The organism is Bradyrhizobium sp. CCGB12 (assembly GCF_024199845.1).
Lineage (GTDB): Bacteria > Pseudomonadota > Alphaproteobacteria > Rhizobiales > Xanthobacteraceae > Bradyrhizobium.
This window is the reverse complement of record NZ_JANADO010000001.1, coordinates 857,561-914,228: the sequence shown is the minus strand read 5'-3', so window position 1 is coordinate 914,228 and position 56,668 is coordinate 857,561. Positions and strand designations below refer to the sequence as shown.

At 60.9% G+C, this 56,668-nt stretch carries 55 protein-coding genes and 2 pseudogenes (2 of these 57 cut by a window edge); 25 read left to right on the top strand and 32 right to left on the bottom strand.

Going from position 1 to position 56,668, the window contains the following annotated elements:
• The 5 genes in view from NLM27_RS04250 to NLM27_RS04230 are tightly spaced (at most 38 nt apart) and all read right to left on the bottom strand, a layout consistent with a single transcriptional unit that may run on beyond the window.
• On the bottom strand, positions 1-115 hold the beginning of the coding sequence (locus NLM27_RS04250) for a Gfo/Idh/MocA family protein (RefSeq protein WP_254142154.1). Its footprint begins 1,115 nt before the window's first position; 115 of the gene's 1,230 nt are visible here — the first part of the coding sequence; it begins with the start codon at positions 113-115; its stop codon lies off the left edge, out of view.
• A 37-nt stretch (positions 116-152) separates the two neighbouring features.
• Positions 153-1,772, bottom strand: coding sequence for an ABC transporter ATP-binding protein (locus tag NLM27_RS04245; protein ID WP_254142153.1), 1,620 nt, complete (start codon positions 1,770-1,772; stop codon positions 153-155).
• Between the two features lie 38 nt (positions 1,773-1,810).
• Positions 1,811-3,406: a gamma-glutamyltransferase family protein gene (locus NLM27_RS04240; RefSeq protein ID WP_254142152.1), complete on the bottom strand. Its 1,596-nt coding sequence runs from the start codon at positions 3,404-3,406 to the stop codon at positions 1,811-1,813.
• Complete coding sequence (gene nagB / locus NLM27_RS04235; protein WP_254142151.1) at positions 3,403-4,179, bottom strand: glucosamine-6-phosphate deaminase; 777 nt, start codon at positions 4,177-4,179, stop codon at positions 3,403-3,405. The genes NLM27_RS04240 and nagB overlap by 4 nt, the downstream gene beginning before the upstream one ends.
• Positions 4,176-5,342, bottom strand: coding sequence for an ROK family protein (locus NLM27_RS04230; protein ID WP_254142150.1), 1,167 nt, complete (start codon positions 5,340-5,342; stop codon positions 4,176-4,178). The genes nagB and NLM27_RS04230 overlap by 4 nt, the downstream gene beginning before the upstream one ends.
• A 253-nt stretch (positions 5,343-5,595) precedes the next feature.
• Between NLM27_RS04230 and NLM27_RS04225 the strand changes: the two genes are divergently transcribed.
• Genes NLM27_RS04225 through NLM27_RS04215 form a run of 3 tightly spaced genes read left to right on the top strand, consistent with a single transcriptional unit; the run spans position 5,596 to position 8,964 of the window.
• Complete coding sequence (locus NLM27_RS04225; RefSeq protein ID WP_254142149.1) at positions 5,596-7,107, top strand: ABC transporter substrate-binding protein; 1,512 nt, start codon at positions 5,596-5,598, stop codon at positions 7,105-7,107.
• Positions 7,108-7,162: 55 nt separating this feature from the next.
• Positions 7,163-8,104 (top strand): ABC transporter permease, encoded by a 942-nt coding sequence (locus NLM27_RS04220; protein ID WP_254142148.1) that lies wholly within the window; start codon positions 7,163-7,165, stop codon positions 8,102-8,104.
• Complete coding sequence (locus NLM27_RS04215; RefSeq protein WP_254142147.1) at positions 8,101-8,964, top strand: ABC transporter permease; 864 nt, start codon at positions 8,101-8,103, stop codon at positions 8,962-8,964. Before NLM27_RS04220 ends, NLM27_RS04215 begins: the two co-directional genes overlap by 4 nt.
• Positions 8,965-9,010: 46 nt before the next feature.
• Here the strand turns inward: NLM27_RS04215 and NLM27_RS04210 are convergent, their stop codons facing one another.
• Genes NLM27_RS04210 through NLM27_RS04185 form a run of 6 tightly spaced genes read right to left on the bottom strand, consistent with a single transcriptional unit; the run spans position 9,011 to position 14,873 of the window.
• Entirely contained in the window at positions 9,011-10,060 is a 1,050-nt protein-coding gene (locus NLM27_RS04210) for a LacI family DNA-binding transcriptional regulator (protein WP_254142146.1), read from the bottom strand.
• Positions 10,057-10,701 (bottom strand): ThuA domain-containing protein, encoded by a 645-nt coding sequence (locus NLM27_RS04205; protein WP_254142145.1) that lies wholly within the window; start codon positions 10,699-10,701, stop codon positions 10,057-10,059. Before NLM27_RS04205 ends, NLM27_RS04210 begins: the two co-directional genes overlap by 4 nt.
• 10 nt (positions 10,702-10,711) lie before the next feature.
• A complete protein-coding gene (locus tag NLM27_RS04200; protein ID WP_254142144.1) occupies positions 10,712-11,809 on the bottom strand; it encodes a Gfo/Idh/MocA family protein in 1,098 nt (365 codons plus the stop codon).
• A 22-nt stretch (positions 11,810-11,831) separates the two neighbouring features.
• Complete coding sequence (locus NLM27_RS04195) at positions 11,832-12,680, bottom strand: carbohydrate ABC transporter permease (protein ID WP_254142143.1); 849 nt, start codon at positions 12,678-12,680, stop codon at positions 11,832-11,834.
• Positions 12,673-13,611 carry a carbohydrate ABC transporter permease gene (locus NLM27_RS04190; protein WP_375142314.1) on the bottom strand — a complete coding sequence of 313 codons (939 nt, stop codon included), beginning with the start codon at positions 13,609-13,611 and terminating at the stop codon, positions 12,673-12,675. Before NLM27_RS04190 ends, NLM27_RS04195 begins: the two co-directional genes overlap by 8 nt.
• 2 nt (positions 13,612-13,613) lie before the next feature.
• On the bottom strand, positions 13,614-14,873 hold the full coding sequence (locus NLM27_RS04185) for an extracellular solute-binding protein (RefSeq protein ID WP_254142142.1): 1,260 nt from the start codon (positions 14,871-14,873) through the stop codon (positions 13,614-13,616).
• A gap of 168 nt (positions 14,874-15,041) precedes the next feature.
• On the opposite strand from NLM27_RS04185, the gene NLM27_RS04180 reads away from it, so the two are divergent.
• Entirely contained in the window at positions 15,042-15,800 is a 759-nt protein-coding gene (locus NLM27_RS04180) for an SDR family NAD(P)-dependent oxidoreductase (protein WP_254142141.1), read from the top strand.
• Positions 15,801-16,249: 449 nt separating this feature from the next.
• Entirely contained in the window at positions 16,250-16,453 is a 204-nt protein-coding gene (locus NLM27_RS04175) for a hypothetical protein (protein WP_254142140.1), read from the top strand.
• A gap of 31 nt (positions 16,454-16,484) precedes the next feature.
• On the opposite strand, the gene NLM27_RS04170 is transcribed toward NLM27_RS04175, so the two are convergent.
• From NLM27_RS04170 to NLM27_RS04125, 10 genes are all read right to left on the bottom strand, one after another.
• Positions 16,485-17,486 (bottom strand): formate dehydrogenase subunit gamma, encoded by a 1,002-nt coding sequence (locus NLM27_RS04170; protein ID WP_254142139.1) that lies wholly within the window; start codon positions 17,484-17,486, stop codon positions 16,485-16,487.
• A 39-nt stretch (positions 17,487-17,525) separates the two neighbouring features.
• Positions 17,526-18,122, bottom strand: coding sequence for a formate dehydrogenase FDH3 subunit beta (gene fdh3B / locus NLM27_RS04165; protein WP_254142138.1), 597 nt, complete (start codon positions 18,120-18,122; stop codon positions 17,526-17,528).
• A 12-nt stretch (positions 18,123-18,134) separates the two neighbouring features.
• The gene (locus NLM27_RS04160) at positions 18,135-21,077 is read right to left on the bottom strand and encodes a formate dehydrogenase subunit alpha (RefSeq protein WP_254142137.1); all 2,943 of its coding nucleotides are present in this window, start codon (positions 21,075-21,077) and stop codon (positions 18,135-18,137) included.
• Positions 21,078-21,091: 14 nt separating this feature from the next.
• Positions 21,092-21,301, bottom strand: coding sequence for a twin-arginine translocation signal domain-containing protein (locus NLM27_RS04155; RefSeq protein ID WP_254142136.1), 210 nt, complete (start codon positions 21,299-21,301; stop codon positions 21,092-21,094).
• 29 nt (positions 21,302-21,330) lie between these two features.
• A complete protein-coding gene (locus tag NLM27_RS04150) occupies positions 21,331-22,110 on the bottom strand; it encodes a molecular chaperone TorD family protein (protein ID WP_254142135.1) in 780 nt (259 codons plus the stop codon).
• A gap of 137 nt (positions 22,111-22,247) precedes the next feature.
• On the bottom strand, positions 22,248-22,859 hold the full coding sequence (locus NLM27_RS04145) for a DUF3306 domain-containing protein (RefSeq protein WP_254142134.1): 612 nt from the start codon (positions 22,857-22,859) through the stop codon (positions 22,248-22,250).
• Positions 22,856-23,371: a DUF3305 domain-containing protein gene (locus NLM27_RS04140; protein ID WP_254142133.1), complete on the bottom strand. Its 516-nt coding sequence runs from the start codon at positions 23,369-23,371 to the stop codon at positions 22,856-22,858. Before NLM27_RS04140 ends, NLM27_RS04145 begins: the two co-directional genes overlap by 4 nt.
• Positions 23,368-24,375 carry a DUF6352 family protein gene (locus NLM27_RS04135; RefSeq protein ID WP_254142132.1) on the bottom strand — a complete coding sequence of 336 codons (1,008 nt, stop codon included), beginning with the start codon at positions 24,373-24,375 and terminating at the stop codon, positions 23,368-23,370. The genes NLM27_RS04140 and NLM27_RS04135 overlap by 4 nt, the downstream gene beginning before the upstream one ends.
• Positions 24,372-24,911, bottom strand: coding sequence for a DUF6505 family protein (locus tag NLM27_RS04130; RefSeq protein ID WP_254142131.1), 540 nt, complete (start codon positions 24,909-24,911; stop codon positions 24,372-24,374). The genes NLM27_RS04135 and NLM27_RS04130 overlap by 4 nt, the downstream gene beginning before the upstream one ends.
• On the bottom strand, positions 24,908-25,594 hold the full coding sequence (locus NLM27_RS04125; RefSeq protein WP_309144736.1) for a biotin/lipoate--protein ligase family protein: 687 nt from the start codon (positions 25,592-25,594) through the stop codon (positions 24,908-24,910). The genes NLM27_RS04130 and NLM27_RS04125 overlap by 4 nt, the downstream gene beginning before the upstream one ends.
• Positions 25,595-25,812: 218 nt before the next feature.
• On the opposite strand from NLM27_RS04125, the gene NLM27_RS04120 reads away from it, so the two are divergent.
• The gene (locus NLM27_RS04120) at positions 25,813-27,783 is read left to right on the top strand and encodes a 4Fe-4S binding protein (protein WP_254142130.1); all 1,971 of its coding nucleotides are present in this window, start codon (positions 25,813-25,815) and stop codon (positions 27,781-27,783) included.
• Between the two features lie 50 nt (positions 27,784-27,833).
• A complete protein-coding gene (locus NLM27_RS04115; protein ID WP_254142129.1) occupies positions 27,834-28,133 on the top strand; it encodes a hypothetical protein in 300 nt (99 codons plus the stop codon).
• Between the two features lie 5 nt (positions 28,134-28,138).
• Here the strand turns inward: NLM27_RS04115 and NLM27_RS04110 are convergent, their stop codons facing one another.
• The gene (locus NLM27_RS04110) at positions 28,139-29,353 is read right to left on the bottom strand and encodes a c-type cytochrome (protein WP_375142313.1); all 1,215 of its coding nucleotides are present in this window, start codon (positions 29,351-29,353) and stop codon (positions 28,139-28,141) included.
• A 558-nt stretch (positions 29,354-29,911) separates the two neighbouring features.
• Here NLM27_RS04110 and NLM27_RS04105 point away from each other — a divergent pair.
• Together NLM27_RS04105 and NLM27_RS43515 are read left to right on the top strand one after the other, a co-directional pair.
• Entirely contained in the window at positions 29,912-30,148 is a 237-nt protein-coding gene (locus NLM27_RS04105) for a hypothetical protein (RefSeq protein ID WP_254142127.1), read from the top strand.
• Between the two features lie 91 nt (positions 30,149-30,239).
• Positions 30,240-30,362: a hypothetical protein gene (locus NLM27_RS43515; protein ID WP_256569925.1), complete on the top strand. Its 123-nt coding sequence runs from the start codon at positions 30,240-30,242 to the stop codon at positions 30,360-30,362.
• Between the two features lie 1,020 nt (positions 30,363-31,382).
• On the opposite strand, the pseudogene NLM27_RS43945 reads toward NLM27_RS43515, so the two are convergent.
• From NLM27_RS43945 to NLM27_RS04080, 5 genes and pseudogenes are all read right to left on the bottom strand, one after another.
• Positions 31,383-31,676: pseudogene (locus NLM27_RS43945) on the bottom strand (hypothetical protein); the annotation flags it as partial.
• Between the two features lie 620 nt (positions 31,677-32,296).
• Positions 32,297-33,298, bottom strand: a complete 1,002-nt coding sequence (locus NLM27_RS04095; protein WP_254142126.1) for an adenylate/guanylate cyclase domain-containing protein — start codon at positions 33,296-33,298, stop codon at positions 32,297-32,299.
• Between the two features lie 85 nt (positions 33,299-33,383).
• Positions 33,384-33,497 carry a winged helix-turn-helix domain-containing protein gene (locus NLM27_RS04090; RefSeq protein ID WP_375142227.1) on the bottom strand — a complete coding sequence of 38 codons (114 nt, stop codon included), beginning with the start codon at positions 33,495-33,497 and terminating at the stop codon, positions 33,384-33,386.
• A 279-nt stretch (positions 33,498-33,776) separates the two neighbouring features.
• On the bottom strand, positions 33,777-34,199 hold the full coding sequence (locus tag NLM27_RS43735; RefSeq protein ID WP_305887594.1) for a hypothetical protein: 423 nt from the start codon (positions 34,197-34,199) through the stop codon (positions 33,777-33,779).
• 568 nt (positions 34,200-34,767) lie between these two features.
• A complete protein-coding gene (locus tag NLM27_RS04080; RefSeq protein WP_254142125.1) occupies positions 34,768-35,853 on the bottom strand; it encodes a helix-turn-helix domain-containing protein in 1,086 nt (361 codons plus the stop codon).
• Positions 35,854-36,375: 522 nt separating this feature from the next.
• Here NLM27_RS04080 and NLM27_RS04075 point away from each other — a divergent pair.
• The 13 genes from NLM27_RS04075 to NLM27_RS04010 all read left to right on the top strand — a co-directional run bounded on the left by NLM27_RS04075 (position 36,376) and on the right by NLM27_RS04010 (position 48,803).
• Positions 36,376-36,702, top strand: coding sequence for a hypothetical protein (locus NLM27_RS04075; RefSeq protein ID WP_254142124.1), 327 nt, complete (start codon positions 36,376-36,378; stop codon positions 36,700-36,702).
• Between the two features lie 172 nt (positions 36,703-36,874).
• Positions 36,875-38,227, top strand: coding sequence for a glycosyltransferase (locus tag NLM27_RS04070; protein ID WP_254142123.1), 1,353 nt, complete (start codon positions 36,875-36,877; stop codon positions 38,225-38,227).
• 22 nt (positions 38,228-38,249) lie between these two features.
• Positions 38,250-38,498: a hypothetical protein gene (locus NLM27_RS04065; RefSeq protein ID WP_254142122.1), complete on the top strand. Its 249-nt coding sequence runs from the start codon at positions 38,250-38,252 to the stop codon at positions 38,496-38,498.
• Entirely contained in the window at positions 38,495-39,565 is a 1,071-nt protein-coding gene (locus NLM27_RS04060) for an MFS transporter (protein ID WP_254142121.1), read from the top strand. Before NLM27_RS04065 ends, NLM27_RS04060 begins: the two co-directional genes overlap by 4 nt.
• Before the next feature lie 331 nt (positions 39,566-39,896).
• Positions 39,897-40,319, top strand: coding sequence for a tautomerase family protein (locus tag NLM27_RS04055; protein WP_254142120.1), 423 nt, complete (start codon positions 39,897-39,899; stop codon positions 40,317-40,319).
• Positions 40,320-40,592: 273 nt separating this feature from the next.
• Positions 40,593-41,378 (top strand): methanethiol S-methyltransferase, encoded by a 786-nt coding sequence (gene mddA, locus NLM27_RS04050; RefSeq protein WP_254142119.1) that lies wholly within the window; start codon positions 40,593-40,595, stop codon positions 41,376-41,378.
• Positions 41,379-41,761: 383 nt separating this feature from the next.
• The gene (locus NLM27_RS04045) at positions 41,762-42,985 is read left to right on the top strand and encodes a cytochrome P450 (RefSeq protein ID WP_254142118.1); all 1,224 of its coding nucleotides are present in this window, start codon (positions 41,762-41,764) and stop codon (positions 42,983-42,985) included.
• 248 nt (positions 42,986-43,233) lie between these two features.
• Positions 43,234-44,292, top strand: a complete 1,059-nt coding sequence (locus tag NLM27_RS04040; protein ID WP_254142117.1) for an HAD family phosphatase — start codon at positions 43,234-43,236, stop codon at positions 44,290-44,292.
• 879 nt (positions 44,293-45,171) lie between these two features.
• A complete protein-coding gene (locus NLM27_RS04035; RefSeq protein ID WP_254142116.1) occupies positions 45,172-45,705 on the top strand; it encodes a PaaI family thioesterase in 534 nt (177 codons plus the stop codon).
• A 152-nt stretch (positions 45,706-45,857) separates the two neighbouring features.
• On the top strand, positions 45,858-46,766 hold the full coding sequence (locus tag NLM27_RS04030) for an SDR family oxidoreductase (RefSeq protein WP_254142115.1): 909 nt from the start codon (positions 45,858-45,860) through the stop codon (positions 46,764-46,766).
• Positions 46,767-46,803: 37 nt separating this feature from the next.
• On the top strand, positions 46,804-46,986 hold the full coding sequence (locus NLM27_RS04025; protein ID WP_254142114.1) for a hypothetical protein: 183 nt from the start codon (positions 46,804-46,806) through the stop codon (positions 46,984-46,986).
• Positions 46,987-47,136: 150 nt separating this feature from the next.
• Entirely contained in the window at positions 47,137-48,246 is a 1,110-nt protein-coding gene (locus tag NLM27_RS04020) for an AMP-binding protein (protein WP_254142113.1), read from the top strand.
• A gap of 287 nt (positions 48,247-48,533) precedes the next feature.
• Positions 48,534-48,803: a transporter substrate-binding protein gene (locus tag NLM27_RS04010; protein WP_309144735.1), complete on the top strand. Its 270-nt coding sequence runs from the start codon at positions 48,534-48,536 to the stop codon at positions 48,801-48,803.
• A 301-nt stretch (positions 48,804-49,104) separates the two neighbouring features.
• Here NLM27_RS04010 and NLM27_RS04005 read toward each other — a convergent pair.
• The 3 genes and pseudogenes from NLM27_RS04005 to NLM27_RS03995 form a co-directional block, all read right to left on the bottom strand.
• A pseudogene (locus NLM27_RS04005) lies at positions 49,105-49,865 on the bottom strand (IS5 family transposase).
• A gap of 148 nt (positions 49,866-50,013) precedes the next feature.
• The gene (locus NLM27_RS04000; protein ID WP_254142111.1) at positions 50,014-50,370 is read right to left on the bottom strand and encodes a hypothetical protein; all 357 of its coding nucleotides are present in this window, start codon (positions 50,368-50,370) and stop codon (positions 50,014-50,016) included.
• Positions 50,371-50,697: 327 nt separating this feature from the next.
• Entirely contained in the window at positions 50,698-51,531 is an 834-nt protein-coding gene (locus NLM27_RS03995; protein WP_254142110.1) for a class I SAM-dependent methyltransferase, read from the bottom strand.
• A 472-nt stretch (positions 51,532-52,003) separates the two neighbouring features.
• On the opposite strand from NLM27_RS03995, the gene NLM27_RS03985 reads away from it, so the two are divergent.
• From NLM27_RS03985 to NLM27_RS03975, 3 genes are all read left to right on the top strand, one after another.
• Entirely contained in the window at positions 52,004-52,618 is a 615-nt protein-coding gene (locus tag NLM27_RS03985) for a hypothetical protein (protein ID WP_254142109.1), read from the top strand.
• Between the two features lie 284 nt (positions 52,619-52,902).
• The gene (locus NLM27_RS03980) at positions 52,903-53,844 is read left to right on the top strand and encodes a helix-turn-helix domain-containing protein (protein ID WP_254142108.1); all 942 of its coding nucleotides are present in this window, start codon (positions 52,903-52,905) and stop codon (positions 53,842-53,844) included.
• Positions 53,845-54,152: 308 nt separating this feature from the next.
• Positions 54,153-54,329: a hypothetical protein gene (locus NLM27_RS03975; RefSeq protein ID WP_254142107.1), complete on the top strand. Its 177-nt coding sequence runs from the start codon at positions 54,153-54,155 to the stop codon at positions 54,327-54,329.
• Positions 54,330-55,113: 784 nt separating this feature from the next.
• Here NLM27_RS03975 and NLM27_RS03970 read toward each other — a convergent pair.
• Positions 55,114-55,575, bottom strand: a complete 462-nt coding sequence (locus tag NLM27_RS03970) for a hypothetical protein (protein ID WP_254142106.1) — start codon at positions 55,573-55,575, stop codon at positions 55,114-55,116.
• A 372-nt stretch (positions 55,576-55,947) separates the two neighbouring features.
• Positions 55,948-56,668 carry the end of an alpha/beta hydrolase gene (locus tag NLM27_RS03965; protein WP_254142105.1) on the bottom strand. The gene runs 1,067 nt beyond the window's last position, so 721 of the gene's 1,788 nt are visible here — the last part of the coding sequence; its start codon lies off the right edge, out of view — the gene reads right to left on this strand; its stop codon occupies positions 55,948-55,950.

The window sequence follows — 56,668 nt, the reverse complement described above, 5'->3', positions numbered from 1 at the left end:
CGCCACCGATGCTGACGTTGCGCACGCCAAGCATCGACTGCAGGTGAAATGCGGCAATGAAGCCGCTTCCGACCAGCCCGACGCGCAACACCGGAAGTTCAGCGAGCTTCTGCATTTCAGAGACCTCCTCCAATGACGATCGCCGTCTTAGATCAATGCGCCCCTCTCCGCTGTCGACCCGGAATGGCCGCCAGCAGTGCCTGGGTATAGGGATGCTCGGGCCGGCTCAGCAATTCCGCCGTCGGCTTGATCTCGACGATCTCGCCATGCCGCATCACCGCGATCCGATCGCAGACCTGGGCCGCGACGTTGAGATCGTGCGTGATGAAAAGGACGGCCAGCCGCAGCTCTTTCTTCAATGTCTCGAGCAGCGCGAGCACCTGCGCCTGGACCGAGACATCGAGTGCGGACACCGGCTCGTCGGCCACGAGCACCTCCGGATCCAACGCTAGCGCGCGTGCAATACCGATCCGCTGGCGCTGCCCGCCAGAGAATTCATGCGGGTAGCGTTGCGCCGCGCCGGCGTCGAGCCCGACCAGTGCCAGCAATTGCCTGGCACGCGCAAACGCCTGCGATGCCGGGATGCCGTGCGCAATGGGTCCATCGGCGATGATTTGTCCGACGCGGCGACGTGGATTGAGCGAGGCGAACGGATCCTGGAACACCATTTGAATGTGCTTCCGGGCGGTGCGCAGGTCCGATCCACGGGCCTCGAAGAAGTTCAGCTCGCCGATGCGCACGACCCCAGCATCTGCGTCGGTGAGACGCATCACGAGCCGCCCGATCGTGCTCTTGCCCGAGCCCGACTCCCCGACCAGGCCGAGCGTCTCGCCGCGGCTGATCTCAAAGCTCACGCTCTTCACGGCGGCCACTTCTGTCGGCGGACTGAACCAGTCGTTGCTCTTGTAGGTCTTCACGAGCCCCAATGCCGCGCAGGCGGTCGGCGCATCCGCGTCCTGGCTTGGTGCCCGCGGAACCCCGCATGGCACCGCTGCGAGCAGCCGCTGCGTATAGGGATGCCATGGACGCTCAAGGACCTCCTCGACGGTCCCCTGCTCGACGACACGCCCCTTCTCCATGACTGCGACGCGGTCGGCGATGTCGGCAACAACGCCGAAATCGTGGGTGATGAACAACACCGCCATGCCACGCCGCTGCTGGATATCGCGGATCAGCCGAAGGATCTGCGCCTGCGTGGTGACATCGAGCGCCGTGGTCGGTTCGTCCGCCACCAAAATCGAGGGTTCGAGCGCCAGGGCCATTGCGATCATGGCGCGCTGACGCTGTCCGCCTGACAATTGATGCGGATAACTGCGAATGATGCGCTCCGGATCGCGCAAGCCGACCTCCTCGAGCAGTGCGCGTACACGCACCTCGCGTTCGGCTGTCGTCAGTTGGTTGTGCGCCTCGAAGGCTTCCGTAATCTGGTCGCCGATCCTGATCACCGGGTTGAGCGCCGTCATCGGTTCCTGGAAGATCATGGCGATCCGCTGGCCGCGCAGGTTCCGCCATTTTGCAGCGGAGAGATCACGCAAATCACGACCCTCGAACCGGATGCTCCCCGCAGTCCAGCGGATCTCCTTCGACAAGAGGCCCATCACCGCCGAGGCGCAGACCGATTTGCCGGAGCCGGATTCACCGACAACGCAAAGGATCTGCCGAGGGTGCAACGCAAGGGAGACGTCCTCGACGGCAAAGACGCGATCCGCACCTGACGGCAGCGCCAGCGTCAGGTGTTCGATGGATAGGATCGCCTCTGCCACCTCCTTCATGTCATCTGATCCGGCATTGTGTTTCCGCCCTTTCCCGTTCAGACCGCGAGCGCAATCCCGTCCTTGCGATGATCGGAGGCGCCGAACATGACGCCCCGGAATGTGTCGAGGTGCACGGCCTGACAGCCGCCGAGCGGCTCGTCCGCCCAGACGACGCGATGACCGCGTCCGATCAGATCGTCCGCGATGGAGGCGGGAATCGTCGGCTCAAGCGTCAGCACACCGTCGAAGGCAAAGCTTCGCGGCATGTCCGACGATTGCTGAACGTCGAGGCCGCGATCAAGCACACCGCTCAGGATCTGGATGTGGCCGGTGGCTTGATATTGTCCACCCATGACGCCAAAGGCCATGGTCGGCTTGCCGTCCTTGGCGAGCAGGCCCGGAATGATGGTGTGGAAAGGACGCTTGCGCGGCGCGATCGCATTGGGATGCCCCTCGACAAGCGAAAATCCCGCGCCGCGATTTTGCAGAAGCACGCCCGAACGCGGGGCGTAGATGCCGCTGCCGAAGGCGAAGAACAACGAATTGATCAAGGACAACATGTTACCGTCGCGATCCGCGACCGCCACGTAGGCCGTGTCGCGATGGACGGGCATGTCGAACACCGTCGGTTCGCTCGCGCGCTCCCGGCCGATGCGGGCTCGCAATACCGCAACTGTTCGCTCCGAGAGCAGCGCGTCGACGTCGAGCGGGCGGAACGCGGGGTCGGCGACCAGCGCGTCGCGCTGCCGGTAAGCCGCCTTGGTCGCCTCGGCGAGGAGATGGATGCGGTCGGCTTCGCTGAGTGCCGGGTCGGCTATGTCAAAGCCGGCAAGGATGCGGGCGATCAGCAGCGCCGCAACACCCTGCCCGTTGGGCGGACATTGCCAGATTTCATGACCACGGTAGTCGGCAGAAATCGGCGCAACGTAGTCGGATCGAGCGCGCGCCAGATCCTCGAGTTGCATCAAGCCACCCAGCGCCTTCAATGTCGCAACGATTTCGTCCGCAACGGCACCTTCGTAGAACGCGCTGCGCCCTTCGCGCGCAATCCGGCGCAGCGTCGCGCCGAGGGCAGGATGGCTGAGCCTGGCTCCGACGGTAGGCGCAGTTCCACCAGGCAGGTAAGCCGGAACGCCGGTCTGATGTCGCTCGAGGCGATTGGCATAGCGTGCCCAATCCAGCGCCGCGCGCGGGGTGACCACGAAGCCGGTCTCGGCTGCGCGGATCGCAGGAGCCAGAACCTCGTCCAAACCTTTCGAGCCGTAATCGGCAGAAAGCCGGCACCACGCATCGACAGCCCCCGGAACGGTGACAGCATGGGGCGAATCGTCGGGGATCGACGCCAGCCCCTGTTGCCGAAACCAGCCGAGGTCGGCCTTCAGCGGGGCCCTGCCAGAGCCGTTGACAGCCACAGGCTTTCCCGATGCCGGCGCGTAGATCGCAAAACAGTCACCGCCGATGCCGGTCATGTGCGGGTCGATAACGCCCTGGAGCGCAATGGCAGCAATCGCGGCATCAACTGCGTTGCCGCCGCCACGAAGCATCTCCACCGCGGCCAGTGCAACGGCGGGATGAGAGGCCGCGGCCATGCCGCGATCACCGACCGCCAGCGAACGTCCCGGCACCATGAAATCGCGCTGTCGCCAGCTCATGCCCGTCTCCGATCCTTCTTCTGGGGCCATGTGGCCAGTGCGGCGGCAGCCTGTTCATCGCAGATGATTTCGACGTTGCGGTGCAGCCGAAGCGCCGAGGCGGGACAAGCCGAGCCGATCGGGCCTTCAATTGCTGCTGCGACTGCGGCCGCCTTCTCCGATCCCGTTGCGATCAGAAGGATGTGCCGGGCTTCCAGGATTGTCGCGACGCCCATCGTGATCGCACGCCGCGGAACCGACGCGAGGTCCGAAAAGCCGCCCGCGTTTGCAATGCGCGTCGTCTCGTCGAGGCTGACCTCGCGGGTTCGCGAGGCGAAATTCGAGCCTGGCTCGTTGAAGCCGATGTGACCGTTTGCGCCGATGCCGAGCAGCAGTAAATCGATGCCGCCGCTGGCTGCGATCTGCTCCTCATAGGAAGCCGCCTCCGCCGCGACATCGTCAGCCATGCCATTGGGGATCCTGGCCCGTGCGGCTTCGATATCCACATGCTCCAACAGATGGTCCTGCATATAGCGATGGAAGCTTGCCGGAGACCCGGCGGCGACGCCGACATATTCATCGAGGTTGAAGCTGGTTACCTCGCGAAACGAGATGAGACCTGCGCGGTGAGCCGCAACAAGACGGGCATAGAGCGGCGTCATCGTCGCTCCCGTCGCAAGGCCAAGGGTGAGCGGCGACCGATTGCTCATCCATGCGATGATGCGCTCAGCCGCTCGTTCCGCAGCGGCAGCGGCGCTTCCGACAATCTCGACGCTTGGCGTGTACTCTTTCATGCCGCGAATTCAGCCGCCGCAAAGGGCAGCGCGAGAGGCCCCGACCCGCTGCCGATGCCGAACAGCGAACGGTGCACGAGGTCGATCGCGCTGCCGATCGCACCGATCAGCGTGGCGCGATTGCCGAGCGTGCTGAGCTCGATGCGAACCGGTTGGAGCATGCAGCGCTCCAGATAGTCGTCGATACGGTGCTTCAACTCGGGCCGCGCACCGATACTCCCGCCCAAAATGATGATTTCGGGGTCGAGCACACTGTGCACGGCAAGAATGGCGGTCGAGAGGATCCGGCCGATCTCATCGACCGTGATCCGGGCCGCTTCCTCGGTGTCCAGCCGATCGAAGACATCGCGCACGGTGTGGCCGGGCGCACCACCGAGCCCGGCATAGCGTTCGACGATGCCGGCGCTGCCGACGGCAGACTCCAGCGTGCCGTACCTCAGGCCACGCGCGTCATAGGGATCACCGCCGAGCGGCAGGTAAGCGATCTCGCCGGCAGCACCTCGCGCGCCGCGCACGAGGCTGCCATCCGAAAAGATACCCATGCCAATGCCGGTGCCGACTGCGATGAAGGCGAAGCTGCGTATCGTGCGGCTGCTGCCGCGCCAATGCTCCCCGATCGCGGCGAGATTGACGTCATTCTCGATGGCGACCTCGATTCCAAGTTGCTCGCGCAATGCCGCCTTCACGTCCAGGCTGTCGAGCCCGGGAATGTTGGGCGCGATGACGATGCTGCCCGATCCCGGATCGACCATGCCTGGACTTCCCATCACGCCACCGCGCAAGCGCAGTGCGGGGACATTGGCCTGCTGCAGCAACGCATCCTTCATGCGCCCGATCTGCGCGACAACGGCACGGCCGCCATCGCTTGACGTAGGTTCGATGCTCTCGGCAACGATCTTGCCGTGCAGATCCGCCAGCGCGACATGCAGTTTCGTGCCGCCGAGGTCGATGCCCAGCACAAAGGCAGCGTCCGGCCGAAGCGCATAGGTCACCGCGCTTCGTCCGACGTTGCCCTGGGTTTGCCCGTCCTCGTGCACCCAGCCTTCGCGCTCGAGATCGCGCATCACTTCCGAGATGGTCTGTTTGGACAGGCCCGTGCTGCGCGCGATTTCAGCGCGCGATACCGAGCGGTCGCGCAGCAAACGCTCAACTACAAGACGCACGGATTGCTGTCGCGCAACGGGAGAAGACGGGGCGTCCTGCATAAACCTATCCAATTAGTCCACCTTCAGAACTAAATCGTCCGACGCGGTGCTCGTCAAGGGTGTTCTCTGATGATTTCCTACGTTGCAACGCAATGGCTAGAGGATTTATTGCAGGAATAGGGTTCCATTTGTTCGTTATATTTACAAATGTGGCCCGCCATGCTTGTCTTCCCGCTCGGAAGCAGAGCCTAGGGACGAAAGGACCTCCGAAATGAAACGGATCGGAATCGCGCTGGCGGCATTTTTCACGATTGCGTCGAGCCTGACCTCGGCTAACGCGGCAACGCTGCGGGTCGGCCTTCAGGACGATCCCGATGCGCTCGATCCGGCGCTCAGCGGCACCTACACCGGACGCTTCGTGTTCGCGGCACTCTGCGACAAGCTCGTTGATATCTCGCCTGACCTCAAGATCGTGCCGCAACTCGCGGAATCCTGGGAGTGGGCCGCGGACGGCAAGTCGATCACGTTCACGTTGCGTAACAACGTCACCTTTCACGACGGCACCCCATTCGATGCCACCGCAGTCAAGTTCAATATCGAGCGCATGAAGACGATGCCGGATTCGAAGCGCAAGGCCGAGCTTGCGCCGATCCAAAGCGTCGAGGCGCTCGCGGCCGACAAGGTGAAATTCAATCTGTCGGAGCCGTTCGTTCCGCTGCTTGCCAATCTCAGCGATCGCGCCGGCATGATGGTTTCGCCCAAGGCCGCCGCGGAAAAGGCTGGCGAGTTTGCAGCCGCCCCGGTCTGTGCCGGGCCCTATCAATTCGTTGAGCGCAAATCGCGCGACCTCATTCGCCTCAAGAAATATCCGGGTTACTGGAACGCCGGACAGATCGGCTATGACGAGGTCGTCTACTTCTATGTCCCGGATTCAACGGTACGATTGTCGCGGGTCCGGGCCGGCGACCTCGACCTCGCGGAACGTATCGCACCGACCGACCTCAAGACGGTGCGCGACGACCCAAATCTTAAGCTGCACTCCGGCAAGGGACTTGCCGTTTCGCATCTGATGTTCAACGTCGGCGCAGGCGCGAAGGCCGATACGCCACTGGGCAAGAACCCAACGCTGCGCCAGGCCTTTGAACTCGCGATCGATCGCAACGTCATCAATAAAGTCGCCTTCAACGGCGAGTTCCTGGCGGACAACCAGATGATCCCGCCCTCCTCTCCCTTCTACGACAGCGCGCACAAGGCCCCCGCTCGCGACGTCGCCAAGGCGAAGGCGATGATTGCCGCCGCCGGCATGACCCGGGTCCCGATGGAGCTCCAGTTCGAGAACACCGCCGGCGATTCCCGGGTCGCGCAGATCATCCAGTCGATGGCGGGTGAAGCCGGCTTTGACGTCAAGCTGTTGCCGATGGAAACCGCCACGGCCATCGAGCGCTACATGAACGGCAACTTCGAAGCCTATATCGGCAACTGGAGCGGCCGCGCGGATCCGGACCCGACGCTGGTCGCCTTTTTCAGCTGCGCAGGCTCGCAGAACGTCAACAAGTACTGCAACAAGGATCTCGATGTGATGCTGAATCAAGCGCGGGCCGAAGCCGACGAGACCAAGCGCAGGGCGCTCTACGCCAAGGTCACTGACGTATATCTCGGCAATCTGTCATCGATTCCGCTTTATCACCCGAACTGGTTCTTCGCGGCTCGCAAATCAGTCGATGGCATCGTGATGGTCCCCGACGGCCTGCTTCGGCTGGTTGGCGTCAAGCCGGCGAATTGATGCGCCGGGCGCTACGCATGCAGCACCTCAGCCGCGTGAGCCATAGTTCGCGTCGATGAAGACTCTGCTTCTTCGACGCCTCGCCGTCTCGTTGCCGACCCTATTGCTGGTGTCGATGATGGTCTTCGGGTTGCAGAAGCTGCTGCCCGGAGATCCCGCGCTGGCACTGGCCGGCGAGGAGCATAATCCAGAAGTCGTGGAGTACCTTCGGCAGAAGTACCGCTTCAACGACCCAATCCCCGTGCAATACGCCTTCTGGCTCAAATCCGTGATCCAGGGTGATTTCGGCACGTCAGTGCGGACCCGCTTGCCGATCGGCAAAATGCTGGTTGAGAAGCTGCCGGTGACGATTGAGCTTGCGACCCTATCGATGCTGGTCGCGCTGGTCATCGGGTTGCCGATCGGGATTTTTGCCGCGTTGTGGCGCGGGACACCGCTCGACTACGGCGCAAGCATGTTCGGACTGGCCGGACTTTCCATTCCGCACTTCTGGCTGGGTATCATGCTCATCCTCCTGTTCTCCGTGAATCTCGGCTGGCTGCCCGCAGGAGGTTTTGTCCCGCCTTCCGAAAGCGTGGGACGAAACCTGCTGACGATGCTGATGCCTGCGCTGGTGCTCGGCACGGGAACTGCTGCCATCATGATGCGCCATGTCCGCAGCGCAATGATCCAGGCGATGAAGCAGGACTATGTGCGCACCGCGCGCGCCAAGGGCGTCCGCGAAGGCACCATCGTGCTGCGCCACGCATTACCGAACGCGCTGATCCCGGTCGTCACGCTCGGCACGCTTCAATTCGGCGAGCTGCTGGCCGGAGCGGTGCTGACCGAACAGGTCTTTTCGATCCCCGGCTTTGGCAAGATGGTCGTTGATGGCGTGTTCAGCCGCGACTACGCCGTGGTCCAGGCCGTCGTGCTCTGCACGGCAGCCATCTTTCTGCTCATGAGCCTGATTGCCGACCTGGCTTATGCCGCGCTCAATCCGAGGCTGCGGTCATGAGCACAATTGAGACCGCGCCGCGGGCACATGGGCAGGGCCGCTCAGAGCTTCGCCGCTTGCTTCATGAACCTTCTGCGATCATCGGCGGCGCGATCATTTTGTTCTTTGTCGTACTGGCGGTGTTTGCCACCTACCTCGCGCCCTATGATCCGAACGCACCGGACTGGATGGCTGTTCGTGCGGCGCCCAGTGCGGCGCATTGGTTTGGTACGGACGATCTCGGTCGAGACGTACTTTCGCGTGTTATCTTCGGCACCCAAGCCTCTCTTGCGGCGGGCATGATTTCAGTAACCGTCGCGGTCTTTGTTGGCCTCCCCCTCGGTCTCGTCGCCGGCTATTTCGGCGGTCTCGCCGACATGGTGATCTCGCGCCTCGCTGATGCCCTCCTCGCTTGCCCCTTCCTCATACTAGCGATTGCACTGGCGGCGTTTCTTGGCCCTAGCCTCGAAAATGCGATGATCGCGATAGGTATTTCTGCGGTCCCTGTCTTTGTCCGCGTCGCACGTGCCGAAACGTTAGTAGTTCGCACGGAGGATTATATCGCGGCGGCCCGCTCCCAAGGGCTCGGTCATTTCGCCATCCTAGCTGGACAAGTTCTGCCAAATGTACTGGCACCGACCATCGTGCAGGCGACGCTCACCATGGCAATTGCGGTTCTGGCTGAAGCGAGCCTCGCATTTCTTGGTCTTGGTCAGTTGCCACCTGCGCCATCCTGGGGCGCCATGCTCGATGTAGCCAGGCAGTTCCTCGGCGAGGCGCCATGGATGGCTTTCTGGCCCGGCCTCGCAATCATCGCTCTCGTGATCGGCTTCAACCTCATCGGTGATGGTCTGAATAGTGCTCTCAATCCCCGGCACTAGAAAGAGACGCCTGGATGCCGGGACCACAATTGGGTGCTCCTGGCAATTACGGCAGATTGTCCCGCAGAAAAATGTCGATGCGGATACGTTCCTGGTCGGGGCTGATCGGCTCAGCCGAACAATGTGCGAGCAGGACACGCGCCGCAGACCGCGCCTCGTGGCCGGGATCCTGGTTGATGATCGCATCAAGCGTGCCGCGGACCAGAAATCGCCGCGTGTACTGAGTCAGCTCATGGGTGATCCAGACTACCTCGCGGGCGCGGCCGGAGGCCTCGAGCGCATCGGCGATCCCGCGGTTTCCGGCGCCGCAGCAGTATATGCCGCGGAGATCGGCATGACGAGCGAGCAGCGCAGCGGTGAGCTCCCGCGTGCACTCGCTGTTGTCGCGGCCTTCGCTGACCGGTAGCGCGAGCAGGTTCGGATACTCGCTGGACAGGATCTGGTGGAAGCCGAACTGCCGCTCGGTGTGATCGCGCAGCGACAACGATCCCGCGATCACGGCGACCGTCCCCTCGCAACCGGCAAGGAAACGCCCCATCAGCGTCGCCGCGGTCCGCCCCGCGGCCGGGTTGTCGATACCGACATAGTGCAGGCGCCGTGAGCTCGGCGCGTCCGACACAAGGGTCACCACCGCGACCCCGCGCGCGGCGAGCTCGTCGATCGCGGCGCGCACCCTTGGATGATCGAGCGCAACGACGGCGACGCCCTGATAGGCCGGCGACAAACTCTCCAGCGCGCCAGCGAGCACGTCCGGATCGAACACGTCGACATGCAGGATGTCGATGAAGCCGCGCTGGCCTGCAAGCCAGTCCGCGGCGCGCTCGACCTGTTCGGTCAGATTGGTCATGAAGCTGTTGCTGCCGGTCGGCAGCACGAAGGCGAAGCGAAAACTCTGCCCGCGCGCGAGCCGTGCGGCCGCGGCGTCGGCGCGGTAGCCGAGCTTGGCGACGGCGGCCTCCACACGTGCGACGGTCTTGGCGCGCACGCCCTCGCGCCGGTTGACGACCCGATCGACCGTGGCGAGCGAAACGCCCGCCGCACGCGCCACGTCCTCGAGCGTGGCGCGGATCGCCGGCTGCGTCGCACCAGTAGTCATTCGCGCGCCGCCCACAGCATGCCGCGGGTCATCAACGTTCGGATCTCCGGTACGTCGAGCTCGTAGGCGCGGTGGCCGAGCGAGGAGTAGAAGACTTTGCCGGCGCCGTAGCGCTTCTTCCAGACCACGGGCATCACCACGCCATCGATCCATGGCGCGTGCTCACCGGTGAAGGTCGTCGTCGCCAACACCTCAATGGCGGGGTCGATATGCATGTAATATTGCTCGGAACGATGCTCGAAGCTTTTCAGGCCCTCCATGATGGGATCGTCCGGCCTGGTCACGTCGACCTTGTAATCGATGATGTTGCCGGGATGCGCAACCCACTGCCCACCACACAGGAACTGGTAGTCCACAGAATCGCGGAATGCATCGCACATGCCGCCATGGTGGCCGGCGAGCCCAACGCCGCGCCTTACCGCCGCGCAGAGATTGAGCGCGTCCGCCTTCTCAATCTTCGACATGGTGTAGATCGGGATGATCAACGAAAGATCATGGATGGCCGGATCGCCGAACGCCTCTGTCGTCGTTTCGATCCGGACCTCGAAGCCTTCCGCCTTGAGCCAGCCGCGGATCATCGACGCACAGAGATCGGGATCATGTCCCGGCCAGCCGCCCCATACAATCATTGCCTTGCGCATGGTCATTCCCTCAGTCGATCTGTCCGGTTTCACGTCCGGCCGGCAGCATCGCCGGCCGCTCGACGCGGTTCTCGATCTTGACGCGCCGCCCCTCGTCGGCGGAGATCTGGAACGCCTCCATCACCTCCAGCACATGGAAAGCGAGCGCGCCGGAGGCACGATGCGCCCGGTTGTTCAGGATCGCGGAGGCCATGTCGGCGACGCCGATGGAACGGAATTCGCCTTCGACATGACCGTGAGTGAGCGGCACCGCCTCCCATTCGCCGCCGGTCTTCGCGACCTGTACCTCGCCGCCGAAGCGGTTCGGATCAGGCACCAGCATGCTGCCCTTGTCGCCATAGATCTCGATCGGCGCGTGCCGATGCTTCGGGACATCGAAGCTCATCGCGATCGAGACAACCGCCCCGCTCTCGAATTCGAGCGTACCCGCAACATGAGTCGGAACCTCGACCGGGATCAGCGCGCCGTTCATCGGCTGGCTGGTGACCAGGCGCTCGGATCTCGGACGCGCGCTCGAGCCCATCACGCTCACGACCGGGCCAAGCAGCTGCACGAGGTCGGTGATGTAGTACGGGCCCATGTCGAGCATCGGCCCGCCGCCGCGCAGATAGTAAAATCCGGGCGCCGGATGCCAGCGCTCATGCCCGGGGCAGCCGAAGAAAGCGCTGCCCGCTACCGGCGTGCCGATCGCGCCGTCGTCGATCAGCTTGCGCGCGGTCTGGTGCCCACCGCCGAGGAAAGTGTCGGGCGCGCAGCCGACGCGAAGGCCCTTCTGCGCGGCGAGCTCCATCACCTTGCGGGCCTCCGCGACGTTGATGCCGAGCGGTTTCTCGGAGTGAACATGCTTGCCGGCGTTCAGTACCGCGAGGCTGACATCAGTGTGGGCGAGCGGGACAGTGAGATTGATGACGATCTCGACGTCGTCGCGCTTCAGCAATTGATCGACCCGCATCGCCGGCAGTCCGAAGGCAGCGCCCTGACGCTCCGCAGCATCGCTGCGCATATCGGCGAGCGCCTTGATCTCCATGACCGGGAAGCGCTGGGCCGCCTTCAGATAGGCGGTACTAATATTTCCGCAGCCGATGATTCCGATGCCGACTTTTCTCATTTTTGTCTCCGTAAGGTGCCGTTCATCCCTTGACCGCGCCTGCGGTGAGACCGGCGACGATGTGCTTCTGCGCCAGCAGGAACAGAATGATCGTCGGCAAGATGGTCAGCGTGATGAAGGCCAGGATCAGGTGCCACTCGGACGAGTATTCGCCCTGATAGACCATGATACCGAGCGGCCAGGGATAGAGCGCATCGGTGTTGAGCATCACCAGCGGTAGCAGATATGCGTTCCAGCTGTTCACGAAAGTGATGGTTCCGACCGTCGCCAGGATCGGCCGCGACAACGGCAGCGTCACGTAGCGGAAGAATTTGATATAGCTGCAACCGTCGACCAGTGCTGCCTCGAGCAGCTCATAGGGGATGTCCTTGAAGAATCGACGCAGCAGCAACACGCTCATCGCCAGGCTGAAGGCGACCTGCGGCAGCGCGACGCCGAAATAGGTATCGAGCAGCCCGAGATCGCGCACTTTGATGAACAAGGGCAGCACGGCGGTCGCCGCAGGAAACAGCAGGCCGAGTGTCAGATAGCTCAGCAGCATCGAGCTGCCGTAAAACCTGACATGAGCGAAGGTGAAAGCAGCCATCGAAGCTGTGATCAGGGTCAGGGTCACCGTGAGCGTCGAAATGATCAGCGAGTTGCGCAGGAGCTGCCAGTAACGGGCGGAGAACAGGATGTCGGCATAGTTCTGCCATTCCCAGTGACGTGGCAGGCCGAAGGGGTTGACGCGCAGTTCGCCGAGCGATTTGAAGCCGCCGAGCAAGGTCGCGAGCAGCGGTACCAGCACGAAGATGGCGACGACGGCGAGGAATGCCGTCTTGAGCAGTACAGCGGGATCGAACGGCGCGCGGGTGGTCTCGGCCCTACTCATTGCGCATGAACCATCGCTTATACGTGAAGGCAAAGGTCACGCAGATCACGAACAGGATGACGCCGATGGCGCTGCCATAGCCAACTCGCATGCGCGAAATGCCGTTGTTGTAGAGGAAGCTCACCATCGTGTTGGAGGAATCCGCTGGTCCCCCGCGCGTCAGCGGCATGACGAGGTCAAACAGCTGCAGCGAGCCGACGATGGCGAAGAACACCGAGAGCCGGATCGTCGGATAGAGCAAGGGAATGACGACATGGCACAGCGCCTGCGAGCGCGTTGCGCCGTCGATCCGCGCCGCCTCGATCAGGCTCTTGTCGAGGCTCTGGAGCGCCGCGATGAACAGCATCATGTGGAAACCAAAATACTTCCACACGATCACGATCAGCACCGCCAGCATTGCGGTGTCGGTCGAGGCCAGCAGGTGCGGTGGCTCCGCACCAAAGGTCCGCCAGATGGAGGCGACGAGGCCGTAGTCGCCATCGTAGACAAAGCTGAAGATCAACCCGGTCGCGATCTCGGCCAGGATATAGGGCATGAAGAACAGCATGCGCAGCGCCACCGCACCACGAAAGCGCTCGGCGAGCATCAGAGCCAGCGTGAGCGCAAGCGGCAGCTGGATCGCGAGCGAGACTGCAATGATCAAGCCGTTGTTGCGCAGCGCGAGCCAGAAGGCGCGCGTTTCCAGCACGAAGCGGTAGTTGTCGAAGCCGATCCAATTGGTCGGCCTGCCGAAACCGTTCCAGTTGAAGCCCGAGTACCAGGCGGCCTCGCCGATCGGCAGCACCACGAACAGCGTGAACAGCAGCAGTGCCGGCGGCAGGAACAGGATCAGGACGGTGAAACGACCGTCCCAACTCGGGCCGCGCAGCGCGTGGGGGGCCGTCTCACCAGGAACACCCATCGGCGAGGCGATCGCGATCCGCCGCGCCACCGTCAGTTGCCTTGCTTCCACGCCGCTTCGATCGCTTTCGCAGCGTCCTGCGGGCTCATGCTGCCACCGGCGATCTCAGCCGTGACATCGTTGACGACGCGACCGACCGAGGGGCCGAGGCTCTGGTCATAGAAGTTCTGGTGGTAGTTCGACTTCGCGAGATTGGCCGCTATCAGCTTCATGAAAGAGTTGTTGAGGCCGACATCCGCGCCCTGCACCACGGGGATGATGTAGTTGCCCGCGGCAAGCCGCGTCTGCACATCCTTCGAGATGAAGTACTTCAGGAAATCGACCGCCTCTTTCGGCGAGCCCTTGGTGATCAGCCAGCCGGTGATGCCGCCAAGCGTATCCGTCGGCGCGCCCTTGCCGCCGGCGACGACCGGAAAATCGAACCAGCAGATCTTGTCTTCGCTCAATCCGACCTTGTCTGCGGCGAGCGCGCGCTGCAAATGATAGACTGTGCTGATCGCGAGCGTCATCGCGGCCTTGCCGTCGCCGAAATAGCCGACGGCCTGAGGGTTCTTGAAGCCGAGGAAACCGTTCTGGAACGGCTGCAGATCAACGAGCTGCTTGAACAGCTCGCCGGATTTCTGGAAGGTCTCACCGGCGAAGCCGCCATTCTCGCCACGCAACGCCGCATCGAACGCCGCCTTGCCGCCGATGCGGACCGCGAGATGGGTCCAGTAGAAGTGCAGCGGCCATTTGTCAGCGCCGCCGACCACGATCGGCGTCACGCCTGCTGCCTTGAGTGTCCTCACGGCGGCGAGCAGATCGTCCCACGTCTTGATGGCGGCAGGATCGACCTTGGCCTTGGCCATTAGGTCCTTGTTGCAGAGGAAGCCGACCTGCGACAGCGCGGTCGGCAGGCCGTAAACTTTGCCATTGCTCGTGAACGCAGCGAGCGCTGCCGGAGTGAGGGTGTCGCTGTAGCCCTTCACAGAATCGGTGATGTCATCGAGGACGCCGGCCTCGATCTGCGTCTTCAGCACGCCGCCGGCCCAGCTGTAGATGATGTTCGGCCGATCCTTGGATTGCAGGATGGTTGGCAACTTGGCCTTGTAGGCCTCGTTCTCGAGGAACTGCATCTCGACCTTGACGCCCGGATGCGACGCCTCATAGGCGCGCGCGACCTCCTCCCAGATCTTCACCTGGGCCGGATTTGCTTCGATGTGCAGCCATTTGACGGTCGTGTCGGCCGCCGCGGAACTGGCCCAAAGCAGGCATGCGGCAGCGGCGAGTCCCAGCTTGGTGAGCAGTCTCATCACATCCTCCCACTCGGTCCTTATTCTTTGGCTGCAATCCTGCCTTCAGTTTTTGAGGTACGCAACTAAAATTCTGACCTATGCACCTCACGAACGGAATGGCTAAGCTCTGGAAAAGAGTCGGGGCGAGGCACGTCGCGTCGCCCGCAACAAACTGAGAGGGTCCCCATGACTGCCATCTATTCCGACCTCGCCGGCAAGGTCGTGCTCGTCACCGGGGGTGCAGCGGGAATTGGCGCTGCGATCGTAAGGCGCTTCGCGGAGCAAAAATCCAACGTCGTGTTCTTCGACATCAAGGTCGACGAGGGCCAGCGCCTCGCGCGCGAGCTGTCGGATCAAGGACTGGCTGCGCATTTCCAGCACGTCGACCTGACCGACATCCCCGCGCTGCGCGCTGGCGTCGTGGAGGCACGTAAGGCGCATGGCGCGATCAACATCCTGATCAACAACGCGGCGCACGACGAGCGGCACAACACTGAGGAGATGACGCCGGAATATTGGGACGACCGCGTCGCTGTAAATCTGAAGCACCAATTCTTCGCGTCGCAGGCGGTGCTGCCGGACATGAAGGCGGCGCAAGCCGGGGCCATCATCAATTTCGGCTCGGTGTCGTGGATCGCGGGGCAAGGCGGCATGGCCGCCTACACCGCCAGCAAATCGGGTGTGATCGGCCTGACGCGCTCATTGGCACGCGACTACGGCCCCTACAACATCCGCGTCAACGCGATCGCGCCGGGCTGGATCATGACCGAACGGCAGCTCGAGAAATGGATGACGCCGGCGGGCGAGATCGAACTGCAGCAGCGACAGTGCCTGAAGCGCAGGCTGGTGCCGGACGAGGTCGCGAAGTTCACCGTCTTCCTCGCCTCCGATGAGGCCTCCGCCTGCACCGCTCAACACTACATCGTCGACGGCGGCTGGGTGTGAGATGCTTCAAGAATTGATGGGCGCACCAGGGCTCGAATCTGGGACCCGCTGATTAAGAGGCGCATGACTTGTTCGAACAATCAACACTATTCCGACAAACGCGCCTTCAAACCTGCATTGAACCCACAACGGCTTTTCTTTTTGTCAGAATGGCCCGGCACCCTTCGGACGCGGTTCGTCTAACGCAGTGTTGCGGAGCTTTGATGTTGGGGCGATGCTTCCAACCCGTCCGCTTTGCGCCGAAAGCGGTGCTCCCTGCTCTCTTATCAAGCAGTAATCTTGAGAGTCTACTTTGAGGCCCGGTCTGAGCTAACGCCGGCATTCGGCGTCTATCTGCCGCCGGGTTGCTTCAACAGCTGTGGAACCGCTGGCTGTGAAGTAGCTCACATCGCGCGAGACAATCTACGTGTATCCGTCGTGTCGGGTGGAAATGGCAGACGGAGATGCGCATGAAACGCCTCATGCTCTCGCTCATTGTAGCCCTTGTTATCGCCGGTGCGGCCACGAATGTGTTCAGATCGCACGCACTGTTCCATTTCGGTCAGAGTGGCATGCCATCCATCCAGGAACTGCAGACGGCTCAGGCGGGCAAACTCCCCGAACAGGCTATGCAGGACCGCTCTGTCCTGTTTGCGAAAGAGCCGGCTCAGTAGGGCGCACCGCCCGCTCTCAGGCTGTCCCGGTTTACTCGGCCGCCGCGGTTGCGGGGCGCGGCCGTCCATCGTTCGGTCCCGTTCGCGCCATCTGCTCGTCGAGCCAGAGGCTGTGGTGTTCGCGCGCCCAGTTGACGTCGACCTCGCCTGAGCCCATCGCTTCGAACGCACCTTCCATTCCGACGGTGCCGATATAGATGTGCCCGATCATCGCCGCGACAAACAGCACGGCCACAATGGAGTGGACGATCTGGGCCATCTGCATGCCCTCGATCCCGGTCATATAGAACGGGAACATCAGCGCGTACCCCGTGGCTGCAACCAAGCCGCCACCGATCACGACGATCCAGTAGATCATCTTCTGCCCGGCATTGAAGCGATAGGCCGGCGGATGATCGTGACCGATCATGCCGCCGCCGCGCTTGGCCCAATCGACATCCACCTTGTTCGGGATATTGCCGCCGATCCACATCAGGAAGATCAGGACGACGCCGATGGTGAACGGGAAACTCAGATAGATGTGGGCGTACTTTGCCCATTGCGACCATTCGGAGAAAGCTTCGAAGCCGATCAGCGGCAGCAGCAATGGCCGGCCGAACGTGATGTTCAGCCCGGAAATGGCCAAGACAATGAAGCAGGTCGCGGTCATCCAGTGCACGAAGCGTTCAAACGTGTTGAAGCGCACGATGGTGCGGCCCGACCGTCCGGCTTCGAGGCGTACCATCCCGACGGTGAGATAGAAGATCACGATGGCCGCGATCATGCCGAGGATGGCAACGCCGCCAATCCAGCGCAGCGTCACGTTGCGGAATTCCCGCCATTCCCGCCCCTGCGGCTGCTCGAGAACGCCCGACCGCTGGTCGGGAATGCTGACGCGCCCCTGGATCCGGTTGAGCTCCTGCAGAAGCTGCTGCTCCTTGGCCGCACTTGCGGTCGGATTGACCTGCTGAGCACTTGCGGGCGCCGCCATGACCAAAAGAAGCAGCGCGCACGCGCCGAAAGCCAGGCGAATGATCCTTTCAAATGACGCCATCACGTCCTCCCGGTGTTGCGCGCCCTTCGGCTGCCCATTTCAGGACTCGATCGCCTCACGATACGCGGTCTTCCAGCCCCACGCGCCGGAGCCGTAGCCGCGCTTCATGACGCGCTCCTTGTAGATCTGGGCAATGATCTCGCCGTCGCCCGCAAGCAACGACTTGGTCGAGCACATTTCGGCGCATAGCGGCAGCTTGCCTTCGGCCAGCCGATTCGCGCCGTATTTCTCGTATTCCTCCTTGCTGCCGTCGGCCTCCGGGCCGCCAGCGCAATAGGTGCATTTGTCCATCTTGCCACGCGAGCCGAAGTTCCCAACCTTCGGATATTGCGGCGCGCCGAAGGGACAGGCGTAGAAGCAATAACCGCAGCCGATGCAGAGATCCTTGGAGTGCAGCACCACGGCATCCGCGGTGGTGTAGAAGCAGTCTACCGGGCACACCGCCGCACAAGGCGCGTCCGTGCAGTGCATGCAGGCCATCGAGATCGAGCGCTCGCCCGGCTTGCCGTCATTGATGGTGACGACGCGGCGCCGGTTGATGCCCCAGGGCACCTCGTGCTCGTTCTTGCAGGCGGTGACGCAGGCGTTGCATTCGATGCAGCGATCGGCGTCGCAGAGAAACTTCATACGTGCCATCGTCGTTGCTCCTTATGCCGCCGCGATCTGGCAGAGAGTGACCTTGGGCTCTTGCATGCCCGTCGCAGGGTCGTATCCGTACGTAGTGATCGTGTTGGCGCTTTCGCCAAGCACGATCGGGTCGGTGCCCTTCGGGTAGGCACTGCGGAGATCCTTGCCTGCCAGCCAGCCGCCGAAATGGAAGGGCATCCAGGCGACGCCCTTGCCAACACGCTCGGTGACGAGCGCCTTCATCCTCGCACTGGAACTGTTCTCCGCGCCCGTGACCCAGACCCAGCCGCCGTCCTTGACGCCGCGATCGGCGGCATCGGCCGGATTGATCTCGATGAACATGTCCTGCTGCAGTTCTGCAAGCCACGGATTGGTACGCGTCTCCTCGCCGCCGCCCTCATACTCGACCAAACGGCCGGAGGAGAGGATCAGCGGGAACTGCTTGGCAATCCCTCTCTCCACCGCGGCCTTCTGCACCGAGAAGCCGATATTGGGCATACGAAACTGTTTGGCATCGGGCAGCGTCGGATATTTCTCGACGAGGTCGACGCGTGGCGTGTAGATCGGCTCGCGATGAACCGGAATCGGATCAGGCAGGCCGAATGCGTTCATGCGTGCCTTGCCATTGCCATAAGGCACGCAGCCATGCTTGAGCGCGACCCGCTGGATGCCCCCCGAGAGATCGAGCGACCACGACACCGAATCCGGATTAGTCGGATTGACCCTCATGATCGTGGCCATCTCCGCTTCGGTGAGATCGGTGTCCCAGCCCAACTTCTTCAGGCTTGCCAGCGTGAATTCGGGATAGCCGTCCTGGATGTCGGAATCCTTGGAATACGATTTGTCGGCCAGCATGCTGACCTTGCGCGTGGTCCCGTCCGGCAGTTTCTCCTCGCGCTCGACGCCAAAGCGTGGCCGGAACGTGCCGCCGCCGTCCATCACCGCGAGATTGGTGTTATAGAGCAATGGGGTGCCGGGATGCCGGACTTCCGGCGAACCCCAGCATGGCCACGGCAGGCCGTAATAATCGCCGCCGACCTCGGGATCGTCCTTGGGCGCGCGCATCGTCAGCATGTCGAACTTCGCCTGGTTCTTCATGTGCGCCTTGAGCCGCTCCGGCGACTGGCCGCAATAGCCGGTCGACCAGCTGCCGCGGTTCATCTCGCGCAGCACATCTTCTGCTTCAGGCAGGTTGTTCTCGACCTTGATCTTCTTGAACATCTGGTCGGCGAAGCCGAGCTTCTTGGCCATGAGATAGATGACCTCGAGATCGTCCTTGGATTCGAAGATCGGCTTCACGATCTGCTCGCCCCATTGCAGCGAGCGGTTCGAGGCGACGCGAGATCCCTTGCACTCGAATTGCGTGGCCACCGGAAGAATGTAGATGCCATCCTTGCGGCCGGCCTCCACCGCCAGCGAAGCCCAGGTCGTGGGATGCGGGTCGGCAATGACAAGTAGGTCCAGCGCCTTCAGGCCCTTGAGAGACTCCGGAATGCGCGTGATGCTGTTGCTGGCGTGTCCCTGAACGAACACGGCCCGCACGTTGTCCTTCTGAGCGACTTGATCTTTCGGCAGCGTCACCGCCTCGAACCAGCGGGTCAGCGGAATGCCGGGAGTTTCCATGATCTGCTTGGAATCGAAGCGCGCCTTCAGGAACTCGTAGTCAACCTCCCAGACTCGTGACCAGTGCTTCCAGGCACCCTCGGCGAGGCCGTAGTAGAACGGCAACGTCACGATATCGAGCCCGACATCGGTCGCGCCCTGCACGTTATCGTGGCCACGGAAGATGTTGGCGCCCATGCCCGGTCCGCCGACATTGCCGGTCATCAGCAGCAGGATGCAGCTCGCCCGCACATTGGCGGTGCCAACGGTCTTCTGGGTCTGGCCCATGGCCCAGATCAGCGTCGACGGCTTCTCGGTGGCGAACATCTTGGCCACCCGCTTGAGCTGTTCGCCGGGAATGCCGGCGACCCGCTCGACCTCTTGCGGATTCCATTTCTCCACTTCCTTGCGAAGATCGTCGAAGCCGTAGACGCGCTGCTTGATGAATTCCTTGTCCTCCCAGCCGTTCTGAAGGATGTGCCACATGATGCCGTAGAGCACCGGAATGTCGGTGCCCGGACGCATCCGCACATATTCCGTCGCGTGCGCCGCGGTGCGCGTCAAACGCGGGTCGATGACGATGAAGTTGGCCTTTTGCAGTTCCTTGCCCTCGAGCAGGTGCTGCAACGAAACTGGATGCGCCTCCGCCGGATTGCCACCCATGATCATCTGGGTCTTGGCATTGCGAATGTCGTTGTAGCTGTTGGTCATCGCACCGTAGCCCCAGGTATTGGCGACGCCGGTGACGGTGGTCGAATGGCAGATGCGTGCCTGATGGTCGGTGTTATTGGTGCCCCAGAACGCCCCGAGCTTGCGGAACAGATAAGAGCCTTCATTAGTCATCTTGGCCGAGCCGAGCCAATAAACGGAGTCGGGCCCCGATTTTTCACGAACCTCGAGGATCTTGTCGCCAATCTCGTTGATCGCAGTCTCCCAGGAGACGCGCGTCCATTGGCCATTCACGAGCTTCATCGGATAGCGCAGGCGCCGCTCGCTGTGCACCAGTTCGCGCACGGAAGCACCCTTCGCGCAATGAGACCCGCGATTGATGGGGGACTCCCAGGTCGGCTCCTGGCCGATCCAGACCCCGTTCAATACCTCCGCGGTCACGGTGCATCCGACCGAGCAATGCGTACAGATGCTTTTCCTGACGGTCGCGCCAGCGGTCAGCGGACCCGCCACGGCCGCTTCCGCTTTGCGCACGCCTGAAACCGGCATGGTGCCGAGTGCCGCGAGTGCGCCACCCGCAAGACCGGACCGGCGCAGGAAGGTGCGGCGATCGAGGCCGGTGGTCTGGCTTGCGAGGGTATTCGCGACGGAGCCGCGGCGATCGGAATGCTGGCATGTTCGCTTGATGAGCACGGGCGGCCTCCCTCTCAAGCCGGATAGCGATTGACGCGGTAATAGGCCTTCACGTGGTCGGTTTCCTTGTAGCGCGCCTTGCGCTTCTCATCGTCCTTCTCGCTGTCCGCCTGCGCGGAGCCGACCAGCGGCGTCGCGAGCGTCGCGCCGGCGCCGACCGTGCCGATGCCGACCTTGCGCAAGAAGTCGCGGCGTCCGACCTTGGCTTTGGTTTCTTCACTCATCGCATCTCTCCCGGACCGACGCGCGTCGATCAGTTGGCGAATGTGAATGCTTCCGTCTCGATCCCGATGAAGGTGCGACCGAGCGCGCCGACCGCCCGATAGAAGCGGGCGTGCCCGGCGCTCTCGATGTCGGCGAATAGCCGCCCCATCCAGGGCGACACATGGTTTTCGAAGAAGACGCGCTGGGCCTCGGGCGAAACGCCGAAGTGTCCGTCGGCAAGGCCCGACATGATCTCGCAGAGGATGGCGGCGGAATCCTCGGGCTCCGGATTGTTGGCAATCCGCTCGATGCCGAGCCTCGCCAAGTCCGCACGCAGGCGCGACAATGGCCGTTCGTTGAGGAAGCCGGTGAGATAATAAGAGGCGTAAGGCAGTAATTCGCCGCGACCGAGCCCCACGAACAGATCGAAATATTCGCGCTCGATCTTTGTTGCTACGGCGCTCGAGGCGGCGTCGGCGAGCGTCACATGCGCGCGCCCGAGTGGCGTTGCGTCACCAGTCAATGCGGCAAGCCGGTCGAGCAATCGTCTCGACGGGGGAGCAGACAGCAGCGTTGCCAGCAGCGCGTATTCCTGCGCACGCGCCGCATCGACGGGATCGACGAGCTCTGGGGAGACGGCTTGTTCGCTGTAGAGATCGGGCCGCAGGTCGTTGCGAGGAACGCCGGTGGCGAGTTCGACTGCAATCACCCGTTGTGCGGGCACGCGAGTCCAGTTCGAGACGGACGGCTGGCTGATGCCGATCTTGCGCGCAAGCCGAGCGATGCCGCCTGCGGCATCGATCGCGCGATCAAGCCCGTCATCACGCACGTGGACCTCCCATCCAAGAGTCCCGTCTGCTTGATTATTGCTTTTTTAACAAAGCACTAAGGAAAAGCGTATTCCCGGTTCCGCGAACCGTCAATCGCCCGCCCATAGCCCCGGCCTATAGTCTTTGGTCGTGCTGCTCAGCGCGGCAGTGCACCACCGTGCACACGCGGCCGGACGGGCTCGGCAAAATCCGCAGATCTGTCCGCCACCGTCGGTTGCACTGCAGCAGAGATCGCGGGGTGTTCCGCCTCGACCGGCGGCTCGACGACATCGGATACAGCTGTCGCATCGACTTGATGCAATTGTGCCGAAGAATCCGCGGTTTCGATCGGCGCCTCGGGGAGAGACCGGACTGCCTCACGCACCCCGCCGACGATGCGATCGACAAGTGCGGCCAGTTCCTCCGAGGAGCAATCGAGTGGTCCAAAACCCGGCATCGCGGTCGGATCATTGAAGTCCCACGCATTCTCCGCGAGCCCGACAAAGTCGCGAATGGCGGGATCGGCCGCCCAGGCGCGGCGAAGGGCCGCACGGCTCAACTCCTGCGGAATACCCTTGCTCAGGAAGGCGGTGATGTCCGTCGCAGCGTTGATCTCGTCGATCGACGGCAGGCTCGAGAGATCGACCTCGCTCTCGTCGTCCTTGACCTGGGACGGCGGCGTGGGCTGCGCCCCGACAGGCTTCGCCGGTTCCGCCTGCGACTCGCGCTTGCGGCGTGACCAGCGTGCAAGGAACTCCTCGTCACTCATTCCTGTCCGCCTTCATGTTCGCGGCGCGCCAGCGCCTCCGGGTCGGCGCGGCGCCGCTCGCGCTTGACGAATTCCCGCTCGACATGGTGCTCGGCCACGAACCTTTCAATTACTTCGCGCAGCACCTCCGGCATTGGCACGGCCTCGACGAGATTGTCGGCCGCTTCGGTAAAACCCTCGCCCTCCGCGGGATCGGCGGTAGCCGCGGTGACGGCATAGGGCCAGGCGCCTTCCGAGGGCGACAGCACAATCCAGATACTCGGACTGCCCGAGGCGAGATTGTCGCGATAGCGCGCCGTCTCGGACGGGTAGAGATCGACGGTCGCGCTTCCGGCATAGAACAGCGTCGTGCCGTCCTGCTCGCGAAGCACGGTCCACGGACTTGTGGCCGGCTCGTCCGGCAGGACGGCGATCCCGCGCCAGACGAAATCGACCCAGGGCGAGTCAGCCTTGCGCCGCTCGACCACGACACCAATGGCAATGGACAACAATGGTAGCGCCGCAGGGCTCATGTCACCATCTCCAGGCGCTTCACCGGCAGCCCGGTCAGCAGATTCTGCGGCTTCAACCGGAGCTTCTGATCCGTCGTCATCGACAAAATCAGGTAGACCGGCTCGTCCCTGACATCGTCAAGCGCGTGGCTTGAATCCGCGAAGGTCAGCCGGAACAGTGCGAGCACCCGGTCGGCGCTGCCCTGATCGAGTTCCTCGCCGTGCCAGAGGCGGTCGCCGAGCCTGGTGGCGTCAGCATCGAGACCGACATACCAGCTGAGCTTCACGTCCTGCAACGCGCGTAGCGGCTCGATCACGACGTCGATGCCGAGCAGATGGGAGATCCAACGCATCATCGCCTGCGCCAGCGCGGTTGGTCCGCGTCCTCCGGCCGTGAGGTCAAGGGCCATGTCGAACTGGTCGCTGCGCTGCCAATAGGCCTCGACATTCTCCTCGCTCAACACGTCGACGACCGCATCGGTCGTGGCGCCCAGCATCGACATCAGAGAGAGAACCGGGGTCGGAGTCCGGCCGCCGACGATCTCCTCGTCGCCGAGCAGCAGGGCCTGTTCGTGCGGCAGGATCCGCTGCATCCGAAAGAACAGCTCGGCCGCGCGCAGCACGAACGGATCGTCGCAACCATCAAGTGCATTGCGCATGATGACATGCACGAGCTGATTGACGAACAGCGGCGGCAGGTCGTTCGCGCCTGATCGCACTGATGCAAGATAGGCGGCTTCGAGCGTCGGATGTCGCAACAGGAGGTCGCGAAAGGCCAGCACGAACTGCCAGTTCTCCCGGGCGTCGGGATCGGCAATCCCGGCGAGGTCGCCGACGCTGACCGCTTGGCGCGGGTCGGCGAGCAATTCACGGTGCAGCCTGCGTTCGACCGGGCACGCATCCTCCGGCGGCATCAGTTCGGGACGGGCGATATAGGCCTTGAGGAATTCGTCGGTGACGCACAGTCCACCGCCCTCCTCACGCTCGAGCAGATGATGGCCGCAGGCGATCCAGAAATCGTTCATCTGGCGGTTGGCCCCCGACCCAGATCCGTAAGCTTGAGATTGCCGTCAGGCTCGATGTCATCCTCCATTTCCATGAACGAGAACGCCTTGCCATGCCCCTGCCCTTCGCGAAGCTGTAGCCGGCGGAAGGCCTCGCGGACCTCGCCGTCATTTGCCGTCCGGTGCACCGCAATAAGGGAGCTGATCGGATGGCTGCAGAGCGACTGCGAAAAGGCGACCTCTTCTTCCGCGGCCGTCTTCGCAGTCGCCATGTCCGGCGCTCCGAAACGATCGACGAGTTGCCTGGCAAGGAGATCGACCAGGCTGCGGTAATCCTCCTCGGTTGCCGGAACGATCTGCGCCAGCGTCGACCATCCCCAGGACTGCACCCCGAGGAAACCGCCGCGAAACGCCGCGCGCTCCTTGCCTTCGAGCTTTCCGCCACCGCGATCCCAGAAGCGGAAAGCGCCGGAGACCGCCCATTCACCCGGCCCCGCCGCCACGTCGAACACGAAGGTGTCGGAAGGATCGAGCGCGATGGTACGTAGGAGCTTCACAGTCGCGGCCCTCCGCGTGCCGGATCGAGCCAGGATGGCGCCGCGAGCGCCTGCACGAGGTCGCAACGTTCGATCGCGGCCATCCCGATCCGGCGCGTGAGGAGATCGCTGCGATCGTCGATGCGCTGAACGGTCTGCCGCTCGCGCGGCATGCGGGACAGATATTCGCGCGCGACGCCGTCAAAACCGTCCGCCTGCCAGCCGTCGAATGCCAGCATCAGGTGCCGGGCAAAGCTCTCCGTGATCTGCGCCGCGCCGGCCGCACCAAAGCCTTCCAGGTCGAGCGCCGAGGCGAGCGGATGAACACCAGGCTCGTCGTCATTCATGGCAATCGTCCGGATCATCGCGCCGAACACCAGCCACGGCGGCGGCTCCTCCTCAACGGCCGCGAGAGGCCATCCCATGCGACCGCCGCCGATCAGACCTCCGTCGATCCTGACGGCGTCCGGCCAACCGATCGCGATCGACTTGCTCGGCGGCGCGTAGGCGCGCAGGGCATCGGTGAGCGCGACCATGCCGGCGTAGAACGCGCGTCGCGCGCCGCGCAGCGGCTCGGTCGGCTCAAGCACCACGGCGAACTCCGCCAGGTCAAAGCGCCCAACATAGACGAGCGTGCCGGCGCCACTCTCCGGTGCAATGCGGCATGCGTGGGCAAAAGCGTCGCCACTCTCGCGCAACCGCACCAATGTGAACGGCGGCGGCAGGTGGATCGGTTCCGCCAGGGAAACGTGGCTGACAGGGGTCGACGTCAGACCGTCCTCCGCTTTCCTTTTCTTCCCGATGAATAATGTCTATACGAGGCGAAGGGTCGGCGCGAGTCCGTCGTCGGCGCCCGTATGGCGGAGGGGTCAACCTGGAGCAGCCATCGAAGACCGTCCTGATCTGCTCGTGCGAAGACACGATGCGTCTCGACGCGGCCACGATCCGGCGCGGATGCCCCAACTGCGACATCAAAGGCTTTCGTCATCTCTGCGGCGCCGAGCTCGATCACTTCCGCACGGCAGCCGCCGCTGGCGGCGCGCTGACGGTCGCTTGCACGCAGCAGGCCGCGCAGTTTGCTGATGAGGCCGGCGAACGGCCTGATGCGATCAGCTTCGTCAACATTCGCGAAACGGCCGGTTGGTCGCGAGATGGCGCACGGGCCGGTGCGAAGATGGCCGCCCTGCTCGCATCCGCCGCGGTCCCGCTCCCGGACTATCCGCTGGTCACCTTGTCGAGCGAGGGCGTGGTCCTGATCTACGGGCGCGACGAGGCCGCAATCGAGGCCGGCCGCTTGCTTGCCGATCACCTCGACGTCACGGTGATGCTGAAGCAGCTCGATGACACCGTACCGCCTGCTGCAACGGTCTTCCCTATCGTGAAGGGCACGATCCGCTCCGCGAAGGGACATTTCGGCGCCTTCAAGCTTGCGATCGACGATTATGCGCGTCCCCGTCCCTCCTCGCGCGATCGCTACGTGCTGGACGCACCGCGAAGCGGGGTCACCTCGCGCTGCGACATCGTGCTCGACGTTTCCGGCGGAATGCCGCTATTTCCCGCCCACGAACTGCGCGACGGCTATCTTCGCGCAGATCCGAACGATCCCGCCGCGGTGCTCCGCACCGTGCTGACCGCGCGTGATCTCGTCGGCAGCTTCGACAAGCCGAGATATGTAGACGTTACGCCCGGTCTTTGCGCCCATTCGCGCTCGAACCGCACGGGGTGCCATCGCTGCCTCGATCTCTGCCCGACCGGGGCGATCACGCCCGACGGCGATCATGTCGCAATCGATCCGAACATCTGCGCGGGCTGCGGCCAATGCGCCGCCGCCTGCCCGACCGGGGCTGCATCCTATGCGCTGCCGCCCGCCGATACGCAGCTACAAAGAATTCGAGCCATGCTGCTCACGTACCACGAGGCCGGTGGCACGAATGCAGTTCTGCTCTTTCATGACAGCCCGCACGGCACCTCGTTGATCGATGCCCTGGCGCGACACGGCGACGGCCTGCCGGCGAACGTGCTTCCCTTTGCCGTCAACGAACTCACGCAACTCGGGTTGGAGGCGATCGTCGGCGCCTTTGCCTATGGCGTATCGGCTGTACGGTTCCTGCTGCGTGCAAGACCACGCCATGATGTTACAGGACTGTCGCAGACGATCGGCATGGCCGAAGCGATCCTTGATGGCCTCGGCTTTGAGGGCCGCCGCGCCGCCACCATCGAAACGGATGATCCCGATGCCCTCGGCGAGCATTTGGCTGATATCGGCGCGCTCGCAGCGGTCGTAACCCCCGCGACCTTCAAGACCGTCGGCAAGCGGCGCGACCTTTTGCGCTTCGGGCTGAGCGAGTTGCACCGCCTGGCGCCGAAGCCGGTCGACGTGATTGTCCTGCCGCCCGGTGCGCCGATCGGCGCAATCAGCGTTGATATCAGCGGCTGTACGCTGTGCCTCTCTTGCGTCTCGGCCTGCCCGACCGGCGCGCTGCGCGACGATCCCGAGCGGCCCATGCTGAAGTTCGTCGAGGACGCCTGCGTGCAATGTGGCCTGTGCCAGAGCATCTGTCCGGAAAGCGTCATCAGCCTCAAGCCGCAGATCGATTTCCGGGCGGCCCGCGCTCCCGCCGCGATTATCAAGGAAGAGGAGCCCGCGCTCTGTGTCCGCTGCGGCACAGCCTTCGGCGTCAAGAGCACGATCGACCGCGTCGCCGCCAAGCTCGAAGGCCGGCACTGGATGTATCCGGCCGGCGACAAGCGGCTCGAAGCACTCAGGATGTGCGCAGACTGCCGCGTCATCGTCATGAGCGAACAGCAATTCGATCCGTTCAAGGGCGTTCCCGAACGAACGCCGCCGCGGACGACGGATGACTATCTGCGCCAGCGCGATGGCAAGGACTAGACGAAACTAACGGACATCTCCGCAGGGCCTGAAACCAGGGAAGCATCACCATGTCTCGTTTGATCACAGCTCTGTCGACGTGCGTGATCTCCATCGCTCTCGCCGGCGGAGTGGCCGAAACTGCCGCTCCTCCCCTCACCAAGGCGCAGAAGACCGTCGTTAAGCAAGCGATCGTCGCCTGCAAGGCCGAAACCAAGGGTAAGAAGGTCGCGTGGCTGTCGCGCCGGAAATACGTCAATCACTGCGTTGCGGAAGCGCTGAAGGAGCACCCCAACATCGACGTCATTCAGATCCTCAAGCAACATCCGGAGATGAGGGATCTCCCGATGGACAATTGGGACTCGATCTGAGGCCGCTATCGCGACGTCGCGCGGCCAAGGAAGTCGGTCAGCGCGCGCCGGTCCTCGGCCGAACCGATGCGCTGCTCCGGCATCTTGGTGCCGGGCGTGTAGGTGCTCGGTCCGACCTCGAACAGTCTTGCGACCGTCTCCGGCGTCCATACGATGTCCATGGTCTTCAGCGCATCGGAGAAGCGATAGCCCGGGAGCGATCCGATCTTGCGGCCATATAGTCCCGCAAGCGTCGGGCCCGCGCGCTGAACCTCCTTGTCCGACAGCGTGTGACAGGCAACACACGCCCGAAATACGTCGGCGCCATGATCGCCGGCATAGGCGGCGAGCGGATCGGCCAGTGTGCCGATCAGACCTGAGCCAACGGGATCGCCGGTGCGCGCATTCCAGCGCCTGATCCTGCCATCCGCGCCACCCGTCATCAGTGTCTCGCAATCCGGAAGGAAGGCAATCGACCACACCGGCCGCCCAGGCCCGACCAGCGTGCGTAGCAGGCTGCGCGACTTGCGATCGATGATCGCCACTGTTCCTCCAACGCCGGCCGCAGCAATCAGCTTGCCGTCCGCCGACATCGTCAAGGCCACCACCGGTGTAGGACTGGCCGCGACCTCGCCGCTGACCTTGCCCTCCGTGGTCAGTATCCGCAGCATGCCATCGACGGCGCCTGTGACGATTTCACCATCCGGCGCCACGGCCACGGCGTTGAGCGGCGCCGGCAACGCCACGACGTCGGGCTGGCCATCCGGCAAACGCCAGATGCGCAACGTAAGATCATAGCCAACGCTGACAATCGACCTGCCATCCTGCGTGAAAGCGACGTCGTTGACGTTCTGCGAATGCCCTTCGAGCACGCGCGACGCGCCGTCCGACAGCGACCAGAGCCGCACCGTCCGATCCCATGAAGCCGATGCGAGAAGCGCCCCCTCGGGAGAGACCGCAAGCGCGACGATCGGGCCCACATGTCCCTCGAATATCCGGTCCGGCTGCTGCCGGCCTGCCGTCCACACCGCAATTCGTGCATCGGCTCCGGCCGTGACCATGGCCCCGTCCTTCAGAAAAGCGACAGCGTTGACGGCATCAACATGATACCGCAGCACTTGCTCCGCCGTATCAGTCTTTAGCGACCAGCGAATGGCTGCTGTGTCGAAGCTGCCCGACAAAAGACCTTCCCCATCGGGGGAGATGGCGAGCGCCCGTACGGGGCCGCCATGTCCTGCCATGTCGGCGTGCACGGATGATACGGCAAAGATGGCCCACAAGGCTGCGGCGCCCCCCGCGCAGAAAGGTAGTCTCATTGACCCTCACCGCGTCACGTTCACGCTCTCAACATTGCCAGAAGAGCCGACGGAGATGAATATCCGAACCGATCTACTTGGGTGGCGCCGTCGTGGTTTTGGACGATCCTTGAGGCGCGGCCTGCATTCCGGGCGGACTCTGACCTTGGGGACTTTCGGCGGGCGCGCCACCCGAACCTGTAGTGATTGGACCCGTCCAGCCTTGCGGCTGTGGCTGGCCCTTCTCCTCGGGAGGGGTTGGTCCCGCAGATGAGTTGGTTTGCGCGGGTTGGGCGGAGGCGCTCTGGATGAAGCAGAGAGCCGCGAAGCACAAGATCGTTGTTGGCAATTTCACGTCGGATCCTCCGGTGCGCGTACTAAACTGGGCAACGCTGACTTCCGTTCCGGCGCGTGCATTGCAACAACCTGACTTCGCGCATCCTCCGCTTGAACGCCGGTGGTCCGGAGAATAGTCTCTGGCTCGTGACGTCAGGGACGACTGACATGCAGGAGCTCACGCGGCCATTTCTGCGGATGATGGCGCGGCTGCGCGCTCTGCGCGCGCTTGATGGGTCGCAAGATCCCATTTCCCGAGAAGCATCGCCCTTCCTGATCCTCGTTGCCACCGTGCTTGCGCTTCTTTTGGCGATATTGGAAGTCGACCAGAATAACGCGGTGCTTCAATCCCTCGGCTTGATGGGCGATGAATTTTCCGTCGATCCCATTTTCAAGAGCCCATAGGACCGCTTGTGCCTTGATGCGATCAACGAGTTTGCTCGCGGCAAGCCGTGTCGTATAAACACCTTGACGTTTCGACCGAAGGAGGCTGCGGATGAAGGCTTTTCTTCTTGGCTGCGTCGCTGCCATGGCGATCGCGATTGCGGGAATGGAGCTCTTGAATCGGATTCAGGAACCCGTCGCCCAAGCGTTTGCCACGACCGGCGTGCGTCTCTGAGGCACGTTGATTCCGGCAAGATTCAATCGCCCCACCTCTTCGACGTGAGTAGCATGGGCATACTAAGTGCGCATCGCCTTTTGTTGACGTGACCAATCCAAACCGGCGCTCCTTCATTTGCGAGGGCTACCAAGGCGCGTAACTCGGCGGAGGACAATTCGGCACACCGGGTTCAACGTAGCTGGAAGCGTGGCTTCCGCACAAACAGAAGCGCTCGCTAAGCACCTGCCGCCATTGGTTAGGCGGAATGTTCCGCGATTGCCCAAGAACGGATTAAGGTGAGCATTACGTCGACCCTCGAGGTCCCAACACTGTACCCATGCGACGCCATCAGACGCGCGCGCTCTGCAAAAACCGTTTGAAAATCAGTTGCTCAAACGGTTTTGCTCGCGAAGGCATTGAAATGGTGGGCGCACCAGGGCTCGAACCTGGGACCCGCTGATCAAGAGGCATGTGATTTGCCTGAAAAATCAATGGCCGTTCCGACAAATGGGTCGATAAGCGTGCATTGATGTCGCAATGGGTTTTCCCCTTGTCAGAATAGCGCCCCTCATCGGACTTCAGCCACACTACCCGACTGACTTAGCCGCGCACGAACCTGAACTGAAGGGTCCTCCGCTCTGCCGGATCGGGACCACGCTCGGCAATTCGATAACCCTCATGCGCCCGAACGAACGCCTGCTCGGAGATCCAATGGCGTACGTATCTCACAAGCTTATCTTTTGCCGCGACCGCTAGCCCCGGCCGTTGTCGCTCAGATAAGACGCTTGAATCTCTTGCCTGGGCTCCCCATCGCTGGTCGGAACACGATACCAAAACAACATGGCCGGTCGAACCGAGCAAAGCGACTTAATAGTCTCGAACGCATCGGGAACGGGTTGAAGAAGGCAGGCACGGAGTGAGGCTGCTTTAGTCGCGCCCCTTCTTTTCCCTCTCGTCTCCGCCGCTACCAACGCCTGAGGAGGTCGTGTTACCGCTGCCAAATCCAGATCGCGAACCTTCATCTCCGGAATGCGCGACCTTCGAGCCCTTTCCGCCAACCGCTCCCCCGCCGCCTCCACCGGAGCCGCCTGACGAATGCTCGTTGATCGAGTGCTCCTTGGTCGAGCGGTCTCGATCATTGTCGAAGAACGAACCACTGCGCCCGCTACCGCCGCCGCTTCCTCCTGCGTTGCGTCCGCCAGAATGTGCGATTGCCGTTGATGTCAATGATGTCGATAAGAGCAGGGTCATCGCTGGCGGAGTTACTGCAGCAAACCTGCCGCACGATTTTAAGAATTCCCGGCGATCTCCGTCGTCTTCTATCTTGGGCATGGCGTCCTTCCCTTCCACGAGCGCACTTAAATTAAACAACTTTAAATTAATTTGAACCAATTAATTGTTTCTAATTGTTTCAATCACGAAAAGTTTTGCCCTGACATTGCTATCAGGGGTAGTAACCATGGGTTTGATGCGTACGACCGCGAGTTCTGCGATGCTTGCATCGTTTCCTTGAAGTTGACCTCGGTCGTTTCGGATATGCATATGCATTCCTCGACCCTCGATCCTGCCGGTCGATCGCCGACCCCGGCATTTGCTCGGTGCTATCTGCGGCAAGTATTGGCGCACGGGCCAGACGGGATCAGCCCGCCCGTTCCCTTCAAGCAGGTCGAGATCGGGCCTGACCTCTTTCGAGGCCGCCTGCCGCATCGGCCTTGAGGGTTTGGTCTCCAAACACCGCGGCGGTCGGCAGAAGCACTGCTGCCAGGCCCGGCTCTAGTACCAGTAAAAGTAAGCGAGACATCCTGCCAAGGCTACGCACCAGCCGTATCAGGCAAGCTACTGCTTCAAGGTAGGCTGGGCATAGTGGTCGCGAACCTGGCGATAGTAGGTGTCGCTCGTGTGCTCCAACCTCGATGCAACCCACGTCGATTCGTCTTTCAATTGGTGGCCCCTCAGCCTGCTTGCAAGCTATAGAGGTGAACAGGGTCTTTGCAACCTCGCAGCATGTGCCTTCCTTCACTTGTGAAGGCGTTGGCTACGTCGACGCGGCCCTCAGCAATGAGCGACTCAATGAATTCGGCGGTGACGAGTACAGTCGCGTTGAGAGCCCGACAGTACGCCTCCACACGGCTAGCAATGTTCACAGTGTCACCAACCACTGTGAATTCCAGCTGCTGATCGGTGCCGATATCACCTTGCACAACCTCACCCCAATGAATACCAACCGCGACGCGAATGGCCTTGTCGGGATTGTTGACGCGCTGTGCATTCCACTGACTAACACGATCCCGGATTCGCATTGCACAAAGCGCCGCGTTCGTTGCGTCTTCGTTGCTGGCATGAGGCGGACCAAATACGGCCATCAGACCGTCTCCGAGGAATTTATCGATCGAGCCTTCGTGGAAAAATACCGCTTCGCCAAGCAAATTTAATAACTCGCGTAAGAATGCGATGACCTCATCGGGCGCCTTCCCAGACGAATAAGCGGTAAACTCGACAACATCTGCAAATAACACCGCTGCATTCTCACGACACGCCGCAGAATGGGGCACATCGATCCGAACAAGCTGCTCCACAATTTTTGGAGAGAAGAAGCGTGCCAGGTTCTCACGTTCTCGATTAAGTTCGGCAAGATTCTGGCTTGCCGATCGGTTCTTGATCACCAGAGCGGTCGTTATTGCGATCGATACAAAGCTGACAAATAACCTCAACGGCGCCGCGCCGACAAACGTGAACCCATGCGTTAGCAGATAGCTGAGCGCGGTCAATGCCACGCATGAAATCCCGCTAAATAATATACCTGCGCATTCAAGATTATGTACGCCAATCAGAATCGCGGCCACGTACAAAGAGGCCACAGCAAAGTGGAGAGATGAGATAGTATCGACGAGGAAGATGCATACCGCCAGCACGACTCCGAAGATCAGCGATTGCGAGCGTGGAGAGTGGAACATGCTAGCTGCTCCTGGCGACTTTCCGGGAGTCATGCGGGGCTTCTTGCAATACTCCGGAAGATCGGGCGCCTTGCGGGATGATTGGTCAGAACTGCTCGACGTCCAGTCCGAAATCATAACCGAGCCCTCGAATGGTTCGAATGATCCTTGACATACTCGGGGCGGCCTCTAGCTTCCGCCGCAGCCGAAGCGCCTGCACATCAATACTCTAGTCGAAGTCGGTGACCTCGTTGGCGTGACCGCAGGGATTGTGGGGCGATTAGACGACCCGCGCGTCAGACTACCGACGGTGCGGATTTAGACCATGAGCAATTTTCGTTCGCGCCCTCAACTGTAACTAATGATAAATCATCCGCCTCGTCAGATCACAGGTGTCGCGAGCAGCTCGTTCAGATTGGCGTCAAGCTGCGCAAGCAGCTCGGGGGCGACGCCAAACAGGCCGAGATGTCCGCAGATGCTTTTCAGCAGACGGAACTGGCTACCCGGGATCAGCCGTTGCTCTACCTCGCAGGTCGCTTGGCGGAAAGAACATGTCGTGACTAACCGGCATCACGTAAGTCTTCGCCTTGATACGGCCGAGCGCCCGACGCGAGATCGCCACCGGCGTTGCGGCTCTCGTTGCCAAGGCCCAAGCCATCGCCAGAAGATCGTTCGGATCCATCGGCGCTAAGTATCCGATCATAACGGTATCGACGAAGGCCTGCATCGAGTCGAAGCCGCTGCGCTGGAGAAGGCCGCTGCAGCTAGTGATGTGAACGGCCTTGTCGAGCGTTTGGGAGGCCTCGCCGATTCCCGAAATCGCCTTCGCGCGAGACCTGAGAGAGAGATGACAAGCATGAAGTCCATGACGAGGAGTCTGATCACAAAAGGACGTGACGAGCCATATGGTTGACAGGGGCATGTGTCTTCCAAGCACGATTTGAATTCGCTGACGTGAATGAAGCTAAGGCTCTGGAAGCTGGATGTCGTGAGCCGCGTGCGCCATTTCACCCGTACTGGCACGCACCGCTCATCGCCACGTCACCAACCCGGCGATGGGTGAAGTTCACCTTCCCGCCTTGGTGACGATTGCGGCCATCGGCGGTGCAGAGGCGGCGTACCCAGTTGAAGGGGAGCGCCGCGCGCCGTCCAAGCTAGCTGGACACTGCCGACCGAAAGGAGATCACCAAGGCACTGGCTGCAAAGGTGACGAGGCAGACCGAGAATCTGACGAGCCGAAGGAGGAAATGGGCAAACTTACCGTCTTCGAAAAGCATATGCTTGCTTCGCTCGATCGTCGGGACCAAGCCACTGATCGCCGCGATCGCGGCTTGAGCCACACTCCCTCCCCGCCATCCGGATGTGTCCCGCTGAAAGCCGTTTTTACACGGCCAAGACCCAAAGCGGGCATTGGCTTGCTTGTGGAAGTTTTTTCGCCTGCGGGGCAGGCGGCGCCACGCTCCGCGACCAAGACGCGCGCATCCATCGGGCTATTCGGCGTGTTCCTCACCTTCGGGATCGCCGCCCATTGTTGCGTCGGCTCGCGCCGGCCAAACGACGCGCTTGTCGCGTCGCTCCGTCGACGGCCTTTCGACACAGCCAATCTCGGCGCGGAATTGTGCGTTGTCGCTACCGGTGGCACCTGTTCCGGCGGCGCCAGGAGCGGTGCCGAAACGCCGTCGAAATCCGCGCGCAAAATACGTGTAATCGCGAAAGCCGCAAGCGTATGCAATATCGCTGAGGGGCTGACCTGTCTTCATCAACGCGCGGCGTTCGATCAGACGCGCCGCGTGATCCAGACGGGCTGAACATATGTGGTGACGGCATGTCGAACCACGGACCGTGAACAACTTCTGCAAATAGCGTAGCGAAATTCCCGCCTCGGCAGCCACCTCGCGCGGAGAGATGTCCGGATCGGCAAAGCGGTTCTTTATGATGTGGCAGGCACGCATAAACAGCTCATCGTTGTGGCGTGAGCCGAGCGGCGCGGGCAGTGCAAACAGTGCGCCGAGGAGATCATAGACCACCAGAGGCATGAATCTATCGACCGATGCGAATGCTTGTTCTGCTTCGCTGACTGGCTCAAGAGCGAGTTGACAGAGCAGACGCGACGCTTGCGCCTGCCTGCGGCCGCACGCGCCACCTTGTGGTTCGAAGCCGAGATGCGCAACCAGGTTTTGGCGCGGCAATTGCAGACTAAGCCATCGCGCGTTCCGGTGCTCGGCGTCCGGGACGAATGTTACAGGTCTTGTGGAATCGAGCAGGACGACATCGCCAGCGGCGACATTTACGACTCGGTCGTCCTGGATGATTATCGATCCGCCTGTGAGCTGGACCACCGCGTAATAATACTCCATGCTGTCACGGCGAATATCAGATCCCGTACGCTCAACGCGAGTCGTGTTGCAGGTGAGATCCGTTGCAACGAATCCCAAGACGCGCCGCGTGCGCACCTTGCCGGCGAAGATGTTGGCTTCGAAAGCAGGACTAAACCATCCCCAGTCCTTGCGCAGCGCAGCTCGGAAACCGTCGTAGTCCAATTTTGGAGCGCTGAGAAAATCGTCGTTTGGGTGCACTATCGACTCCATGGGGCAACAATCTTGGAAGCCTGATGGTATGGTTGGTAACGGCCCGCGCCGAAGCCACAGGCGACGGCCGATATACCTAGCGTGTCGAGACAGGCGCGCTCAACTCTGCGTCAAGCCAAGTCACGCCTCCGAGATCGGGTCAGCGTCGCCGTGAGCGTGCCGGGCGGTGCGCGCCAGTACGGACGATTGGGCGCGATCTGCTCACGACACCTGACGTCGCACCGCTTAGTTTCGATCTTGGCAGTCACGCGCTGCAGAGATGGAGAAACGAATGGAAGTTTCCAAGCACTGTCGATCAAGAGTCTAGGCAATTCTGCGTCAATCCAGTGGCATTCCTGGCGAGTGTGACGCCTCAATACATCACCGGCTCGCCGTTTACCGCCGACAGCAGCGCGAACGCGTAGACCTCGAAAAGGGACCGGTGGACATAGACCTCACCCGGCCGGCCGTCCCGGTACTCCTCAGCCTCGATGCCTTACATTTTCATCTCGCAACCCAAAGGAAATCGCTATGTCGATCCGTAGCATGCTTGTTGCCGCAGCACTCACCTCAGCCTCTCTCTATGCCGCCCACGCCGATGGCCTGCGTCCGATGAGTGCCATAAGCATCGACCTTGGCGACGTGTCTGGTGCTGCCTACTACACCGTCGGGCGCGACGGATTCCATGTTGTCACGACCCTTGCACAGGGCATGGCGGGAACGCCGATCCGTGTCGTATCTGTTCTTGCACCGGGTCAGAGTTTGGCATTCTCAACACCGCGCCACGAAGGCGCGGTCGAAATCAGCCGGAACGGCGACAGCGTGCTCGTCCGCAAGGTGAAATCAGTCTCGAACTAGATTTTCCGGCCAGTTGCCGCCTCTCATGATGATTCCAATGCGGGAAAGCGGCGGAGATGGACGCAATACCGCCGGCCGGCCCGCCTCAGCGCGCTTCAGCCCCTGCGCGCTACAGGCTTTGCAGCGCAACCCAACGGAGATCGCTATGTCGACAATCGGACGAAACGATCAAATGAAGATTCTCTTCGTCTCGACCCCGGGGACTGGCCACCTCAATCCGCTTCTGGCGATCGGCCGGATCTTGAACGCAGAGGGCCACGAACTTGCCTGTTTGACTGGGACCTCCTTGCGTAACCGTGTCGAACGGTTCGGAGCAAAATTCTATCCGCTCCCCGAAGAGGCGGATATGACCGCGCGGGACGTCATCACGTCCGACGCGATGAAGGCCGTACCACCCGGGCCACAATGGTTGCGCATAGTAGTCGAGCGCTTCTTCATCGATACCATTCCCGCCCAGTACAGCGCCGTGCAAACTGTCCTGCGGGAATTCCCTGCCGAGATCATCATTGGCGACGATATGTTTTTCGGTGTCCTGCCCATGCTGGTCGAACCGCGATCGAAACGCTTTCCTATTGTTCTTTGCGGTACATCCATCTTGCACTGGCAACGCAAGGACAAAGCCCCGACTTTTGCGGGTTTGCCGCCCGCGGCCACCCAAGCGCAGCTCGACGAATATGCTGCCTTCGCGCGAGAACACGACAAGATCGTCGACGGGCCTCTCGGCCTTTGCGTCAATCGGTACCTGAAGGACCTCGGCGTTGGACCGCTGTCCAAGCCTCTCTTCGAATCGGTCGTAGAGCTTGCAGATGCCTATATGCAATTGACCGTGCCGCGTTTTGAGTTTCCGCGCGATATCCCTTCTTCCGTGACTTTTATTGGCGTCCCTCCGATTGTACCTAATCAGGTCCCGCTGCCGGTGTGGGCGCACCAACTGGACGGCTCGCGCAAGGTCGTGCTTGTGACGCAGGGTACGGTGGCAAACCACGATTTCAACCTTTTGATCGCGCCGGCGCTCGCGGGACTCGCGAACGAACCAGACTTGCTTGTGGTCGCCACAGCGGGCGGTCGCGCGTTCGACGACATTCCTGGCCCAATTCCCGACAATGCACGTCTCGCCAGCTATCTGCCGTTCGAGTGGCTTCTACCTAAGGTCGATGTGCTCGTCACCAATGGCGGATACGGGAGTGTCAACCAGGCGATGAGCTTTGGAATTCCGCTTGTGACCGCAGGGTTGACGGAAGACAAGGCGGACGTGAACGTGCGTGTGGCATGGTCCGGCGTCGGAATCAATCTTGCTACCAACAACCCGACACCGCAAGCATTGCGCGAGGCCGTGCGGGTCGTACTCGACAAACCGGACTATCGTTCGGCTGCCTCAGCCATGGCCGACGAGTTCAAGACGATCGACACTCGTTCCGAGATCCTGCGGATCATCAATCAAGTTCGGCAAGGCTCGAATGACATAAGCGACCCTGGCGGCACCACGATCGCCAAGCAAGGCCGACGTACCGCCGCCAATCAATGATTTGATTCCACTTTCGGGAAAGATGGAAAAGCTGTTTCTTCCGTCTTTCACCTGGGAGGCCATCGATTTCTCCGCGGACAAGCTCCGTATCTGGCGATATGGAACAAGGAACGTATCGGATATTCAACCCATGCGTATTCAACCTGCGTCGTTTGCTTTCACGCTATTGCTTGGCCTTCTTGCCTCGGTTCCGTATTCAGGCATTGACATGAGCTTACCGGCACTGGCGTCGCTCTCGGCGCGCGGCCCGCAAGTGTCGGCTTTACGATGAGCGTCTTTATGCTCAGCCTGGCGACGGCGCCGCTTGTCTATGGGCCAGTATCCGATCGGTACGGTCGCAGGCCCGTCGTTGTATTCGGTGTCGCGCTCTTTGTCGTCGGCAGTCTCGCTTGCGCGCTGTCCCAATCATTGCCGGTGCTGCTCGTGTGCCGCTTCAGCCAAGGCTGCGGCGCGGCCAGTACGACGGTGACATTTGCGATCATCCGCGACCTATTTGAGGGTGATAATGCGCGCGCGAAGATGGCCAACGTCGTCATTGCCGTAAATGCCGCTACCGTGATCGCACCGACCGCAGGCGCGGCTCTCCTGGCGCTGGGCAGCTGGCGCCTGATTTACACGATTCAATTCGTAATGGGTCTGGGTTTGCTAATCGCATTGGTCACAGGCTTTGCCGAAAGTGCAAAGATCGGAAGGACCGGTCAGACCGACTGCCTAGCACCATCAATCATTGGCCGCGGCTATCTTCATGTCCTGACGCATCCGATCTCGTCCGTATACATTCTGGTCGGTGCAGCCGCCGGCGGGACCGTTATGGCTTATGTCACAGGGTCCGCTCTGTTCTTCATCAACGGCATGGGGCTACGGCCTGACCAGTATGGTCTGATTTTCAGTGCATGTTCCGGATCAGTAATGGCCGGGGCTTTCCTCGATCGGCGGCTGGCCGCTTGGCACTCCTCACCAACTTATGTGCTGATGACGAGCTTGACGGTCTCTGCGACGGCGTCAGGGTTGTTCCTCGCCACGACATTGGTCGGCTGGGTATCGCTACCGCTTACCGTTTCACTTCTTGTCGCCGTTGCCGTTGCCTTCGGATTGAGCATTTCGAACATCATCAGCGCGGCGATGCATCCGTTGCCACAGATCGCCGGTGCCGTAAGCGCTGTGTCCGGAAGCATTCAGATGATGGCAGGCGCCATCTCGAGCGGGCTCGTAGCGTGTCTTTACGACGGACGATCAGCGCTATCGATGGCCGCGGTCATGACATCGTGTTCCCTTCTTGCGCTGGCATCATATCTGCTGATTGCCCGTCCCGCCGAGCGTCGCGGTTTTGCAAGTTAGCGTCACGCCCGCGCCGGGCGAGAATTTCCCTGAAGCGTAGGCCCCGCCCAGGGCATGTACAGCCAATGGCGGAAGGTCCTCTGCGTTGAAGATGCTCGAAGTCTCCCGCGCTTCCCTGTGACGGGTAGACCTGACCCGTCCAGCGCTGCCGCTGACCGCAACTCATCACCCAAGGCGGACCTTACGCCTCACATTGGCACGGCGCGCACCAAGCGGTGCGCGCTAGTACGGAAAATTGGGCGCGACCGTCTCACGACACCTAAGGTCCACACGCCTAGCTTCCGATCTCGTGAATGGCGAGTATCGCCAAGGCCTAACAAGGAGAACTCAAATGCCTCTGTGGCATATTTATCATCCGGAAGATGCGTACTCAGCCGAGGACAAGTGCGCCCTAGCGACGCGTATCACAGACCTCTACGCGGATGTGGGCTTGCCCAGGTTCTATGCAAGCGTTGTCTTTCACGAGTTGCCGAAGAACTCGTTCTTTGTCGGCGGAAAGGCAACGAACGATTTTGTCAGGATTTGGATTGACCAGATTGCTCGCGCAACTGCTCCTGAGCGGCGCGCGTGGTGGCTGGATCGCGTCAACAGGACGCTCGATCCCTTCGCACGCGAGCGGGGTCTTCGCTGGGAGGTTCATATTGACGAAACGCCAATCGATTTCTGGACCATCCAAGGGATGAAGCCGCCGCCCCCCGATTCTGGGGCTGAAAAGCACTGGGTCAGAGAGGACCGCCCGTCGGCATATACCTGAGTGTGGGCGCAACCTTCAGCGAGCTGATCGCGGCGATGGCTATCAATCCGTGCACCACCGGCTCTACCAGGCAAATAATCCTGCCAGCCTAATCGTACGGTTTGTAACTGTCTGCGCCGAAGCTACGGACAGGCGTTGATCAGCCTAGCGCGGCCCACAATAAGTCCTGCTCACCTCTGCGTCCCGCCAAATTACGCTGCCGAGATCTTGGCTGTCACGCGTTGCGGAATTTGGCAACGGCGATTTCGCACCTAGCATCATGGGAACTGAAAAATGTCTACATCCATGCAAGAGGGGCCAACCCATCGGTCGGCCTCCGCCCTCGCCTCGCTTGTCACACGGAGCCTCGTGCTCGGTTACGGGACGCTCGCCTATCTCATCTTTCTCGGCACGATCCTATACGCTATCGGTTTCGTGTCGCAGTTACTGGTGCCGAAGACAATCGATAGTGGTACCGCGAACTCCCGTCTGCATGCTCTGATTGTCGACCTTGCGCTGATGTCGCTCTTCGCTGTCCAGCACAGCGGCATGGCGCGACAAGGCTTCAAGAAGCTGTCTGCGAGCGTCGCCTCGCCTGCGCTCGAACGCAGCTCTTATGTACTGCTGGCGAGCTTGACGCTTCTGCTACTGTTCTGGCAGTGGGAGCCAATCACGGCGGTCGTTTGGCAAATCAAGACGCCTGCGCTTGTCTCTGCCGCGATTGCCGGGGGCTTTCTCGGTTGGCTGATCGTGCTTTACAGCACGTTCCTGATCAGCCATTTCGAGCTGTTCGGCTTGACGCAGGTGGTCACTCATTTCACGGGCCGGATCGCCGAGCCGATCAAGTTCAAGACGCCCGGCCTCTATCGGGTGATCCGGCACCCTATCTATCTCGGCTTCATCATCGCTTTCTGGTCGACGCCGACCATGACGTTGGGCCATCTGCTATTTGCGGCGGTGACGACAACTTACATCTTTGTCGGTATCTGGCTCGAAGAGCGCGATCTTGCCGCGTTGTTCGGCGAGGAATACCGCCGCTATAAGCAAACGGTCGCCATGTTGCTGCCTGGCCTGTTCTGAACATAAGTGGCGCCATCCTCGCACACTGCATTGGGACGTGCAGTGTGCCTATAGCATTCCGGCGTACGTTTTCGGTGGCACTGATTGTCATGCAAATCGCGCTGTTCACGACAACAGAGAAGGCGGCGACAAGATTATTGTATCTGGAGCGCACCACGCAGGGCGCGTGAGTGCAGCTGATTGGGCGCGATCACCTCACGACACCTGGGACCCGGCTGGTTAGGTTCTGACCTTGACGGTCATGCGTTGCAGCGATCGGAGACAAGGAACGGAAGCTTCCAATCGTTGTCACTTGGGGCCGTCGGCGAGATGGATCGGCCTGCCATTGCTATGGAGGCTCGCTCCGGCCGATCGGAGTAAACGCTTAGCGAAAGGATGAAACCATGAGTGATAACGAGACCACGGTGCCAACGGGAGTATCTCTGACCCACTTGGATCCCGTTTTTCGCGAACGGCCGAACGAATATCTCGATATGCTGAGGTCGCGGGAGCCGGTGCACCGGGACCGAATGTTCGATCGGGTGGTGCTGACCCGTGCGGTCGATGTCGATGCCGCTATGAATAATCGCAAGCTGGCCTCCGATCCGCGGAAATCCCGCTCGGGTTCGTTCTCTCGGGCCCAACTGACGGTGGATAAGACATTTCGGCCGCTCATACTGCATATGGACGACCCGGATCACAAGCGCTTGCGCAATCTGGTCGCGAAGGCATTCAACCAGGTCGCGGTCGATGCCATGCGCCCGCGTATCACCAGGGTCGCATGCGACTTGCTGGATGATATCGACGATCCATCCTGCTTCGATATTATGGACGCTTATGCCCGACCGTTGCCGACGATAGTCATCGCGCTGATGTTGGGCGTCGATACCGCCCGCAGCGACGACTTCAAGCGGTCGTCTGACGGCATAATGCAGATGTTCAGCCCGCAGCGCACGCCGGAGCAGCAGGCCATCCTGGCATCCTGCAATGCTGCTCTCTCCGGCTACCTCACTGAGGTGATCCGAAAGCGCCGTAAGGAACGTCGGGCCGATCTGATCAGCCGCCTGATCGACGCCGAAGAGGACGGCGAGCAACTCGACGAGGCGGAGATCATAGACGTTTGCCATAGTTTGCTCTTGGCAGGCAACGTGACGACAACCGACCTTATCGGTAACGCAGTGTTGGCGCTCCTGCAGCATCCCAGCGAACTCAGCAAACTGCTCGCTGAGCCAAACCTGGTCCGTAGCGCCGTCGAGGAAGTGTTGCGCTATGACACGCCGGTTATGCAAGGCACTCGGATCGCAACCGAAGCAATGCAGATCGGCGGGTGTCCGATCGCCGCAGGGCAGACCATCAATGCCATGCTCTATGCAGCGAATCATGACCCAGCGGCCCATCCCAATCCAAAGCGGTTTGACATCGAACGGCCAGATAAACGTCACATCTCATTTGGCGGCGGCGCCCATTTCTGTCTTGGCGCACCATTGGCCCGGGCCGAGGCGCAGATCGCCCTTTCGATGCTTTTCGAGCAGTTCCCGAAGCTCCGCCTGAGAGCCGAGCGCCGCCTGGAGCGGCGGGCGGTGCTGAACTTCAATGGGCTAGCAGCGCTTTGGGTGCGTGCTGACTAGCACCGCTTGATGGCCGAGGCGCATCCGCGGCAGTGCGGTCCATCGCATCCGGAACGCACAGGGGCCGCAACCTGATCGGTACATGTCCGTTCGCCACCCCAACAGAGACCTTTTCCAGCAATATCGACACGAAGCGGTCATGCCGAATGAGCTGACCATAGTCTGCTCATGAGAGCAGCGAAAGGGACCCGGGGCGGCAACGACCTTTGGAAAACTCCCGATCCATCTGAATTAAGGAGAAGTCGAACATGATAGAGACCACTCTGCGCTCCGGCATCGACCGTCGCAGCTTGCTCACGACCTTGGTATTGCTTTCTGCCGTATCCGCGCCGGCCTTATCCGTCTCGGCGTCGGCCCAGACCGCTTCGAGCGACCCACTGCCATCGTGGAATGAGGGATCCGCCAAACAAGCGATCCTCGACTTCGTGCGAGACACGACAGACCGGTCAACTCCGAAGTTCGTGCCTCCCGAGGATCGCATTGCCACTTTTGATCAGGATGGAACGCTTTGGGTGGAGCACCCGATCTATTGCCAAATGATGTACTGCCTCGACCGGGTACCGGTGTTGACCACACAACAGCCGGAGTTAAAGGAGGTCGAGCCATTCAAGACGGTGCTCTCGGAAAGCCGCGGAGCGTTGGCCAGGCTATCGATGCGCGATATCGAAAAAATCGCCCTTGCAACACTCACCGGCATGACAACTGACGAGTTCGCGGTCGAAGCAAAGAAATGGCTCGCCTCGACGAAGCACCCACGCTGGAACCGCCTTTATACGGAGCTGGTCTACCAACCGATGCTGGAAGTGATGACCTACTTGCGAGCTAATGGCTTCAAGACCTTCATCGTCACGGGCTTCGGTCAGGATTTCGTGCGCCTTTATTCCCAGCAGATCTACGGCATCCCACCCGAGCAGGTGATCGGGTCGGCGCTTGCCGTCAAATATGGTTATGACAAGGATGGCAATCCCATCCTCATCAACGAACCCAGGCTCTTGCTTAATGACAACGCTGCAGGGAAGCCGGAGGGCATTCACTTGATGATTGGTCGGCGACCGAGGGCTTCATTTGGTAACTCGACTGGAGACGAGCAGATGCTGGAATATACGGGTGCCGGCGACGGCGCACGTCTATCAATGCTTGTACTGCACGACGACGCAAAGCGTGAGTACGCTTATGGACCTGCGCAGGGGCTACCCGATACCAAGATTGGTGCGCTCACTCCTGCGCTCTATGCTGAGGCAAAGAAGAACAATTGGACGGTCATCAGCATGAAGAACGACTGGAAGACGATTTTCTCGTTCGAATAGCTGTGCCCGCCGCCATAGTATGGGACGGCCGATCACAAATGCCGATGGTCGCAGTTGTATCCATGCAGGGAAAGTGAGCTTCACCAATCGCCGGGGTCGCGCTGCGATGTGCGTGTCCGTATAGGGAACGGCGCCTGGTGCTCACGACATTCAGTCTCCGAGACTTAGCTTCATTCGCAGCATCGGCGGCACGACACTGGCGGTCGCGCTCTCGAGCGGCTCCGTGGCTGATGATCGACGTCACCACACGCTCGCATAATTCGTGAAACGGAACTCCAAATGATAATGTGGATCGAAGTGATATGCATCGCGGCGTCGTTCGTAGTGCGCAATCCCAATAGCGTCTTGGGCGGCGGCTGGCGCCGGTTTGTACATCTCAAGGTGTTTGTTCAGCGCATGACACGACGCATCTCGCCGGCCAGATATAAGCGTCGGGAGACACCGGACGCTGATAGCACGAGAGGCTTTGTCAACAGCGGAGTATCGACAATTCGCAGGGTCGACCGCGACGACATATGCTTCTAAGGCCGTGTGCTCCAGTTACTTACCGCTTCTTCGATCAAGGTGCTGCGCGAACATTTGCTTCCTCCTTTTCAACGGCAACGTCCCACTCGCAGCACGAGTCAGTCGTCAGAAAGTACGGTGCGTGGGAACCGATCATCGGTTTCAACCGCAGGCTAGCGTGGCTGCAAGATAGATCCCGCTCAACTCTGCGTCACACCTGATCATGCCACCGAGACCGTGTCAGCGCTGCCGCTCGGCGCGTCACGCGGTACGCGCCAGTACGGACGATCGGGCGCGATCGCCTCACGACATCCGGGGCCCAGCCGCCTAGCTTCCGTCTTCGTAGTCACGCTTTGACGAGAACCGGAGACGACAATGATTACAGAGGTTGTGAATACAATGACGCTAACGGGAAGCCGGGCTCTTGCGACCGAACAGGCAACGCAAAACGAGTCCGATCCTGCCTTGGGAGTTGGGCGGCCTGGAATTCCGGTTCCGCTTCATTGTTTGCCTGTGACGGATGCCACAGTTCTTGAGTTGTACGAGTATGTTTTCGCGCCTTGGGTGAAAATGCTCGGCCTTCGTGAGTTCAAGGTCTACCCGGGCATCGTGTCCGCGATGCTTCCGCAACGTGATACGCTCAAATTGTCAAGCGGTGCGGTATGTGGCCAGGCAATTATGGCGGCCATTGACTCGGTTGCATCACTGTCTGTGGGCACGACGGGGCGCATCACCAAAGGCACCGTGTATCAGCACACTCACTTCCTGCGTCCAGCCGTCAACGATGACTATCAGGTGAGAGCAGAAGTATTGCGCTTTGGCAACGCGTCGGCCTTCACGGAAACCCGCGTTTCGTTTGCGTCTACGGGAAAGCTGGTTGCACACGCCAGCCTGGAATTCGCCTTCTGACTCGCGTCCAAGGCTCCATCACCCAACCCGCCGCGTCCAACGTCTGTTCAAGCTCGCTCTCGGACATCCCGGTAACGGTACCCAGCCAGTTCCTGACCAGCCATACCGGCTGATCATCTCGCAATGGCCCCCATCAACACTGAAGGCAAACCATGACCAGGACTATTCTCATCACCGGCACATCGAGCGGCTTCGGCCGTGAAACAGCGGAAAGGCTGGCGCGCGACGGCTATCGCGTCTTCGCCTCGATGCGCGACATCGCCGGTCGCAATCGCAGCCATGCCGACGCGCTGCGAAGTCAGAAAATAGGCGTCGTGGAACTCGACGTTACCGATGACCGGTCCGTCGATCGCGCCATCTCTTCCATCCTCGCCGAGGCCGGCAAGATCAACGTGCTGGTCAACAACGCCGGCATTGCGTCGGTGGGCGTGACCGAAGCCTTCACGGCCGATCAGGCGAAAGCGATCTTCGACACCAACGTCATCGGGCTCCTTCGCGTTACGCGGGCAGTGCTGCCTTCGATGCGTCGGGAGCGCGAAGGCCTCATTATCAACATGGGTTCGGTCCTCGGCCGGGTGACGTTCCCTTTCGTCGGCATCTACGGCGCGAGCAAGATGGCGATCGAAGCTTTGACCGACAGCATTCGGCTAGAGGTCTCCCAACTCGGGATAGACGTGGTGGAAGTTCAGCCTGGGGCTTACCCGACAAGCCTGTACTCGAGCATCCAAAGGCCTGCAGACGACGACATCACGAAGTCATACGGCGAGGTCGGCCAGATTCCCGACGCCATTTACAGAACCTTCACGTCAATGCTGCAAAGTAAGGACGCTCCGAAGCTTCATGACATCGCCGAGGCCGTCGCCAAGCTCGTCGGCCAGTCGAAGGGCAGTCGCGCCGCTCGGACGGTGGTAGGCACGTCGTTCGGTGCTGACAAGATCAATGCCGACGTCGCGCCCGTCCAGAAAGCCGTCGTCGGCGGTCTGGGCCTCGCGCATCTCGAAGAACTCTCAGGAAGCGCCTTGGGTGCGTATGAACTAGCAGTGCGCCGCAGTGAATCATGACTCTTTGTCCCACGGCCAACCTGATGGGCGTGGGACAATGGCATCAGCGGCAGAGCGGGTCGATCGCATTTTTACCGAGCATGCTTTCGAATCCGCAATCGCGCGTGAAAAACGCATGCCAATGTTGGTCGTATGGCTCGACACATCTTTTGCGATCAGGCTGCTCGTCACTTACTTCAGGCTTATCATCCTCTCACGCGTCGCGCGTGAAGGCGCTTGAGGGGATCAGGCGCCCGAGAGAGGGCGAGCGACACGTCGTCCTGTCTGATGCAGATTTCCGGCCAAACGGACCGCGTTCAGAGGATCTCCTATTTACGCGAATATTGCTTGCGCCTGAGGCGAACGCATCGAAATCGAGGATCCATTCACCATGCTTGGCTTGATGATGCAAACTCCGTTGCTCCTGTCATCCATTCTCATGCACGCGGCGCGCTCCTTTCCCGATGTCGAGATCGTATCCCGACACCCCGACAAGCGCGATCACATCACCAGCTACAGCGGCCTCCGCCGGCGCAGCTCTCAGCTCGCAAATTCCCTGGGCTCGATCGGCATCAAACCAGGCGATCGCGTTGCGACGTTAGCCTGGAACAGTTATCGGCATCTCGAACTACACTTCGGTATTTCCGGACTTGGAGCCGTTTGTCACACGATCAATCCAAGGCTGTTCGCAGAGCAGATCATATACGTCATTAACCACGCCGAAGATGTGGTTGTGTTCTTCGATCTGGCTTTCATCGATCTCATACACACATTAATGCCGCGATGCCCGTCTGTTGAATTATGGATATATCTGGGCGAGCCAGTCGACGCGAAGATTGTGGGAGCCAGCGGCTTCCCGTCGTATGAAGGATTTCTCTCCGGATGCTCGGAAGCTTATGCATGGCCGGAACTAGACGAGAACACGGCGTGCGGGCTGTGCTATACCTCTGGAACGACTGGAAACCCAAAGGGTGTGCTGTATAGCCATCGCAGCGCCGTGCTGCATTCCTACTCCGCAGCCCTTCCGGACGCTTGTCGCATTTCCCTGGATGACACGGTCGCGCTTGTCGCGCCGATGTTCCATGCAATGTCCTGGGGAATGCCGTATTGCGCAACGGCAATGGGTTCGAAGCTGGTGATGGCCGGACCGAAAATCGACGGGGAGAGCCTGCATCGGTTGTTTGAGGACAATGGAGTGACCTTCGCCAACGGCGTACCGACGGTCTGGCTGGGCTATGTTCAATATCTGCAAAGCGCCGGCGTAAAGCCGACGACGCTCAATCGCGCGCTGATCGGCGGCACAGCATGTCCGGCCTCGCTGATGGAAACGCTGCAAGACGGCTATGGAGTAGAGGTGCTACATGGCTGGGGCATGACGGAAACTAGCCCGATCGGCACGATCTCGAAGTCGCTCCGCAAGCACAGGGCCTCGTCGAGAGCTGAACGACGGTCTCGCCAGATCAGACAAGGACGAGCAGTTTTCAATCGGCATTCGCGATAGCAACGACAGTGAACTCCCGCGCGATGGCAAGGCAATTGGCAACCTTGTGATTCGAGGGCCCTGGATCGCCCGCGCTTATTACAAGATCCCGGAAAGCGAGCGTGCCGATGGCTGGTTTTTCACGGGTGATGTCGCCACGATCGACAGCGACGGTTATATGCAGGTTACGGATCGCTCGAAGGACGTCATCAAGTCCGGGGGCGAATGGATACGTCTATCGAGCTCGAAAACCTGGCGATGACCCATCCAGAGATCGCCGAGCGTGAAAATCTTCGCTGCGGCAAGAAGTGGGACAGCAGGTCCATCTTGAGAAGATCCCTTTTATGGCCCTCTCCGTCATCGAACGCGAGTTGAGCAGCGTGGACTCGCCGGGCACTTGGCGGCGAAATTACTTCCAGTCGGTCAGTTCGTCGGAAAATGACGCATTCATCAAGACGTGCGCTGCTTTCCGGCGCAAGGGTGAGGCGTCGATGATGGATGAGCCAAAACACGCCGGCGACGATAGAGCTGATCATCAGCGCGATGACCGGTTGTCCGTACGCACGAACATTCCGTGATGGCAGGCACGGCACGATCCGCGAACATCGCGCCAGGCATGTGCGGCCTCTTCGTCGTACATAAAGCCGCCAATAGCACCACGTCAGCGGCCACGATAGCTGCCGGTCGATGCTCGACGCGCTCGCTCCCCGCGAGGCAATCGGTGGTTGATCTGAGCTAACTTATCAAACCAGGGGCCGGCTTCGCGCCAGCGCTGTGCACCATGAGCCGGGCTACATGTCGGCTTGAGGTCATTTTGCGGACCTCGCCCTGGGACGCGTGTAGGTTCGCTGAAGGCCACAACCGGACTAGGGTCTGGACTCAATTGAGCCACCAGAGCAAGGCGGCGGTCAGAAGGATTGCTGAGAGGAAGATATCTGCGCGCTTGTCATATCGGGTGGCGATGCGGCGGAAGTCCTTCAGGCGACAAAACATGCGCTCGATGACGTTGCGGCCTTTGTAGGCGCGTTTGTCGTAGCGATGCGGGTGCTTACGGGTCGGATTTGGGGGGATGACCGCCTTGATCCGCCGCTGTGCGAGTTCCTCGCGCAAGCTTCTGGCGTCATAGGCTCGGTCGGCAATGACACTCTTCGGTCGATGCCCCAAAGTGAGCAGACGGCGGGCTCCGTCGAGGTCGTGGACGTTTCCAGCCGTGATCAACAAGGCATATGGACGCCCGATCTCATCGGTCAGCGCGTGGATTTTGGTCGTTTGCCCGCCACGCGAGCGGCCGATGGCATTGTTGAAGGCCCCCCTTTTGCGCCGGCTGCCGAGCGGTGGGCTTTGATGTAGGTGGAATCAACAGATGCCGCCCCGTACATGCCAGTCGACCCCGTCAGGGCATAGAAAATATCGGTCCAAATCCCCTGACGGCTCCAGCGATTGAAGCGATTGTAAACCGTCGTATACGGGCCGTAGACCTCCGGGCAGTCGCGCCAACGCGCCCCACATCGCAGCATATGGACGATCCCGCTGATCACCCGGCGATCATCCACCCGGTGCGCTCCGCGGCGGCCTCGCGGCAACAACGGCTCTATTCGCTGCCACTCTGCATCGCTCAACCAATAGACTTGCTTTGCCATCCAAGCCTCCCTCCGTTGGAAAGCTTGAATCACAATCCCGCCTCAAGAGGAATCTCTATTGAGTACAGACCCTAGTGCGCCACGCCCGTGTTGAACAACTTAGCAAATGTACGCTGGGTGCAAGGAACGGATCGCCGTGCGCTCGCCATCAGCCCATGCTCCCCGGCATAAAGCAGCGTGCCTTCGGATGACCATCCAGATAGTAAGGCCAGACCATCGTGCGGCCAGCACGGTTCGGACCGTCTACAACAGCTTCTTTCGGAACGTCGACCCACTCGCCGTCTATTCGGACGCGATAGTGATCGTCCTTGGTGTCCCAATCGGCGTCATCGACGCGCTTCGCGTCCGTGCCGTCGCAGCAGGGCCCTTTGCCGCTATGCAGACTCGCATACCAACCGTTTAGCTCCGGGCGCTGATGATCGTGGCCGTGAGCGTCACCCATTGTATAAATCGGCAGAATGGCAATGATTAGAATAAGTGTCACACGCCAAAGGCGATTGTTCATCTCACATCCAATCCGGAATTTTCGACCTCATAAGCCAATCAAATCGCCTCAGCTATCAGGCGATTAAAGTCGCAGATATCCCAATTCGATCGATCCGGCGCCGCTTAGGTCACCAGAACGCGCCGGCTGATGCGGTTATCCGCAGCGCAATTCCCGTCCAAGGCCCTACAAACCATCATTTGCGCGGCGAAACTTTCATTCTTTTTTGTCCGATCTCTGCAACGCGCGACTGCTTAGATCGGAATCTAGACGGCTGAACCTTGTAGCGCAGCAGCGGCACGAGGTGTTCGGATAGTACGTATCATCCCTCAGGACGATGGCATCGAACTAAGGCTTGCGTCCGACCACCAAATTGACCTCGCCGGGTCCAGCAAAGCCGTCCGCGTCCTCAAAGCGCTTTAGTGCCTGTTCCAATTCGTTCCAAGCGACGTCCTGTCGCTGTTGTGGCAGATGAGCGATCATTGCTTTGTAGAAGGCAAACCCCTCGCGGATCATCGTTGTTGCCGCTGCTGCGCTCTTCAATCGCTGTATCGTTGATATGCTGCTCACTGCGACTTTGGTGAAGCCCGCGTTCGCCATCACGGCCTCAAGTCGTGTCGGATCGACCAGGGAACGAATGCTGCCGGGCCTATCCTCCCAGTCTGTCTTGCCGCCATGTCGGGCAAGAATGTCTAGTGCGATGGCGTTGTAAGTGGTCTTCGTTGGATCGCCTGTAACGATTGCTGCGAACAGCCCTCCTGTGCGCAACACAGTCTGAACGGCGCGCGCAGCCGCAACTGGGTCGGGAATTAGCATCAGAACCAGCCGGCTGATTGCGGCGTCGAACCGTTCCCCATCGTCCACCAGCGCATCCGCCGGACAGACACGGGTCGAGACGTTCCGCATCCCAGCCTTTCGCACGGCTTTCTCAGTCGCAGTGATCATGGACGCTGCGACGTCGATGGCCAGCACATGACCGGTATCTCCAACTCGGCGCGCGGCGATGATGGTTTGTTCCCCAGATCCGCAGCCGACATCCAGCACGCGGCAGCCCGGCTTGACGTTGGCGAGATCAAGCATCCTCTCGGTCGCGGGCACAAGATAGTCCGTGGCCCGAGCGGCCCAGTGCGCCCAGCCTTCGGCGGACGTGTTCCATTGTTCGACAGGTGTTTCATCACTCATACGGAAAACTCCTCCAATCACCGCGTTACAACGTAGGTCGAGCGCTGTAACCGCGCCCACGGCCAGTGTCCGTTTCAATCGCGTCAATTTGGCTACTCGCGTAGATCGCGCTCTTCGAGCCAGAGACCGACAAAGATGTAGGTCGTCATCACTGCCGCGAAGAACAGATGGCCCAGTGTCATGGTCGGCGCCCCGCTGGCCCGATGCGCCGCCGCTGCCCGTGACGGCCAACGGACTCCTCTTATGCCGCTGGATCCGAATTGTCGTGAGGCGATCGCGCCCAATCGTCCTTACTAGCGCGCAACGCGCCGCGCGGCGGCACTGACACGATCTCGGAGGTGTGATTGGGCGTGACGCGGAGTTGCGCGGCACCTGTCTGGGGGCCATGCCAAGCTAACGTTTGCCCGTCGCTCGGCGCAGGCAGTAATGAAACCTGACGTTAGGTTTGAAAAATTATTTGCCCGGGGAGTCGATGGTGCAGCCGAACAACGATTTTCTCAGCGCTCCAGAATTGGACTATGATGGCTTCATAGCTGCATTGCGCGAACATTTTGGATGTTTTAGTCCTGCTCGCGGAACCAACATCTTTGCAGGCAGGGTGCGCCCGCGGCGCGTCTTCGGGTTCGCTGCGGTGGATCTCGCCTGCAACACTGTCCGCGTTGACCGGACGAAGCTGGACATTCGCCGTGATGACATGGAGTATTACTTCGTCGTAGCTCAGCTGACGGGCGGATCGACAATCATTCAGAACGACCGAGTTGTAAATGCCGCTGCTGGCGAACTCGTCCTGCTCGATTCCACGAGACCCGTGACATTCGTTGGGGTTCGGCGGGCGCAATGGCTTGGCTTGCAGGTGCCGCGCCAGAACCTAGTGTCGCATCTCGGCTTCGAGCCGCAAGGCGGCACGTGCGGTCGCGGGCAAGGGCAGGCGGCACGCATACTCAGTCAACTCGCTCTTGACCCCGTTGGCAATGTAGAGCCCGCGGTCGCGTCGGCTGACGACTATATGCGCCTGGTGATCTATCATCTCCTCGGCGCACTGTTTGCACCGCCCGTCCAGTCGAGGGCACCGACACCCAGCCGTTAAGCTTTGAAACTTTCAATCTTTGTCTCCGATCTTTGCAACGCGTGACTGTCAAGATCGGAAGCTATACGACAGGACCTCAGGCGTCGCGAGGCGATCGCGCCCAATCGTCCTTACTAGCGCGCAACGCGCCGCGCGACGGCATTGACACGATCCCGGAGGTGTGATTGGGCGTGACGCGGAGTTGTGCGGCACCTGTCTAGGGGCCATGCCAAGCTAACGTTTGCCCGTGGCTTCGGCGCAGGCAGTGATAAAACGTAACGTTAGGTTTGATACCTGGGGAATCGATGGTGCAGCCAAACGATGATTTTCTCAGCGCTCCAGAATTGGGCTATGATGGTTTCATAGCTGCACTGCGCGAGAATTTTGGATGTTTTAGTCCTGCTCGCGGAAACAGCATCTTCGCAGGCAGGGTTCGCCCGCGGCGCGTCTTCGGGTTCGCTGCGGTTGATCTCGCCTGCGACACTGTCCGCGTTGACCGGACGAAGCTGGACATTCGCCGTGATGAGATGGAGTATTACTTCGTCGTAGCTCAGCTGACGGGCGGATCGACAATCATTCAGAACGACCAAGTTGTAAATGCCGCTGCTGGCGAACTCGTCCTGCTCGATTCCATGAGACCCGTGACACTCGTTGGGGTCCAGCAGGCGCAATGGCTTGGCTTGCAGGTGCCGCGCCAGAACCTGGTGTCGCATCTCGGCTTCCAGCCGCAAGGTGGCACGTGCGGTCGCGGGCGGGGGCAGGCGGCACGCATACTCAGTCAACTCGCTCTTGACCCCGTCGGCAATGTAGAACCGGCGGTCGCGTCGGCTGACGACTATATGCGTCTGGTGATCTATGACCTCCTCGGCGCACTGTTTGCACCGCCCGCCCCGCTTTGCTCACGCCACACCGACAAGCTGTTCGCGCGAGTCTGCGCCATGATCAAGGACCGCTATGCCGATCCGGACATCTCTCCGCGTGAGGTGGCGGCCGAGATGGGAATTTCGCTACGCTATTTGCAGAAGCTGTTCACAGCCCGAGGGTCGACATACACTGACTACATATCTTCGCTTCGTCTGGATCGTGCGGCGCATCTGATCGAGTGTCGCGCGTTGACGAAGACACGTCAACCTCTCAGCGAAATCGCCTACGCCTGCGGCTTTCGCGATTACACGTACTTTGCGCGCGGATTCCGCCAGCGCTTCGGCACCGCGCCGGGCGCCATCGGAGCAGCGCGTCCCCGGTAACGACAACACACGAGCCCGCGCCGACATTGGGCAACATTTTCCCCTCCTGTTTCCCAAGATAGAGCGGCCACACCTGTGGGGTCTTTGATAAACCCGACTTGCGATTTTCTCCATCGATATGGATTTGGACGCGGTAGCCGTCGCACTTGATCTCGTGGAGGTAGTCGCCCTTCGGGGCTCTCGTCCTTAAGGTTGCGAGCTGGGGCCTGATGAAGCTCGGTAAGGAACTCACAGCTTTTGTGGGACGCTTCATACGTAACTCGGATACACCGACATAAACTCGGATTTATTTACCCGGGTTTCTCCCCATGGACGAAGAATTTTGCCGCGAGCGCCTGCGAATGGTCAGAGAGCTGGCTGAGCAGGCCGATCCCTTTATCAAGAAGCGGCTGATGGAGCTCGCCCGTCACTACGAGCGGCGCATCGCTATCGGTGCAAAAGAAAGCCAAGGACCAGGGCGACAATCACAATCGCCGCGAGAATAGCCATCCAGCCTTTACGTTGAACTCGCAGCCAGGCCGAAGCGCAGACGGTGCTCGGAGACGAGCATCAGTTGCTTTGTTTGTAGGGCATTCGATTGCTCAGGGCTTTCATTATTTTGCGCGGTCTCGTTCTCGCGAAGAGCCGCAGCGATTGAAATCGCAGCACCTGCAGTCTGCCGGAGCCATAAACACGTATAGCCCAAGCAACTGACCACTCCGGTAACACCAAAATGGACCTCACCGACATCCGGCACTACGCAATTCAAGCCCAGGTGGCAGCTATACGAAGATGCATTCCGCAGGTGGCACCACGACGAAATGTTCGGATGATGCGCATCATTAGGCCCGCGCTTCTTTGCGAATGGACATTGGCAGTAATCAGCTGAGTTGAGCGACGTTGGTTGAAGTTGAATGTGATCACTGAAGCGTCACAGTGTGTCCAAGACGCCACTGGGTCCTGCCATTCTTAATTGAAACGTCGGATTCCCGACTCTTGGCCACGCGCATTCAGGTTATGTTGCGAGTGCTGGGGCTGAAATCAGCCGCTTGATTTTTAGACCCGGTGGCCGCTCCATTATTTCGAGCGGCCTACATTCTTTTTCCTTTCCAGCTGCGAATTGAGGTCTATCATGGACCGCAATCAATATTTCTGCTCCCCCGAATAGCCGCCGCCCATATTGATGCGCCCGATAGGGTACGCACGCCACTCTGCATTGTCCGATTCCGAACGCGCGCGTTTGCAACTTCGACTTTCGGCCGCGCGAGCTGTCTCCGGCGGTCGCGGAGTTCAAAGCTCGCAGTTCGGTTGCAGATTGAGCTTTCGAAGCAGCGGGCTGAGCCCGTCCTGGCTGCAGCTCTGTTTTGGCCTCTCGGTCGCTCCGGATTGAGCGTCTTTTGACGCGGCAGCGCTGCGCTTGCGGATTTGGTAGCCGGAAGCGGCGTTGTCGTGCCAATGACGCGGAACGAAGGCTGGCTCTTTTGGCTTGGCCTTCGCTTGAGGTGCAGGCGCCGATACGACGACCTCGGGTGTCGGTTTCGGATCTATCGTGGCTGCGGCGGGAACGGCAAGAGCCACATCTTCCTTTCGGGCCGCGAGCAGTCGGTCACCCTTAGTACCGGATACAACCGGGTAGCTCACAATCTCGGGCGCGACTGTAGCGGAGGCGACAGGAGCAGCGCTTCGACCAAGCGCGGCAACAGCACCCAGCGCCACCAGGCCAGCCACTCCCAAGGCAACAAATCTGATCACTTTCGACGGGTCCCCACCCTTCAGCCCTGGCAGGATCGGGCCGGAATCAGCCGAGATTATGGCTCAGTGGCTGGCGCGGTTAATCAGAAAGGGACTTCGACCCGATTTCGTTCCGCGACAATTGCCCGGCGCAGCTAGACAGTCGCCGGGGGTTCGCATTGCGGAAAGGCCTACATGCCTCCCGCCAGGGCCGATGTGGTTGATCAGCCGGGCAGCCCAACGCAGGGATGGCCGAGCCAGAGCCTAAAATAGTACCGGGGCCTTCGTAAGCACTGCCGTTGCGACCGGACATATCCGTGCCGATGAAGAAGTCTATTGTCGCCGTCGCCGCCGACCGATTTTCGTCGGCGCAGTTGCGCTCGTGCGGATCAGCTAGGATGCCACCGCTCTCACGCGTACGTAGGAGCCGGGAGCGTCCTCGATGACTGGCAAGTTGCCCCCGCCCGGTTCGCGCGCCGGAACGCGGTGATGATCCAGGCGGCTCACCCACTCGTCCCAAACGGGCCACCAGGAGCCACGATGACTGGTTGCATCTGCGAACCACTGGTCTGGGGCAGACGGCAAATTATCGTTCGTCCAATGGCCATACTTGCTGCCCGGTGCGCTGATAACTCCCGCCATGTGTCCGGAGGCGGACAGAACGAATTTGACGGGACCGGAATACAGGCGCGTCGCCGCATAGGTCGACGTCCATGGGGCGATATGGTCTTCGCGCGTGGACAGGATGAACGACGGGATCTTGATCCGCGACAGGTCGATCGGGGTGCCAGCGAGCGTGATGCCGCCGGGCTTGGATAGACGATTTTCCAGATACATTGCCCGGAGGTAGAATGAATGCATGGCAGCGGGCATCCGTGTGGAGTCCGAGTTCCAAAACAATAGATCGAACGGGAGCTGCTCCTTGCCGAGCAAGTAGTTGTTCACGACGAAGGACCAGATCAGGTCGTTGGCCCGCAACATATTGAATGATGTCGCCATATCCTGAGCGTCGAGATATCCGCGCTCGCGCATGCGCCTTTCGAGCGTTGCGAGCTGCCCCTGATCTATGAAGACGGCCATATCACCGACTTCCGCGAAATCCACCAGCGTCACG

Bases quoted from the DNA above. Each gene is read 5' to 3' on its own strand.
- NLM27_RS04055 (WP_254142120.1), top strand. From the start codon at position 39,897: ATGCCTCTGTGGCATATTTATCATCCGGAAGATGCGTACTCAGCCGAG.
- NLM27_RS03985 (WP_254142109.1), top strand. From the start codon at position 52,004: ATGGTGCAGCCGAACAACGATTTTCTCAGCGCTCCAGAATTGGACTAT.
- NLM27_RS04210 (WP_254142146.1), bottom strand. From the start codon at position 10,060: ATGACTACTGGTGCGACGCAGCCGGCGATCCGCGCCACGCTCGAGGAC.
- NLM27_RS04040 (WP_254142117.1), top strand. From the start codon at position 43,234: ATGATAGAGACCACTCTGCGCTCCGGCATCGACCGTCGCAGCTTGCTC.
- NLM27_RS04110 (WP_375142313.1), bottom strand. From the start codon at position 29,353: ATGGCAGGACATGGCGGCCCCGTACGGGCGCTCGCCATCTCCCCCGAT.
- nagB (WP_254142151.1), bottom strand. From the start codon at position 4,179: ATGAAAGAGTACACGCCAAGCGTCGAGATTGTCGGAAGCGCCGCTGCC.
- NLM27_RS04215 (WP_254142147.1), top strand. From the start codon at position 8,101: ATGAGCACAATTGAGACCGCGCCGCGGGCACATGGGCAGGGCCGCTCA.
- NLM27_RS43735 (WP_305887594.1), bottom strand. From the start codon at position 34,199: ATGCCCCTGTCAACCATATGGCTCGTCACGTCCTTTTGTGATCAGACT.
- NLM27_RS04075 (WP_254142124.1), top strand. From the start codon at position 36,376: ATGTCGATCCGTAGCATGCTTGTTGCCGCAGCACTCACCTCAGCCTCT.
- NLM27_RS04205 (WP_254142145.1), bottom strand. From the start codon at position 10,701: ATGCGCAAGGCAATGATTGTATGGGGCGGCTGGCCGGGACATGATCCC.
- NLM27_RS04200 (WP_254142144.1), bottom strand. From the start codon at position 11,809: ATGAGAAAAGTCGGCATCGGAATCATCGGCTGCGGAAATATTAGTACC.
- NLM27_RS04155 (WP_254142136.1), bottom strand. From the start codon at position 21,301: ATGAGTGAAGAAACCAAAGCCAAGGTCGGACGCCGCGACTTCTTGCGC.
- NLM27_RS04135 (WP_254142132.1), bottom strand. From the start codon at position 24,375: ATGAACGATTTCTGGATCGCCTGCGGCCATCATCTGCTCGAGCGTGAG.
- NLM27_RS04220 (WP_254142148.1), top strand. From the start codon at position 7,163: ATGAAGACTCTGCTTCTTCGACGCCTCGCCGTCTCGTTGCCGACCCTA.
- NLM27_RS04020 (WP_254142113.1), top strand. From the start codon at position 47,137: ATGCTTGGCTTGATGATGCAAACTCCGTTGCTCCTGTCATCCATTCTC.
- NLM27_RS04000 (WP_254142111.1), bottom strand. From the start codon at position 50,370: ATGAACAATCGCCTTTGGCGTGTGACACTTATTCTAATCATTGCCATT.
- NLM27_RS04240 (WP_254142152.1), bottom strand. From the start codon at position 3,406: ATGAGCTGGCGACAGCGCGATTTCATGGTGCCGGGACGTTCGCTGGCG.
- mddA (WP_254142119.1), top strand. From the start codon at position 40,593: ATGTCTACATCCATGCAAGAGGGGCCAACCCATCGGTCGGCCTCCGCC.
- NLM27_RS04170 (WP_254142139.1), bottom strand. From the start codon at position 17,486: ATGGCGTCATTTGAAAGGATCATTCGCCTGGCTTTCGGCGCGTGCGCG.
- fdh3B (WP_254142138.1), bottom strand. From the start codon at position 18,122: ATGGCACGTATGAAGTTTCTCTGCGACGCCGATCGCTGCATCGAATGC.
- NLM27_RS03980 (WP_254142108.1), top strand. From the start codon at position 52,903: ATGGTGCAGCCAAACGATGATTTTCTCAGCGCTCCAGAATTGGGCTAT.
- NLM27_RS04185 (WP_254142142.1), bottom strand. From the start codon at position 14,873: ATGAGACTGCTCACCAAGCTGGGACTCGCCGCTGCCGCATGCCTGCTT.
- NLM27_RS04180 (WP_254142141.1), top strand. From the start codon at position 15,042: ATGACTGCCATCTATTCCGACCTCGCCGGCAAGGTCGTGCTCGTCACC.
- NLM27_RS04120 (WP_254142130.1), top strand. From the start codon at position 25,813: ATGCGTCTCGACGCGGCCACGATCCGGCGCGGATGCCCCAACTGCGAC.
- NLM27_RS03975 (WP_254142107.1), top strand. From the start codon at position 54,153: ATGGACGAAGAATTTTGCCGCGAGCGCCTGCGAATGGTCAGAGAGCTG.
- NLM27_RS04195 (WP_254142143.1), bottom strand. From the start codon at position 12,680: ATGAGTAGGGCCGAGACCACCCGCGCGCCGTTCGATCCCGCTGTACTG.
- NLM27_RS04145 (WP_254142134.1), bottom strand. From the start codon at position 22,859: ATGAGTGACGAGGAGTTCCTTGCACGCTGGTCACGCCGCAAGCGCGAG.
- NLM27_RS04225 (WP_254142149.1), top strand. From the start codon at position 5,596: ATGAAACGGATCGGAATCGCGCTGGCGGCATTTTTCACGATTGCGTCG.
- NLM27_RS04105 (WP_254142127.1), top strand. From the start codon at position 29,912: ATGCAGGAGCTCACGCGGCCATTTCTGCGGATGATGGCGCGGCTGCGC.
- NLM27_RS04030 (WP_254142115.1), top strand. From the start codon at position 45,858: ATGACCAGGACTATTCTCATCACCGGCACATCGAGCGGCTTCGGCCGT.
- NLM27_RS03995 (WP_254142110.1), bottom strand. From the start codon at position 51,531: ATGAGTGATGAAACACCTGTCGAACAATGGAACACGTCCGCCGAAGGC.
- NLM27_RS04175 (WP_254142140.1), top strand. From the start codon at position 16,250: ATGAAACGCCTCATGCTCTCGCTCATTGTAGCCCTTGTTATCGCCGGT.
- NLM27_RS04025 (WP_254142114.1), top strand. From the start codon at position 46,804: ATGGCATCAGCGGCAGAGCGGGTCGATCGCATTTTTACCGAGCATGCT.
- NLM27_RS04140 (WP_254142133.1), bottom strand. From the start codon at position 23,371: ATGAGCCCTGCGGCGCTACCATTGTTGTCCATTGCCATTGGTGTCGTG.
- NLM27_RS04070 (WP_254142123.1), top strand. From the start codon at position 36,875: ATGAAGATTCTCTTCGTCTCGACCCCGGGGACTGGCCACCTCAATCCG.
- NLM27_RS04035 (WP_254142116.1), top strand. From the start codon at position 45,172: ATGATTACAGAGGTTGTGAATACAATGACGCTAACGGGAAGCCGGGCT.
- NLM27_RS04115 (WP_254142129.1), top strand. From the start codon at position 27,834: ATGTCTCGTTTGATCACAGCTCTGTCGACGTGCGTGATCTCCATCGCT.
- NLM27_RS04060 (WP_254142121.1), top strand. From the start codon at position 38,495: ATGAGCGTCTTTATGCTCAGCCTGGCGACGGCGCCGCTTGTCTATGGG.
- NLM27_RS04095 (WP_254142126.1), bottom strand. From the start codon at position 33,298: ATGTTCCACTCTCCACGCTCGCAATCGCTGATCTTCGGAGTCGTGCTG.
- NLM27_RS04045 (WP_254142118.1), top strand. From the start codon at position 41,762: ATGAGTGATAACGAGACCACGGTGCCAACGGGAGTATCTCTGACCCAC.
- NLM27_RS43515 (WP_256569925.1), top strand. From the start codon at position 30,240: ATGAAGGCTTTTCTTCTTGGCTGCGTCGCTGCCATGGCGATCGCGATT.
- NLM27_RS04245 (WP_254142153.1), bottom strand. From the start codon at position 1,772: ATGAAGGAGGTGGCAGAGGCGATCCTATCCATCGAACACCTGACGCTG.
- NLM27_RS04065 (WP_254142122.1), top strand. From the start codon at position 38,250: ATGGAAAAGCTGTTTCTTCCGTCTTTCACCTGGGAGGCCATCGATTTC.